Here is a 56,985-nt window from a genome sequence, read left to right as displayed (position 1 = left end):
AGCCTCGCCAAGTGCCTTGCCTAACCCTTCCCGATGCAACAGTTCGGCAATCTCTGTCAGACAACGTTCTGACCCACACCGCAAATCCCCTGCTGGAGCAATTGTCTTCCCCTTGCCGCATCAATGTCGAATGTGCAGACGCCGTCGCGGGCAAGCCCGGCTCCCACAGTGATCTCCGCCCAACACAATTGCTGCGCACACCAACAACACCTGTGGGAGCGGCGGTGCGACGATTCGACTTGCCCGCGAGCAAGCGTCGTAGCCGGCTAACGCAATACGGCTCTGCGTGGCGTACTCGTTGGCGCGTGTTGCGTGCATTCCCAAGGGGAATGCGATTGCACTCAATCGAGCACCTTAATCTGCGTTAACCCTACCACCTCAGCTTGTTGCACAATTTCCTCCGGCGATGCGTCAGCTGGGGGCATGATCAGGCCGTTTTCCGCGTCACCAAAATGTAACTCCAACAGATGCAGAGCGGCCTCATGCACTGGTAACTGCTCCTGCTTGAGCTCGAACAGGTGGGAGCGGAGCTCGCCGTTGAACAGGTATTGCACCGTGAAATTGCGCATGATCGATCCTCGGAATGAAAGAAGAGCTGCTGATCATCCTGACCTCCTGGTCAGTTTTTAATTCGCACAATTTCAGCTTGGCAACGATCCTTGCGGGAGCGGCCGCCACCATTGTCATCATGTCGCTGAGCACCTTCGCCATCGGGCTGATCCCGTCCTATGCCTCGATTGGCATCTGGGCGCCGATCCTCCTGCTGCTGGCCAAAATGGCGCAGGGCTTCTCGGTTGGAGGGGAATACACCGGCGCCTCGATCTTCGTCGCCGAATACGCCCCTGACCGCAAGCGTGGTTTCCTCGGCAGCTGGCTGGACTTCGGCTCGATCGCCGGTTTTGTCCTCGGTGCCGGGGTGGTCGTGCTGATCTCCACCATCATAGGTGAAGAACAGTTCGAAGCCTGGGGCTGGCGTCTGCCGTTCTTCCTCGCCCTGCCCCTGGGCATGATCGGCCTCTATCTGCGTCATGCGCTGGAAGAGACTCCGGCGTTCCAGCAGCATGTAGAGCAGCTGGAACAGGACGATCGCGACGGCCTGGCACGTGGGCCGAAGGTGTCTTTCAAGGAAGTCGCCACCAAGCACTGGCGCAGCCTGTTGACCTGCATCGGCGTGGTCGCGGCGACCAACGTCACTTACTACATGCTGCTCACCTACATGCCGAGCTACCTCACGCACAACCTGCACTACAGCGAAAATCACGGTGTGTTGATCATCATCGCGATCATGGTCGGCACGCTGTTCGTGCAGCCGCTGATCGGGCTGGTCAGCGACAAGATTGGTCGTCGTCCTTTCATCATCTGCGGCAGCGTTGGCTTGTTCTTCCTCGCTATTCCGGCGTTCATGCTGATCAACAGCGGCAAGCTCGGCCTGATTTTTTCCGGGTTGCTGATGCTGGCGGTTCTGCTGAACTTCTTCATCGGGGTAATGGCGTCCACCCTCCCGGCGATGTTTCCTACGCACATCCGCTACAGCGCGCTGGCGAGCGCCTTCAACGTCTCGGTGCTGATAGCGGGCCTGACGCCGGCTATCGTCGCCTGGCTGGTGGAAAGCACACAAGACCTGTACGTGCCGGCGTATTACCTGATGGTGATCGCCGTGGTCGGCCTGGTCACCGGCGTGACGATGAAAGAAACGGCCAACAAACCATTGCGCGGTGCGGCGCCAGCGGCGTCCGACCTGGAGGAAGCACGGGAGCTGCTGCAGGAGCATCATGACAACATCGAGCAGAAGATCGAGGACCTCGATGCCGAAATCGCCGAGCTGCAAGCCAAGCGCGAGCGGCTGGTGCAGCAGCATCCGCTAATTGATTAACCCATCTGTCCCGGGTGATTCGCTCAAGTCTCGGCGAGCGGAAAACCCAGGCGAAAACGCGTACCGGTTTCGTCACTGTCCACGCTCACCCAACCGTCATGCAGGTGCATGATCGAGCGGACGATGGCAAGGCCCAACCCGCCGGAATCATCCGGCTGATTGCGTGACGGGTCGCACCGATAGAACCGTTCGAACAATCTCGGCAGATGTTCCGCAGCGATCGGCGCGCCCTGGTTGTGCACCGTAATCTCCAGGCGGTCCTGCAGCAGGGTGCTGCTGATCGTCACCGCCGTGCCAGGCGTCGCGTAGCGCAGGGCATTGGCCAGCAGGTTGGCCAGAGCCCTGCGCACCAGGCCGGGGTCGGCCAGCAACTGATCATGGGCCTGGTTGATCAGCCCTACCTCGCGCTCCTGCGCCACGCCTTCAAAGTAATCACAGAGCTGCTCGATCAGCTCGTGCAAGTCGATTTGAACGGCTTTCACCGCCGCGTCGGACTGCTCGGTGCGGGCGAGAAACAGCATGCTGTCGATCATTCGCGCCAGACGCTCGTATTCTTCCTGATTGGATACCAGCAGGTTTTGGTAATCCTCGATCGAACGACTGTGCCGCAGGGTCTGCTGGGTATGGCCCATCAGGTTGCTCAGCGGCGTGCGCATCTCATGGGCCAGGTCTTCGGAAAAACGCGACAGCTGGGCAAAGCCGTCTTCCAGTCGTGCGAGCATCTGGTTGAGTGCATGGCTCAGCGCCTGCAGCTCACTGAGTTCACTGAACTCATCGAGGCGCAAATGCAGGTGCTGCACATCGATCCCGGCAGCGCGCCTGGCCAACAGGCGCACCGGTCGCAAACCACGCTGGCTGACCCACCAGCCCAGCACAAAAGCCAGCAGCGCACCGACCGACATGGCCAGCCAGAGCTTGAATCGATAGGCCGCCAGCATCTGCTCTCGCTCACCAAGCAACTTGCCGGCGATCAGGGTGAGACGGCGGTCGCCCTGGGTGACATCCTTCCAGGCAAGGCGCACGGGTTCTGACGCATCTGCGTCAGCAACGAGCGCCTGGGGCGTGGCTGGCAACCTTGGCAGGTTCATCTGGGCCGGGTTGATTTCGATCAGCACCTGGCCGCTTTCATCGAGGATCCACAGCAGGTTGTCGCGATTGCCCAGCATGTTCTCGTAGAGCTTGGGCCGACTGCGCAATTGCTCGACGCTGTCGCTGTCGTTGATCAACGCCTGCATGCGCTCGAGGCGACCGAGCAAGGCCTGGTCATCGCGCCAGGCAATCTCCCGCTCGAGGGACTGATACAGGTAAAAGCCGATCGCGCCCAGCAACAGCGCGCTGACGAGCGCGAACATCACCGCCAGGCGCAGGCTGAGGGCGCGCGGGAACAGGTTCAGGATTGCACCTCGAGCATGTAGCCAATACCGCGCACGGTGTGGATCAACTTGAGCGGGTAAGGATCATCCACCTTCGCCCGCAATCGACGGATCGCGACGTCGACCACGTTGGTGTCGCTGTCGAAGTTCATCTGCCAGATCTGCGAGGCGATCAGCGAACGGGACAATACCTCCCCTTCCCGACTGAGCAGCAAGTGCAGCAGGGCGAACTCCTTGTTGGTCAGGATCAGGCGCTCCCCGCCGCGGGTGACCTTGCGCCGCAGCAGATCCAGGCTCAGGTCGCCGACCACGAAATGTTCGACCTCACGCGGCGGGCCGCGGCGCAGCAGGGTGCGCACCCGGGCCAGCAATTCGGCATAGGAGAAAGGTTTGACCAGGTAATCGTCAGCGCCCAGTTCCAGCCCTTTGACCCGATCGTCCACGGAATCCCGGGCCGTCAGGAACAGTACCGGGGTTTGCCATTTGCGCCGGATGATCTGCAGCAATTGCCAGCCATCCAGGCCGGGCAACATGACGTCGAGGATGATCAGGTCGAACTCGCTCTCCTGAGCCAGGTGCTGGCCGTCCAGCCCGTTCAGGGCGATCTCGACCACATAGCCCGACTCAGTCAGGGCCTTGCGCAGGTAATCCGCCGTCTTTGCTTCGTCTTCAACCACCAGGATACGCATTTTTTCCTCCAGAACTGGAGCATAGGCTAGCCCGCTTCGCGTGGTTCTCACATTACATATTGGTAATGATCGGGCAATCATCCTGAGCGGACGGGCCGGGCATCATGGCGACCAATGACTCAACCCGCCCTGATCAAGGAACAAGCATGCGTACCGGCCTATCGACTTCATTGCTGATCACACTCGCCATGAGCCCTGTATTCGTCCACGCCGCCCAGGCGCCAGTGCCGCGGATGGACGTGACGCTGGCGCTGGCCAATGACTTGCTCAATGCCACGCTGGGCGCCTGCCACGCCGATGGCCGCACGGCCGTTGCCGTCGTCGTCGACCGTGGCGGCAACCTGGTCGCCGTGCAGCGCGACGACAACGTCGGCCCGCACAACACGCTGGCCGCTCAACGCAAAGCCTACACCGCGCTATCGACCAAGACCTCGACCCGCCTTCTCGCCGAGCGAGCTCGCAGCACCCCGGATGCAGAAAACCTCAACACCTTGGGTGAATTGTTACTGCTGGGTGGGGGCGTGCCATTACAGTTCGAGGGCCAGGTGATCGGCGCCATCGGAGTGGCCGGCGCCGGTGGCGCTGCATTCGATGAAGGCTGTGCACTGGCTGCCATCAACCAAGTCCTCCCTGCCGTTAAACACTAAGGAAATCACCATGACTGTATTGAAATCTCTCTTCGCCGGCGTCGTATTGAGCGCCCTGTCGACCCTGGCATCAGCGGCAGCCAACCCGCTGAGCGTCCACGTACTCAACTTGCAGGATGGCCTGCCTTCCCCTGGGGTCAACGTCACGCTGGAAAAACAGGACGGCAAGAACTGGGACATGCTCAACAGCGCCGCGACCAACGAACAGGGGCGGGTTACCGGTTTGTATCCGGAAGGCCAGAACCTGGAGAAAGGCACCTACCGCGTCACCTTCAAGACCGGCGAGTGGTTCAAGGCGCACAAGGTGGCCAGTTTCTTCCCGGAAGTACCGGTGATTTTCGAGGTGGATGGCACCGTTCCTCACTACCACATCCCGCTGCTGCTCAGTCCTTACGGGTTTTCGACCTACCGGGGTAACTAAAGCGCAAAAAAAACCCCGCAACCGAATGAGGTGCGGGGTTAAAAAATTGGTTGGTTGCGGCCAACCAAAGGAGCTCTGTAGTAAACCTTAGATGCAGTCCTGTGCTGCACGTTCAAAACTGGAAGGCAGTAAATTCGACGCCAGCAAGTGCCGCTCATAGATGAACACTTTGCCGCCGTGGCCGGCCTTGTAGGCTTCCAGCACGTTGTCCGCCGAGATTTTGCTCGGCACCACGATCCGGTAGCTGCGCTGTGTCTGGGAAACGGTCGGATGCAACGCACTGCCCTGCAACTTCGGTACGACGCAGTCAGCGTACTGGGCCGGAGTCTTGCTGGTCTGCAAGGTCATGGTCGGATCGTTCGGCGCGGAGGCACAACCGGCCAGCAGCAACGAGGCATACGCCATGGCAAAAACAAAAAGAGCACGCATCCATCTCATCCTGAAAAAATTGGGCGATTCAGCAGTTGAACGGCATCGCCCTGTTCGATGGTGGTGATTTTCCGGGTATTGTCAGCAAAGTAGAACTTGCCTTTGGTGATGTTCACTATTACTTCTAGCAATAGTTGCCCGCCGTCCCGGCAGGCACGCCATCTAACAAGATCGATGAGGGTCTCTACTTGAGAACTTTTGACTTTATCCGCGACGCCGTCTTGCCCCAGTACCGTGAACGGGTGGCCGAATATCTGGTGCAGTACGAAAGCGTGCTATTGAGCGACCCCGCGCCGAGCCCGGAGCTGGCCCGGGACACTGCCAATCAGCTACGCGGCTACCTGCGCGGCCTGAACACCACGCGTGTATTGGGCATGGCGGATCTGGAGGAGCTGGACCGGCGTCTGGCAGATACCTGGCTGTAGATTCGGCCGCTGCCTTGCTGTGGGAGCAAACCCCGAGCCTTCGATCAAACCGGTTGAACCTACCCGCCGCCCTACCCCTCGGATATTAAAATCAGATCGGGTAAACCCATGGACATCGAGGACACACTACTGCGCCAGCGCAAGGTGCTTGCCGAATTTGGCGAGCTGGCCCTGGTGTCGGATGATCTTGAGCACATCCTCGACGAGGCCTGTCGCCTGGTGGTTGAGGCGCTGGAAACCAATCTGGCCAAGTTCATGTTGTTGCGCGAAGACGGCATCACGTTCCTGGTGCGCAACGGGATTGGCTGGACGCCGGATGTCGTGGGCAAGGTCCAGGTGCAAGCCTGTGAAGGCAGCCCGGAGCGTTACTCCCTGGACACTGATCTACCGGTGATCTCGGTGAATGTCGCCACCGAAACTCGCTTCCGCTACCACGACTTCCAGACCAGGAATGGCGTGCAAGCGTTCGTCAACGTGCTGGTACACGGGGCCACCGATCAGCGTCCCTTCGGGATTTTCGAAGTCGACAGCCGCTGCCCTCGCGAATTTACCGACAGTGATATTGATTTCCTGCGGGTCTACAGCAATCTGCTGGGGGCGGTCCTCAAACGCTTCAACGCCTTGCAGGTCATGCGCTCCACCGAAGAAAAACTGCGCGAAAGCGAGAAGCACTACCGGATCGCCGCAGAGCTCAATCCGTTGTGGCCCTGGAGCGCCGACAGTCAAGGCGCGCTGATTTCCATCGATCAGCGCTGGCACGAATACACCGGGCTGAACCCGGCGCAAACGCTGGGTCGCGAGTGGACCCAAGCCGCCCACCCTGACGATCGCCAATCCCTGGCGCAAGGCTGGGATCATTCGCTGGCGACCCTGGAACCCTTCGATCTGCACGTCCGATTGCGCAAGCACGATGGCGAGCTACCCTGGTTCAGGGTGCGCGCATTGTGCAGCCTCGACGCTGGCGGGCACAGCGAGCAATGGTATGGCACCCTGGAGAACGTCGATGACCGGGTGCAACTTGAGTCAGCGTTGCGCGACTGGAACGATTTGCTGGAAGACCGAATCGCCCAGCGCACCGCGCAGCTTGAGGCCGAACAGCAAGAGCGGGCCATGGCAGAATCCAAACTTCGGCAAAGTCAGAAAATGGAAGCAGTCGGCCAGCTGACTGGCGGCATCGCCCACGACTTCAACAACTTGTTGGCCGGGATCATTGGCAGCCTTGAGTTGATGCAGCGACGCATCGACGCCGGGCAGCACAATCAGCTCACCCGCAACAACTCAGTCGCCATGACTTCCGCCTCCAGGGCGGCCGCCCTGACTCAGCGGCTGCTGGCGTTTTCCAGACAACAATCACTGGAGCCCGAGCTGCTCGAACCGCGCACCGTCGTCGCGGGCCTGGAAGAAATGATCAGGCGTTCGGTGGGGCCCAGCATTGTCGTCGAGTGCTCGTTCAGAGCGAGCGACCGCATCCGCTGCGACCTCAACCAGCTGGAAAATGCCCTGCTCAACCTCGCCATCAATGCGCGGGATGCGATGCCCGACGGCGGCACTCTGAGCTTGATGGTTGATCGCTGCACTATTGATGCGCCAGCGTCCTTTGACAGGAACATGCCCCAGGGTACCTATGTCAGCATTTCGGTCACCGACTCGGGCACCGGTATCAGCCCGGATATCCTCTCGCGCATCTTCGACCCTTTCTTCACCACCAAGAAAATAGGTGAAGGCACAGGCCTGGGCCTGTCGATGATCTATGGCTTCACCCAGCAATCCGGAGGCCAGATCAAAGTCCACAGCAGCCTCGGTGTAGGTACGACCGTCACCATGTACTTCCCGGTAGACCATTCGCAGCCGGGGCATAGCCGAAAAAAAGCCGGTGAAGCGCATTCCACGCTGCCCGCAGCCCACAACGAAGTCATCCTGCTGGTGGACGACGAAAAAGCCATTCGGCAGATGGTATCGGAGTTTCTGAGCGAGATGGGCTATCGCGTGATCGAAGCCGTGGACAGCGTGTCTGCCATCAAGCAGGCGGAAAAACTCCACCATCTGGACCTGTTGCTGACGGATATCGGCTTGCCCGGCGTGATGAACGGAGTCAGCCTGGCTGCGGAATTCAGGGGGCGATACCCGTCGCTCAATGTGCTGTTCATTACCGGTTTTGCCGCAGGTTCGCGCCTGGTCTCGATGGATGCGTCTACCCAGGTATTGCCCAAGCCGTTCAGCCTCAATGATCTGAGCCATCGGGTGCGCGAGCTGCTCGATTCAGGCCTGGGCAGCACATAGCTGTCGCTCTGGCCAGCGAAGCTGCGCACACACCGTCGTTTTGCCGACGGTGTGGAGCGAGCGGTTATTTGTCGGACTTGATACTGGTCCACACCCGAGTACGCACCCGCTCAAGTTTCTGTGGCAGCGGTTGCACGACGTAAAGGGTTTTCAGGGCTTCGCTGGTCGGGGTCAGGTTCGGGTTGCCGGTAATGTCCTTGTTGATCAGCGCGATCGAGTCCTTGTTGGCGTTGGGGTACCCGAGGAAATCACTGATCGGGGCGATGACTTTAGGGTCCAGCAGGGTATTGAGGAACTCGTGGGCCTCCTCGACGTTCTTCGCACTTTTGGGAATGGCGAAGGTATCGAACCAGATCGGCGCGCCTTCCTTGGGAAGGCGCCAGTCAACTACTACGCCATTACCCGCTTCCTTGGCGCGGTTGCCGAATTGATAAAAGCTGCCGGAGTAACCAATGGCGACGCAGATGTCACCGTTGGCAATGTCGGTCATGTATTTGGCGGAGTTGAAGTAGGTGACATACGGGCGGATTTTCATCATCAACGCCTTGGCTTTTTCGTAGTCATCGGGATTCTGGCTGTTGGGATCCAGGCCAAGGTAATGCAGGGCCAGCGGCAGGATTTCCGAAGGTGAGTCGAGCATGGCCACGCCACAGGCCTTGAGCTTCTCCATGTTCTCGGGCTTGAACACCAGGTCCCAGCTGTCCACCGGGGCATTCTCGCCAAGTGCCGCCTTGACCTTGGCCGGGTTGAAGCCAATCAGCACGGTGCCGTACATATAGGGCACGCCGTAGAGATTGCCGGGATCGTTCTTGTTCAGCAGCTTGAGCAGTTCCGGGTCCTGATGGCTCCAGTTCGGCAACTTGGATTTATCGAGTTTCTGGAACACGCCAGCCTTGATCTGGGTTTCGATGAACTGGTTCGACGGCACTACCAGGTCGTAGCCGGAGTTACCGGTCAACAGCTTGGCTTCCAGTGACTCGTTGGTGTCGAAGGTGTCCCAGGTCACCTTGATGCCAGTGTCCTTGGCGAAGTCCTTGGGCACCGATGGCAGGATGTAGTCTGCCCAGTTATAAACTCTCAGTTCGCGCTGTTCGGCGTGTACTGCGGCGGCCAGCAGTGTCAGCCCGCACAGGCCTGCACCGAGAATGCGTTTCATCGTTTGCATTGATTTCCCCAAGTGTGACGTCAGTACGATGGTTTTTATGTTCTGTACACGGCAGCAGGCTTGAAAAATAGCCAAAGGCAAGGAGCAGCAGGAATCTGATCGTCGTGGCGACTGCCACCGATTCTTGCTGACAGCAGGGTCGGTTCACAGTGGGCGATTGGCCAAAAGGGGATCGAAATGGCCAAAATACTTGTCCGCAAATGGACGTCGAAGGGTTTTATAGGCTATACGAAAAAGCCCGCTCTAAGCGGGCTTCAGATTTCGAGTAGGTGGCCAGTGCTGGTCTCCGGCTTACAAGGTTTATCAGGACTCCCACACAAGCGCTTTGTATGTACTGCACTAGTGCTTCACACGGCATCAGGGCTGGATCTCAGCGCGGAGATCTTTCTAACCGTGTACCCTTCGGAACGCTGCCCCGCGTCTCCTCGCTATCCGCTTGCGCATCAGTCTGCGTCTTCACCTACACCTTCAGGATAGCAAAAACCCTCGATTTTCAAACTGCTCGATTAGATTGATTCGCTCTGGCGCTAGAACCTTGTGAAGATAAAACCTGCCTGCAAAATTGCCTGCCGTTGAATGCGAATCCTACTGCCACATCAGGGGTCCACCTGCCCCATCAATTCGGCGACGCTCTCCTGGCGCTTGGCATAACGCTGCGCCAGCACTGCACAGACCATCAGCTGAATTTGATGGAACAGCATCAGCGGCAGGATCAGCACGCCGATGGTGCTGCCGGCGAAGAGCACTTGTGCCATCGGCACCCCGGTGGCCAGGCTCTTCTTCGAGCCACAGAACAGGATGGTGATACGGTCTTCCTGGTTGAAACCGAACACCTTGCCCAGCACCGTGGCAGATGCCAGCACCAGCGCCAGGAAGATGCAGCACACCAGTACCAGGCCCGCCAGCTCCCATACCGGAATCAGCTGCCAGATGCCCTCGTTCACCGCCTCGCTGAAAGCACCGTAGACCACCAGCAGGATCGAGCCCTGGTCGACGAATTTGAGCCAGCTCTTGTTGCGTCCCACCCACGCCCCTATCCAGCGTCGGGCGATCTGCCCGGCAATGAACGGCAGCAGCAATTGCACGCTGATCTTCATGATCGCATCGAGGGTTGACCCGCCGTCGCCGTGCACGTCCAGCAGCAAGGTCACCAGCAACGGCGTCAGGAAAATCCCGAACAGGCTGGACGCCGCCGCGCTGCAAATGGCCGCCGGGATATTGCCCCGGGCCAGGGACGTGAAGGCGATCGCCGATTGTACGGTCGCGGGTAACGCACAGAGGTACAGCATGCCCATGTACAGCTCGTCGCCAATCAGTGGCGTCAACAGCGGTTTGAGCGCCAGCCCCAGCAGCGGGAACAGCACGAAGGTCAGGCCAAATACCAAGAGGTGCAGGCGCCAGTGACCGGCGCCGGCAATGATCGAGTCACGGGAAAGTTTGGCACCGTGCAGGAAAAACAGCAGCGCAATGGCGATGTTGGTCAACCAGCCGAAGCCCACGGCGACCTGACCGCTGGCAGGCAGCACGCTGGCGATAACGACCACGCCAACCAGGGTCAGGGTGAAATTGTCGGGCAGGAAACGAGGGCGAGTCATCAGATCATCATCCGGGGGTTGCCAAGTACGTGGCACCGACTCTAACGTGCCTGCTGATTACCGACTAACGCCGATGAGTCAGCTGATGCCGCCTAAAGGACATGAAAAAAGCGTAAGGCGCAGTGTACCTGGGCTTCCCAGCCTGCCCAGACCGGTCTACGGTCGTACCGAATCACTGCCCAATCGCGCGTTAACCCGCCGCCACAGTCACCCATGGGTGCAGTTGTCGTACGCGATTCAGGGCGTGCTGGAGGTGCAGACCAGTGTGGGCCGCTTCGTAGCGCCACCCGAACGGGCGGTATGGATACCGGCTGGTATGCCGCATCGGGTGTTCAGCTCGCCGCGCACGGAAATGCGCAGCCTGTACCTGGATTGCAGCGTGACGCAATGGGCACCGCCGCGTTGCCATGTGCTGGGGGTCAGTGATCTGCTGCGCGAGTTGATCAGGGCTTTCAGTAAAATCCCCATAGAGTATGAGCAGCACGGCGCCCATGGGCGGCTGACTCAGGTATTGCTGGACCAGCTCGCCGAGGCGCCGACGATCGACTTGATGCTGCCGCTGCCTCAGGATCTGCGTTTGCGGCAGATCTACCAGAGCCTGCAGGCCCATCCGGAACAGCAGACAACCCTGGCGCACTGGAGCCAGAAATTCGGCGTGACGGAAAAGACCCTGAGCCGCCTCTTCCTGCGCGATACCGGCCTGACCTTCCGCGCCTGGCGCCAGCGTCTGCGCCTGCTGGGCGCGCTCACCCCGTTGGAACAGGGAGAACGAGTGACCGATGTGGCGCTGGCCTGCGGTTACGAATCGACCTCGGCATTCATTGCGGCGTTTCGGCAGCAGTTTGGCGAAACGCCGGGGGAGTTTTTTCGGTAGATGCTGGTGGCTGCAAGCTGCCCCTGCAGGAGCTTGGCTTGCCAGCGATGGCGGCATCAAATGCACCATCGAATCGCCGGCAAGCCGGCTCCTACGAAGACTTTTGTGCAGCGTTAATTCATAGGCGAAGTGCTGACCACCCGCAGCGCCAGGCCCTCATAGGCATCCAGGGTGATGGTGAATTCACCCTCGGCCGTGAGGTCGCCTTCCACTCGTTCATTAATGATGTCGACCACCGGGCCCGGCGCGATGTTGGGCAGGTGCAGGGTTTCGGTGATCGGCGTCGAGCCGAAATTCAGCGCAGTGATTTGCGTGCCTTTGCCGGCGGGCAACTCATGCACCATGACCAACAGCCCAGGGTGCTGCACATCCGGCACCAGGATCTGGCGGCTGGCGGCGATGTCATAGGCGCGGCGCGCGGCGAGGATTTTCTGCAGCTGAGACGCGAAGGAGTCAGGGTCGTTTAGCTGCGTCGGCAAGCTGCCATAAAGCGTCTTCGGCCGCGGCATCTGTCCCGCGGACAGGGGCGCATCAGGGTTCAGATCGACCAGGTCGTAGGCCCCCCGATGGATCCAGCGGGTATCGCCATCGAGCATCAAGTGCTCGACCTGTTCCGCGGGCAATGGCAAGGCGCCCACCAGATCCCAGCCAGACAAGGCAAACACCCCTGGCTGCATCGCGTTGTACATCACCAGCAGCAGGTGCACCTGACGGATCTGCGCGATATCTGCCGCAGTGATAGCGTCAAGATCACGAATCCCCAATGCCGCCGTGATGATGCTCGCCGTAGTGCAAGACACGCCGTTGGTGACGAATTTAAGGTTATAGGGGGCATGTTCGCCGGCCAGGCGTTCGTACATCTGTTCGCGGATGTGCTCGCGCAGGATATTGCCGGGGAAGGTCTGGCCCTGATACAGGTAGGTATCATGGGCGTGCAGCGTCCAGAAGTGCACCAGCTCCAGGGTCAGCTCGTCGTGGTTTTGCAACGCGTGGATAAGCGAGCCGGGGTCGATGCCCAGGGAGTGCATCTGACGCAGCATCAGGCGCAGGAATTCGGTATCCCCCATCAGCAAGGCATGCTGGTAGGCCGGGCGGGTGATGAAGTCATAGGACAGGTCCGCGCCGCCGTGGGACATGGCGGCGATGTCATCCACGGTCAGGTTCAACTCCTGGAAACTGAACCCGCCGGCCTTGCGGATCGCCCCGGCCAACAGCTGGTTGCCGGTGATCGACAGCGGGTGACTCTCCGACCAGGCGGTGCCATCGAGCTTGCGCTCCACGCCGAGAAAGCCATTGGCGTCCAGGCGCAGGATCTTTGCGCCCATCACGTCGATAGCGTGCAGGGCGTCGCCGATGATCATCTGCTGCGCAGCGAAGGTCGGGTCCAGCCAGTTCAATGACGGCTGGCCTTCCTTGAAGTAATGCAGGTACACCCAGCGGCGCGGTTTGCCGTCGACGCCGACGACTACCGGTGTGGCGCTCCAGTCGGTCTCCTTGACCCCTGGCTCGAAGAAAATCACCCGCTGCAACTGGCCGACGATGTAATGCTTGTCCCGCAACACATCAACCTGCTGCGGGCTGAGGTTGTGCGCGTCGCGACCTTCCTCGATCTCCGGTAGCAGGGGCCAGTCTTCTTCGCGGATCTCGACCATGTGGTAGAGACCCGGGTAATCCTCGTACGCCATCTCGGCCAGGCGAAAATCCGCGCCCTTGCCGGTGTGCGAAGGAATCACATCGTCGATGATCACCGCGTTATGCGCGGCGGCCATGCGGGTCAGCGCCTGCAACTGCGCCTCGGTGCCCAGTTGCGGGTCGATCTCGAAACTGATGCGGTCGAAGTTACCGTCGATGGTTGGCGTCTGGACCGTGCCGCGCAAACCACCGGACATTTTCAGCGGCCCATTGTGAATACCCTGGATACCGATTTTCGACAGCGCATGCCACAGGGTTTCATCGCCCAGTGCCTCAAGCACAGTGCCGTCTTCGCGGGTGACGATGGATGCCGGATACGCGGTGAACCACACTGAAGACAACGCCGAAGCATCTCGCGGGCGGGTATGGGCAAACGGCTGTTGCCACAGGCGGCCCTGCCCCGAGTAGAGCTTGGCCCGCTGGCGGGCGGCGTGCAGCATTGATTGTTGAACCAGCCAGGCCACATGGTTATTTTCCGCTGCCGTCATATAACAATCACCTGTGTTCGAGAATCGAAATCGCAGTCGGCCATTGCACTCCAATAGCACCGCTCGTTTTCATATGAGGGCCTGGGGCGCCATTCGTTGCATCTTCGTCGCGACCAACGCCACTATCGAGTGATTGCAGTGGCCATCATCTCGCAGGTAATATTGAGAGCGATTCTCACTCACATCTGGAAAGCCGACCGGTGCAACCCTCCTCGACCCGCAAGCTTGGCTTCTTTTTCAGCGACCATCACCGCTGGTTGCTGCAGCATATCCAGCAGCGAATGCGCAATCATGCGGATGCCGAGGACACTGCCGCCGATACGTTCTGCCAGCTGCTGGCGGCTCGGGTCGACCCGGACAGCATCGAACAACCACGCGCCTACCTGTCGACCATCGCCCGTCGGCTGATCTTTGACCGCCACCGTCGGCGCAAACTGGAACTGGCCTATCTGGAACGCCTGTCATTGCTGCCGGAAGCACTGGCGCCCTCCCCTGAAGAGCAGATGCTGCTGATTGAAGCATTGGTCGCCATCGACAAGGCCATCGATGGCTTGCCGTCGATCGTCAAGGCGACTTTCCTTTATAGCCAGCTCGACGGGCTGAGCTACGTGGCCATCGCGCAGAAACTGGGATTATCGGAGCGCACCGTCAGCCGCTACATGAAGCAGGCCCTGCGTCAGTGCTACCTGAGCGAGATCACGCCATGAGCAAGCTGCGCCTGGACCCGGTCAGCGAGCAAGCCATAGACTGGATGGTCAAGCTTCGCGCCGGCACCCCGGATGCCGCATTGCAAACGCGCTTCAATGCCTGGTTGGCGATGGACCCGGCGCACCTGCAGGCCTGGACGAATCTGCAGGAGCGACTCGGGGCATCGTTCAACACCGTGCGCGCCCTGGATCGCCGAGTGCCGGGCCAGGCCGGTGAAGCGCGGCAGATCCTGCTGCAACCCCAAGGCTCTCGACGGGATGCTCTGCGGGTCATTGCCGGGCTGGGTCTGCTGGGCGGCGGTCTGTGGCTCTGCGCCCGCAGTCCGCTGGGGGATTCCTTACTGGCCGACCTGAGCACCGGGCGCGGTCAGCGTCAGGGGTACAACCTCGCAGATGGCAGCCGCCTGAACCTCAACGCCAACAGCGCGGTGGACCTGCGCTTCGACGACCAGCAACGCCTGGTGGTTCTGCGTCACGGCGAATTGGTGATTCAGGTGGCACCCGATCCGCAACGTCCATTGCGTGTGCGCACCGCTCAAGGGCAGGTGCAGGCCCTGGGCACACGTTTCCTGGTGGCCCAGGAACAGGACGCCACCCGGGTCGTTGTGCTGCAGCATTCGGTGCAGCTGCGACTGCCGGACGGCACCACACGGGATCTGCAGGAAGGCCAGTCCGCCCTGCTGGCCACTGGGCGCATCACGCCAACGGCCGGCGACCAGCGTGGTCGCGCCGACTGGCTGGTCGGACGCCTGAATGTGCTCGACGAACCCCTCGAGCAAGTGGTTGAGGCCCTGCGTCCGTACCAGCGCGGATTCATCCGGATTGCGCCGCAGGTGCGTCACTTGCGGGTCCAGGGTGTATTCCCCCTCGACGACCCGGCCCGGACCCTCGCCGCGCTGGCAGAAACCTTGCCGATCCAGGTGGACAGCTACAGCCCGTGGCTGACGTTGATCCGGGCACGAAACACGTGAATGGAACTGGAAGCTGTGACCCTGTGGCGCTCGCCGCAAGAGGGGTGCAAAACTCCAAGCGAAAAATTTTTTTGAAAATACTTCTTATTCGTGTCCGGTTTTCGTTTCTCATCCCACCTATCTCCTGACACTTTCACATCATCAGGAGAACGCTGTGTTCAACCCGTGGCCCCACGCCCTTTCCGTCGCTGTTGCCCTGGCAACCCTGGCCAGCCCCATCCTGGCCCAGGCGCAACCCCTGACCTTCAACCTGCCGGCCGGCCCCTTGGCCGCCACGTTGAATGCGATTGCCAGCCAAAGCGGGCACATCGTCTCGCTTGAACCCGCTCTGGTACAAGGCAAGCAGGCGCCTGCGGTGGTCGGCCGGATGCTCCCCGAACAAGCGATGAACCAGGCACTGACCGGCAGCGGCCTGCAATTGCGCGTGACCGGGCAAGGCAACTTCAGCGTCGAGCCTGGCGCCGATGGCAGCGCGGCAGTGCAGTTGGGGGCGACCACCATCGTTGAGAACAGCGTCGAGGCCACGACTGAAGGCTCCGGCTCCTATGCCGCGCGGGCCGTGACCATCGGCAAGGGAACCCACACCCTCAAGGAAATTCCGCAGTCAGTCACCGTGATGACTCGCAAACAGATGGACGACCAGGGCCTGACCGACCTCAAGGACGCCGCCAACCAGACCACCGGCCTGGTCGGTGTGCAAGGCGTGGGTAAAGGCATGATCCTCACTTCCCGCGGCTTCCAGATAGATGACTGGCAGTACGACGGCGTGCCGATCCCCCGCAACACCTACGCCCTGGGCAACTGGGCGACCCAGGACCTGATCTTCTTCGATCGCCTGGAAGTGCTGCGCGGCGCATCGGGCTTGCTGCAAGGCACCGGCAGCCCTGGCGGTGCGATCAACCTGGTACGCAAACGCGGACAGAACGCACCGACCGTGACCCTCACCGGCAAGGCCGGCTCCTGGGACCGTTACGGTCTGCAACTGGATGCCGGTGGCCCGCTGAATGAGAGCGGGACGGTGCGTGGACGCCTGGTTGCCGACGAGGACGACAGCCATTCGTTCATCGATTACGAGTGGAGCAAAACCCACTCGCTGTACGGCACTCTGGACTTTGACCTGCGCGAGGACACCACCCTTGGCCTGGCATTCAGTCGCACAGATGCCGAGTCGAGACCCATGATCCGAGGCCTGCCGCGCTACGCCGATGGCACGATGATTAACGTGCCGCGTTCCACGTTCGGCGGCTCGACCTGGAACCACTCGCAAATTGACGTCAATACGGTCTATGCGGATCTTGAACACAGCTTCAATGATGACTGGGCGTTCAAGGTCGGCGCCGTGCACATGACCGAGAACAACGACGCCAAGAACCAGCGGCTGCAATCGATTGATGACAGCATCAATGCCGATGGCAGCGGCGTGCAATATGCCGATTTCGTCACGGACTTCGATGCGACAAAAATTGGCCTGGACATGAATCTCACCGGACGCTTCGACGCCTTGGCGATGGCCCAGGAGGTGATGATCGGCAGCAATTACTCGAAGTTGCATTCTGACGACAAATTCGCACGCACCTTCAACGACAGCACCGACTCAATCTTCGGTATTGACCACCATCGTCCCGAGATCAGCTACGACGGACTGCTCAATACCGCCGGCGGTCGTGCGACCATAAGCGAATACGACATTCGGCAAAAAGGCCTCTACGGCAGCTGGCGGGTCAAGCCGATTGAGCCGCTGACCCTGGTGCTCGGCTCCCGGGTCAGCTGGTACGATTACAGCTACAAATCGGCGGACCAGCGAGCCTTCGCCAATGTCGCCACTACCAATGCGCCAAGCACCATGAGCGAGAACGGTGAAGTCACGCCTTACGCCGGTATCATCTACGACCTGAACCGCGAATGGGCGGTGTACGCCAGTTACACCGATGTCTTCGAGCCACAGACCGCTCGCACCACCAGCGGCTCGGTGCTAAAGCCGGTGATTGGCAGCAACTACGAAATCGGTCTCAAGGGCGAACTGATGGATGGCAGGGTCAACACCTCCCTGGCGCTATTCCGCTACGACCAGGAAAACCGCGCGGTCAACGATGTGGCCTCGGGGTTCGCCTGTGACGGCTGGTATTGCTCCACTGCTTCGGGGAAAGTCCGCAGCCAGGGGCTCGATGCCGAGATCAGCGGTGAAGTGCTCAATGGCCTGCAACTGTTCGCCGGCTACACCTACAACACCACCAAGTACCTCGACGACCCGGACAATGAAGGCAAGACCTTCAGTACCTGGACGCCCAAGCACATGCTGCGGGTATGGAGCGACTACCAGTTCAGTGGCGACTTCAACCGCCTCAGCACCGGCTTGGGCTTCACCACGCAAAGTCATACCCTGGGCTACGAACACACTTACGAGGTGCCGGGCTACACCGTGTGGAATGCCCGCGTCGGCTATCAGCTGACTCCGGAGATCGGCCTGGCGATGAACGCCAACAACCTGTTCGACAAAAGCTACATCACGGCGGGGTATAACCAGCTCAATGGCAATAACAACTATGGCGATCCACGCAACCTGATGTTCAGCGTCAAATACACTCCCATCTTTTAAGCCGGCTCAGTCGTCCTCATGCAGCTTGATGCCACGGGCATGCAGCAGCGGCGGGACCACCAGCACCAGCAGCGTCAACGCCAGGAACGCAGCCGATATCGGTTGCGTGACGAAGATAAGCCACTCGCCCTCGCTGATCGACAAGGCGTTGCGCAGCTGTTTTTCCGCCATGGGCCCCAGCAGCATGCCGACGATCACCGGGGCCACAGGGAAATCGAATCGCCGCATCAACACCCCGCCCCAACCGATCCCGAGCATCAACAGCAGATCGAACGAGGAATGGCGCACGCCGTACACGCCGATCGTGGCAAACACCAGGATGCCGGCATTGAGGTAGGGCCTGGGGATCTGCAACAGCTTGACCCACAGGCCCACCAACGGCAGGTTCAACACCAGCAGAATCACGTTGCCGATGTACAGCGAAGCCACCAGCGTCCAGACAAGGTCCGCAGAGGTTCAAAGAGCATCGGCCCCGGCTGCAGGTTGTAGTTCTGGAACGCTGCCAGCAGTATCGCCGCAGTGGCTGAAGTGGGGATGCCCAGGGTCAGCAGCGGCACCAGCGAGCCGGTGGCGCTGGCGTTGTTCGCCGCTTCGGGGCCGGCGACGCCCTCAATGGCGCCCTCGCCTTTGTTCGCCGAGAACTCCTTGGGCTATTTGCTCAGTTTGCGTTCCGTGGAATAGGACAGGAAAGTCGGGATCTGCGCACCGCCAGCCGGAATCGAGCCAAACGGAAAGCCGATCAGGGTTCCGCGCAGCCAGGCGGGCACCGAGCGTTTCCAGTCCGAGCGGGTCATCCACAGCGAAGTCAGGCGATGTCGGCCCGAGTTGTTTTTATAAGCCTGCGATTTCACACAGCGTAGTACAGGTGCGGTGTGACGGTATGGCGACCCCTGCAGGAGTGAGCCTGCTCGCGATGAGGGCGTATCAGGCGACATCGTTGGTGGATGTCATGCCGCTATCGCGAGCAAGCTTTGCTCCCACAGTGATCTCTGCCAGACCCGTGCGGAGGGGATCAGGCTATCGAAACCTCAGGTATTGGTCTTCAATCGAGTCCACAAGCGCGTACTCAACCGCGCAATCGCCGCTGGCAACTCCTCGACCGTGAACAGCTTCTCCAGCACCGTCTTTGGCGGATAGATCGCCAGGTCCTGCTTCACCGCCGGCACCACATATTGATCCGCCGCCAGATTGGGGTTGGCGTAGTGGATGCTGTTGGTGATATTGGCAATCACCTGCGGCTCAAGCAGGTAGTTCATGTAGGCGTAGCCGTTCTTCTCGTGCGGTGCGCTCTTGGGCATCACCACCATGTCAAACCACAGGGTCGAGCCCTCATCAGGAATCGAATAGGCGATGTTGATGCCATTGTTGGCTTCCTTCGCACTGGCCGCCGCCTGCACCACGTCGCCGTTGAAGCCGATCACTGCGCAGACATTGCCGTTGGCCAGGTCGCTGATGTACTTGGAGGCATGGAAGTACTGCACATACGGGCGGATTTTCAGCAACGCCTGCTCGGCCTTCTTGTAGTCCGCCGGCTCGTGGCTGTGGGGCGGCAGGCCCAGGTAGTTGAGGGTGATCGGCAGGATCTGCGTGGGGTTATCGATGATCGCCACGCCGCACTGGCTGAGCTTCTTGATGTTCTCTTCGTCAAAGAACAATTTCCAGGAACGGGTAATATCGGTGTTGCCAAAGATCGCCTTGATCTTCTCGACGTTGTAGCCAATGCCTGCCGTGCCCCACATATAGGGGTAGCCATACTGGTTGCCCGGGTCGTTGACCTCAAGCTTGTGCAGCAATACCGGGTCGAGGTTTTTCCAGTTCGGCAGCTGGCTCTTGTCGAGCTTCTGCACGGCGCCGGCCTTGATCAGGCGCGAGAGAAAATGGTTTGAAGGGCTGACCACGTCATACCCTGTGTTGCCGGTCATCAGCTTGGATTCCAGCACCTCGTTGCTGTCATGAATGTCGTAGGTGGCCTTGATCCCGGTTTCCTTGGTAAAAGTAGTCAGGGTGTCATCGGCGATGTAGCCGTTCCAGTTGGAGATATTGACCACTTCATCCGCGTAACTGGCTGCCGGGAACGAGGCGAGCATGACCATCAGGGTAAGGTTGTAGATGCGCATTTTCTGTCACCGTGTGTGCTGAGTTGTTGTTCTTGGTTGATCGACGGATGTTCTAGATTTCAGTTCTGGCCCTGACTGACTCCACACGCATGCGCAGCATGGCACCGATATCCAGCAACGGTTTGGGTGGCAGCCAGCCGGGTTGGGCTCGGCGCATCACCGATTGCAGGACTGGCGAATCGACGCCAGAGGACATTTCAGCCAGCAACCGCCCCCACAAAGTGCCGCGTGCCACGCCGGAACCATTGCAGCCGGCCACCGCATAAACCCCCTCCTCGACCTTGGCGAAGTAAGGCTGGCCGCTGCGCGATGCGCTCAAATGTCCGGTCCAGGTGTACTGGATGTCCTGCGCGCCGAGGAATGGGAAACGCCGCTGCAAACCCAGCACATGATGTTCACGGCGCACTCGCAGCTCGCTGGCGGACAAATCCCGCGACCGGTATTCCGCCGTGTTGCGGATCATCACCCGGCGGTCCGGGGTCAAGCGCACGGTGGCGCCCAGCGGGCGGGTGGACAGCACGCCCCAGGGCTCGACCGCGCCGATTGCCTGGTACTCGGCGTCAGTCAGCTGCCGGGTGAGGCTCGCGCTGAGCTCCATCGCAAACGTTGCGCTGTCGTCGATGCCCGAACGCGAGATGAATGCATTCAGGCATACCAGCACCTGCTGCGCTTCAATTCGGCCGGCAACGCCATTGGCGCGCACGCGCCCCTGACTCAGGCGCTCCAGACCGGTGATGTCGGTGTTTTCGTAGAGGGTGACGCTGGCGGGCAATGCATCCAGCAAGCCCTTGACGTACTTCGCCGGCTGCAACAACGCGTTGCCATTGCCGCACCAGATAGCCGCCTGGTAATGCCGGGTGCCCAGCTTGTGATACAGCGCCTCGCCTTGTAGAAAATGCGCCGAAGCACCCACCGCGCGCAGGGTTTGCAGCTTGTCCTCGACCTGGGTCAATTTGCCGGGATCGCTCACCGCAAAAAAGTAACCATCGTCGCGAAAATCGCATTCGATGCCATGCCGGGCGATACGCTGGCGCACTTCGAGGCTTGCAACCCGGGAGATCTCGGTGTCCACCTGATAATTGGCAAAACCCTTGCTACCCAACAACTCATCGGTGCCCGGATGTTCGTGGGCCACGGCAAACCCTGAGTTGCGCGCCGAAGCGCCTTGCGCCGCACGCTGGCGATCAACGATCACGATGCGGGCCTGAGGGTGCATCTGCGCGAGGGTGTGGGCGGCGTTCAACCCGGTAATCCCAGCCCCGATAATCAGCCAGTCAGCCTTCTCGGTACCCTTCAGGGAACCGCGCACGGGCGAGCTGCCCGCCTGCGCAATCCAGCCACATTCATTGGTCATGCATCACCTCGATCCACTGTTGTCCCGCCGTGGGCATTGCCCTTTCCCATGCGCTGAACGCATGAGAAACCTCGGCCTTGACTGGAATTTAGAGTGCAATCGGTGATAAAACCAACGTTATAAAATCATCGAAGTATTCGGAAAACGCATGGATAAGCTTCGTCACGTGCCGTCGCTGCAAGCAATGCAGGCGCTGGTGGAAGTCGCCGACTCGGGCAGCTTTACGCAGGCCGCATCAAGGCTGTGCCTGACTCAAAGCGCTGTGAGTCGGCAAATTCAGCAGCTGGAGAGTCACTTCGGTGTGGCGTTGTTCGTGCGCACCAGTCGCAGCCTGAGTCTCACGCCCCAGGGCGAGCAGGTGCTAACCAGTGCCCGCAGCATCCTTGAGCAACTCAAAGCCCTGGAGGAACGGCTGGCCCCCAGGGAGCGTCCGTTTCGCATCCGCATGCACGTATCCCTGGCGGTGCGCTGGCTGCTGCCCAGGCTGAGCGAGTTCTACCGATCTCATCCCGAGGTTTTGCTGTCGATCGAGACTGTGGCAACTGAAGTGGTGGAGCCAGCCGTCGACAGCGACGCCTACATCCTCTATCTGGCGCAACCCTCGAATGATCCGCAGTCCATGACGCTGTTCGAGGAAGCGCTAGTGCCCGTCTGCGCGCCGGGGCTGGCTGACCCGCTGCGAGCAGTTGAAGACCTGGTGCATTGCACCCTGCTGCATCGCTCCTCGGACCGGCATGACTGGATAAAATGGTTGGCAGCCAACGGCGGTGGACCGCTGGAGCGCTACCGGCACATTCCTTTCAACCTGGATGAACTGGCACTGGATGCGGCTGCACGCGGGCTGGGTGTGGCGATGACAGACCTGACCCTGGCGGGCGAGTCGGTAGATCGAGGCGTGTTGGTGATTCCCTTCGGCAAGGCGCTGAAGACAACGGGCGTGTATGCGCTGATCCTGCAACCCTCAGCGAGCACGCATCCGGCCTGTGGGCTGATCCTTGAGTGGTTTGCCCAGCAGGCCGAGGGGGAAATCGCGAACCCCGAAAGCTAGGTGCCGTTACCGATGCCCTCGGTCGCCTGGGCAAACGCCACACCGGCCTCGCGCACCAGCTGACGCCATTCATAGCTGTTGATCAGACCGGTACGTTCCATCTCGTCAGCGGCCTTGAGGAGCTCATCGTACTGCTCTTCACAATCCATGCGAATCAACGGCTCCTTGAGCAGTTGGTACCAGGCCGCCATTGCTTGCTGCTTTCGATCGTCGTTCATGGCCAGACTCCAACGGTTGTTTCTGGTTGGGCGTCTGGTGCAGATAGCGGTTCCCGGGTGCCGACATACGGCGATTAACCTCATTATTGTTAGTGGCAGATGCTGATCCGCGCGCCCTTTGCAGGGCCGCGTGGACAGTTTTCAGGGGGAATCAGGCGATCAGACGAACAGGCTCAGTGCACCGGTCAACAGCGCCAACGCTTGCTCAGTCTTCCCGGCACCCGCGCCGAGCTGATCAAGGCGATGCGGGCACAAGGCATCGCGATTGAAGACGGGATGGGCAACTGAGCTATTTCGGTTGCGCGACTGTGCGCAAATAGGGTTTTACCGTTTTAAAACCGTCCGGGTACTTCTTCTTCGCGTCTTCATCGGAAACCGAAGTCGGGATGATCACGTCCTCGCCCGGGCGCCAGTTCACCGGGGTGGCCACGGTGTGTTTGGCATTGAGCTGGATGGCATCGAGCAGTCGCAGCACTTCATCGAAGTTGCGCCCGGCGCTCATTGGGTAGATCAGCATGGCCTTGATCTTCTTGTCCGGGCCGATGATGAACACCGAGCGCACGGTGGCGTTGTCCACGGCCGTGCGCGCGCCGCCACTGGCATTGGGGTGGATCATGTCGTAGAGCTTGGCCACCACCAGGTTCTCGTCGCCGATCATGGGGTAATTCACCGCGTGGCCCTGGGTTTCCTCGATGTCCTTGGCCCAGCTTTGATGGTTACCCACCGGGTCAACGCTGAGCCCGACGATCTTGGTGTTGCGCTTGTCGAACTCGGGCTTGAGGCCGGCCATGTAGCCAAGTTCAGTGGTGCACACCGGGGTGAAGTCCTTGGGGTGGGAAAACAGGATGGCCCACTGATCGCCAATCCATTCATGGAAATGCAGCGTGCCCTCGGTGCTCTCGACGGTGAAATCCGGTGCTTCGTCGCCAATACGAATGGTCATGTGCGTTCTCCTCGCGGTGAAGGGTTGGGAAACTGCTGGACGGGTCAGTATAGGAGACGGTTGAGGATAGAGGTCCGGGAATGGAGAACCCGTAGAGTCTGATGTGCTGCACAAATCCCGTGCACAACCCTGACCCTGTAGGAGCTGCCGAGTGAAACGAGGCTGCGATCTTTTGATTTTCCAGGATCAAAAGATCGCAGCCTGCGGCAGCTCCTACGGGGAACCCATGGGATTCCAGAGTGTTTACCGACGTGCCAGCTTGTATCGGACACAATCCTCATAAAAGCCTTGGCGAATGGCCGCCGGCTTGATCCGCGAGGGGCTGTCGTAGGTCTGTTCGGTGATGCCCATGGCCATCATGCGCATCCACGGTTTGGTGAATTTGTAGGTCTGCAGCTTCTGCCGCGCTGCGTACAGCGACACTCCCGCCAGCTTCAACTCCTGGGCTTTAGCGGCCGTCCCCGCGCCCCAACTGCACATGTAACGATCATTCGTCTTCAGTTCCCTGGCTTCGGTCATCGTCGCCACACTGGCCAGCCCGCACGACATTAACGCGATCATCACACTGCGCATGTAGATTCGATCCTAACAATTTGAAATTAAATTGATTCTGATCAAAACCCGCAACGTTCGGGGCCAGTAAAATGCCTTACGCCTACATGAGAATAGTTCTTGATAAATCCAAGACATTTCTTGCAACATCCATTTTGTTAGCTATAGCTAACACTCCAATGTTCTAAAGTGAGGCAACGGAATGTCAGTCGCAAAGAAAATGACGGTAGGGCAACTGACAATGTTGACAGCCGTCAACATGTTGGGGTCCGGCATCATATTGTTGCCAACCAAACTCGCCGAAGTCGGCGGAATTTCCATTCTTTCCTGGCTGATCACAGCCACCGGTTCCCTCGCGCTGGCTTATGCCTTCGCGCGCTGCGGAATGCTCAGCCGCAAGACGGGCGGCATGGGTGGCTACGCTGAATACACCTTCGGCAAGGCCGGCAACTACCTGACCAACTACACCTACGGCGTGTCGCTGTTGATTGCCAACGTAGCGATCAGCATTACGGCGGTCGGCTATATACAGACGCTGTTCGACGTCAAACTCGATTCGCTGCAAGTAGGCCTGGCGACCATTGCGTTGCTGTGGATCACCACGTTCGCCAACTTCGGCGGCGCGCGGATTACTGGCAAAATCGGTTCGATCACCGTCTGGGGCGTGATCGCACCTGTGGTCCTGGTTTCCACCGTCGGCTGGTTCTGGTTCGACAGCAGCGTCTACGCGGCGGGATGGAACCCGCACAACATGGGCTATCTGGAAGCAGCGGGGGCTTCGGTCGCAATCACGTTGTGGGCTTTCCTGGGCCTGGAATCGGCGTGCGCCAACACCGACGCCGTGGAAAACCCGGAGAAGAACGTACCGATCGCCGTACTCGGCGGCACCTTGGGCGCAGCGGTGATCTACATCGTCTCCACCAACGTGATCGCCGGCATCGTCGGCAATCCGGAGCTGGCCTCCTCCACCGCGCCGTTCGGGCTGGTGTTCGCCAAGATGTTCAATCCGATGGTCGGTAACATCGTCATGGCGGCGATGATCCTGGCCTGCATTGGCTCGTTACTGGGCTGGCAGTTCACCATTGCCCAAGTGTTCAAGAGCTCGGCGGATACCGGTTACTTCCTGCCGATCTTCGCCAAGGCCACCAAGGCCGGTACGCCGATTGTCGGCATGTTGATCCTGCTGGCGATCCAGACTGCAATCGGCTTCCTGACCATCAGTCCGGATCTGAGCAAGCAGTTCGACATCCTGGTCAACCTGGCAGTGGTCACCAACCTGATCCCGTACATCCTGTCGATGGCGGCCCTCATGACGATCCAGAAGGTCTCCAACGTACCGGCAGGCAAGGCACTGGCTACCAACATCATTGCCTGGGTCGCCACGGCCTACAGTTACCTGGCGCTGTACAGTTCAGGCGAGCAGGCGCTGATGCTCGGCGGTGTGGCGACGATCTTCGGCTACACCCTGTTCAGCTTCGTCAACAACCGCTTGATTGCGCTTGAAGCGCACAACAACAGCGTACCGACGCAGACGGTCAGCGCCCAGCACATCACGGGCGAACCGGTGCCGGTGAATCATTTGAATACTGTGCCTTTGGAGGTTAGATCATGACGGAATATAAACACTCGCTGGGCATGCTCGCGCTGGTGGTGGGCACTCCCCCGGACAAACGTACCGTTTTCGGTCGCGCCCTGGACCAACTGATCCACGACGTGGAAGAACGCTCCATCAGCGTGTTGATGTCGGAAAGCCTGAGCGACGCGACGTCGATCCTGCGCTCGGACTCGGCCATCCAGTGCGTATTGCTGAGCTGGGAAATGGACGAGAGTGAAGGCCATCAGGAATGCATCAAGCTGCTGACCACCCTGCGCGAACGCAACACTCGGGTGCCGGTATTCCTGATCAGCGACCGCAGCACCGCGTCGAACATTCCGCTGGTGGTGATGCAGCACGCCGATGACTTCATCTGGCTACCGGAAGACACCAGTCGCTTCCTCAGCGGCCGCATCATGGCAGCCATCGAGCGCTATCGGCAGGCCGCTCTACCGCCAATGTTCGGCGCGCTGGTGAAGTTCTCCCGCTCCTACGAATACTCTTGGCACACCCCTGGCCATGCCGGTGGCACCGCCTTCCTGAAAAGCACTGCCGGACGCGCGTTCTACGAGTTCTTCGGGGAAAACCTGTTGCGCTCCGACCTGTCTATCTCGGTCGGCGAGCTCGGTTCGCTACTCGATCACAGCGGCCCGATCGGCCAGGGCGAGCGTTACGCGGCCAAGGTGTTCGGCGCGCACCGCACCTATTACGTGACCAACGGCTCCTCGATGTCCAACCGCGTCATCCTCATGGCCAGCGTCACGCGCGATCAGATCGCCCTGTGCGACCGCAATTGCCACAAGTCGGCTGAACACGCGATGACGCTGTCGGGGGCCATTCCGACCTACCTGGTGCCGACCCGCAATCGCTACGGCATCATCGGCCCGATCCTGCCGCAGACTTTGAGCGCCGAGGGCGTCAAGGCCGCCATTGCCAACAACCCGTTGGTCAAGGAAGGCATCGATTCGACGCCGGTCCACGCCATCATCACCAACTCTACCTACGATGGCCTGACCTACAACGTCACCCGAGTCGAGAAATTGCTGGGGGAAAGCGTCGATCGTCTGCATTTCGACGAGGCCTGGTACGGCTATGCGCGGTTCAACCCGCTGTACCGCGAACGCTTCGCCATGCATGGCGCCCCTGAGGATCACGACGAGTCCCGGCCAACCGTGTTCGCCACCCAATCGACCCACAAACTGCTGGCCGCACTGTCCCAGGCGTCGATGATTCACGTGCGTAACGGCCGTAATCCGATCCCCCATGCACGCTTCAACGAATCGTACATGATGCACGCCTCAACCTCGCCGAACTACGCGATCATGGCCTCATGCGACGTCAGCTCGGCGATGATGGAAGCGCCCAGCGGGCAAATCCTCACCACTGAATCCATCGAAGAAGCGATCAGCTTCCGCCAGGTCATCTCGCGCATGCACCATGAGATGGCCAGCGATGACCAGTGGTTCTTCACCTGCTGGCAGCCACCGACCGTGCAAGTCGGCGCGGCGGCGGTGCCGTTCCACGAAGTCGACCCGGTACTGCTCAAAAGCGAGCCGAACTGCTGGGTCCTGCACCCGAACGAGGTGTGGCACGGCTTTGGCGACATCGAAGACGGCTACTGCATGCTTGACCCCATCAAGGTGTCGGTGCTGAGCCCGGGCATGGGCGACGACGGCAATTTGCTGGAATCCGGTATTCCCGCTTGCGTGCTCACGGCGTACCTCGGTCGCCAGGGCATCGTGGTGGAAAAAACCACTGACTTCACCATCCTGTTCCTGTTCTCCATCGGCATCACCAAAGGCAAATGGGGCACGCTGGTCAACGCCTTGCTCGACTTCAAGCGTGACTATGACGAGAACGTGGAGCTTGAACTGTGCCTGCCGGACTTGTTGGCCGCGAACCAGCAGCGCTATGCCGGCATGGGCCTGAAAAACCTGGGCGACGAGATTTTCGCCGCGATGAAGGAGAACAAGACCACTTCCACCATGGCCCAGGCCTTCGGCATGCTGCCGCAAGCCGAGTTCAGCCCGGTGGAAGCCTATGAGAAGCTGGTGAGGAACGAAGTCGAACTGGTGACTCTGGAAGAAGCTGCCGGGCGCGTTGTCGCGACCGGGATCGTGCCTTATCCACCGGGTATTCCGTTGTTGATGCCGGGCGAGAACGCAGGACCTGCGGATGGGCCATTGCTGGCATATCTGAAGGCGCTGGAGAACTTCGACAAGTCCTTCCCGGGCTTTACCCATGATACGCACGGCATTGAAACCGAGGACGGCGTATCGCGGTTGTTGGTGTTGAAGTGAAGTAAGCGTTTGTGGGGCGGCGGGTGTGCTCGGTGTAGTGGTGGGTTGAAGGTAGTTTCGGCAGCCGATTCGGCTGCTATGATTGACCACCATGACCAACATGCCTGCGTTCCGCCAACCCTGCCCTCCCGGCGCCTGCGATTGCGGGCGCGATCCGCTGTTGGAAACCCCGGGCGCTGACGTGCGCATCCTGCTGCTGACCCGTGCGGAAGAAAAACGTCTGCTCGAGCGTCTGGAGAACCTCCAGAGCCTTGGTGACCTGGAGCGCTTGCAACGCCGCATGCACGAACAACTGGGCATCCGCGTTGACATTGCGCCAGGCTTCAACGAAGTCCGGACCATGCGCGGCATCGCCATTTCGATCGCCGAACTGCCCGGCTTGTGCCGCAAGACCCGCGCATCGATCCCGGCGGCGATTCGGCGCGGGTTGGAGAAGCATCCTGAAGTGGCTTATGAATTGCTCAATGCCAATGACCTGCTCAGAGATGCGTGAAACGTAGATCAGGGGCAAATCCAGCAAACTTTGAAGCCCGCAATTAACCCGTTGTGAGGCCTACTTTTTCATTCCAACGCGACGGCGCATATCGGCGGTGATGGTCTGGCGGGTTTTTTTCAGGTTTGCCCAGGGCTCATGGCCGACCTCGGCAAGGCGTTCATGCACGTTGTGCACATTCCATTGATTACCGCCCTTCAGCTCTCCTACCTCCTCCCTGAAAATCGGCACTGACACCGGCAGCCCTTCACGGGTGCGCACCGCGTAGGCGCAGATCGTCGTGGCGCCAAGGCCGTTGCGCAGATAGTCGATGAATATCCGCCCGACGCGGTTTTTCGGCCCGGACACGGCGGAAAACCGTTCTGGCAGCAGTTTCGCCATGTGGCTGACAATCGCGTGACTGAATTCTTTCACCTCATCCCAGCCAAGCTTGCGGGTCAGCGGCACCACCACATGAATACCTTTGCCACCGCTGGTCTTTAGGAACGCCTTAAGCCCCAGTTCATCCAGCACCGAAAGGGTCAGCTGAGTCGCCTCGACCATGCTTTTCCAAGGCAGCGCCGGGTCAGGGTCGAGGTCGAGGATGAATCGGTCAGGCCTGTCCAGCTTATCGGACGTGGCATTCCAGGTATGCAGTTCCACCGTGCTCATCTGCACGGCACCGATCAGCGCTTCGGCGTTGTTGATCATCATCACCGGCTGCCCGGTAAGGTCCTTGTCCAAGGTAGTAATGCCCGGGATCGCCAGGCGCTCGGCGTTTTTCTGGAAGAACAGTTCGCCGGCGATGCCATCCGGGGCGCGCACCAGGGCGACCGGGCGATCCTTCAGTTCGGGCAGGATGAATTCGGCGACTCGGGCGTAATACTCGGCCAGTTGCATCTTGGTGGTGCCACTGCTGGCATCGATCACCCGGCCCGGATGAGTAATGCGCACCTTGCCCGCAGCAAGTCCCGCCTGGGATGGCGCCGGGCTGGCTTGCTCTGCGGCGGCTTTTTTGCCGGCAGGCTTTTTGGTTGGAGGGTTCCTGGTAGCAGACTTCCTGGCAGCAGGCGCCGATGCAGCGCTTTTTTTCACCACGGCTGGGCGCTCCTCAGTGATGTCTTTGGCCGGCTTGTCGTCACGCAAGCCATGGAACACCGCGTGGCGCACGGAGCCGTCCTTGGTCATTTCGGCAAAGGCAATTTCCGCCAGCAACACCGGCTTGAGCCAATGCACACCCTTGGCATCGAACCCCGAGGGCGGGTTGGCGACCGAGGGTTTCTTCGCCTTCAACGGCAGCAATTGCGCGTAAATGCTCTTCAGTGTCGTTTCGTTGAACCCGGTGCCCACCTTACCGGCGTAGCGCAATTTGCCGCTGTCGCGATCATGCAAGCCCAGCAACAACGCGCCGAAGGCACTGCGCGAACCCTTGGGATCGGTGTAACCCACCACCACGAATTCCTGCCGATGCTTACACTTGAGCTTGATCCAGTCGCCACTGCGCCGCGACACATAAGGGGAGCCCAGGCGCTTGCCGATCAGGCCTTCCATCTGCATCTGGCAGGCGCTGGTGAGCAAGGCATCCGGCGCTTCGCCGAATGAGTCAGAAAACCGCAGCAAGGGATCTTCGTGAGTTCTGAGGACCGTCGCCAGTGCCACCCGACGTTCTTCCACCGGCACTTCACGCAGGTCGACGCCGTTGAGGTATGGCATGTCGAACAGGTAGTAAAGGATGTTGCCACTGCTGCCCTCTTCGAAGGCATTTTGCAGGGCCTGAAAATCTGGAACTCCCTGCTCGTTGGCTACCACCATCTCACCGTCGAGCCAGGCCGACTCGAGGTCCAGGTCGGTCAGCGCCTTGGCTTGCGCCGGCAGTTTGTGTGTCCAGTCATGGCCGTTGCGGGTGAAGAGCTTGACCTGGCCATGGTCGATACGCGCCATGATTCGATAGCCGTCGAACTTGATCTCATAGCTCCATTCGCCATCCGGGGCTTTTTCGACCAGGGTCGCCAGTTCCGGCTTGATCAGCTCCGGGAGCTTGGCCTTGTGAGCGCCGGTAAGCTTGGCCGAGCGGCCTTCAGGGGCGACCTTGGATGCGGGCTTTTTGACGGGCTTGGGTTTGGCGGCGGCCTTGGCCTTTTTCGGCAGGATGGTGCGGTCGCTGAGCACGCTGTCGGGCACGGCGACGACCACGTCGTAATCGCTCTCGGGCTTGGCCGCGCTGTCCTGATGCTTGATCAGGAACCACTGCTCCTGTTTACCCGGCATGTGCGTGCGCACCAGGTTCCACAACCCGCTGAGCTTCTCGCCCTGCAGTTCGAACTTGAGCTTGCCCTTGGCGTAGGCTTGGGCCGGATCCTCCTGGGGTATCCACACCCCGCGATCCCAGACGATCACATCACCGGCCCCGTAATGTCCCTCGGGAATACTGCCCTCAAAGGTCGCGTAATCGATCGGGTGATCCTCGACATGCACCGCCAGGCGCTTGACCTTGGGATCCAGGGACGGCCCCTTGGGAACCGCCCAGCTCTTCAGGGCTCCGTCGAGCTCCAGGCGGAAATCATAGTGCAGGCGCGAAGCGTCATGCTTCTGGATGCAGAACTGCAAGGCATGGTCTTTGGACTTTTTCTTGCCTGGTCGTTTCGCCGCCGGCTCGGAAGTCGCGGAAAAGTCGCGCATGCGGTTGTAATCGTCGAGGTTCCGGGTCATGGCTCACTCCCCTGATGCCGTTGCAACGCTGCCCCCGATGCCGGGGCCGATGCGCGTGACGATCAACGCTACCACTGCGATCCGCTCGACCCGCTGATAACCCGGAGTCAAGAGTTCCTCGCCAAACACATCGGGATCGATCTCGCGGTAAGTCCAAGCGAACAGTGGCGAGGCCAGGCGCGACGACAACGCTTCGAGGAATGGATCCCGCCCCTCGACCATGGCCACCCCCGTATACAGTACCAGCGAGCCTCCGGCTGCCAGGCGATTGAGCGCCTGTTCGACGATGCGCACCGACAACTGCTCGCCGAACTCGCCACCGCCATGGCGGTATGCGCGCTCACCGGGGTCGGCCATATACGGCGGATTGGCGACTATGAGATCAAACTGGCCGTCGACGTCCTGTAGCACGTCGCTGGCCTCCACTGTGATATTGGCCACCTCGGCCAGGGCGGCATTGACCGTGGTCAGGCGCAATGCCGCCGGGTTGATATCGACCGCCAGCACTTGCGCTTCACGGCGCGCCCGGGAAATCACGATTGCCCCAACGCCAGCGCCGCAACCGATATCCACGGCACGGCGAATCGGCGCAAAGCTCTGCTGCAGGTGCGTGTGGATTAACTGCGCAAAGCGATAACTGTCCGGTCCAAAAAAAACCGAATCGGCCGCTTCAGTAGGAAAGCCCGAGTGCGCGAACAGCAAATCGTCGAGGCTCGACCAGCGCACTCGACTTTTCAGCCGCCCCAGGGTTTCCACCAGGACGCCAGCCTGCTGCAGTTGCCGCTGTTCATCGGCAGGCAGCAGCCCGGACTCGAATGTCCGCGACCAGCCGTAGACGTCTCTCAGGTTTTTTGCCAGACGCGTGGCGTCTCGGTCGAGTACCCGCTGGTGGGTCAGCGGAGTGGGCGTGACAAAACGATAGCCGTCCGCCTGCAGGCGTCTTCCCAGCTGTAATAGAGCCAGTTCGTCAGCGTCCAGTCGTTCTTCCTGATTCATGTGCAGCTCCCTAGCGCAGGCTGGATTTAAGTTCGATGTAGCGCCGCGTGGCGAGCAGTCCCGCCGGGTGTGAGTGACGATGGGCTGACAGCCACGGGATCAACACGGACATCTGTGTATGGGGATCCAGCCCCGCGAGTGACGCTTGCAGCGTCTGCACGTCAGGGTCACTGGCCGGCAGCTCGGGAACCCGGGCGGCACTGACTACACGCCGATGTGCCGGCCTGGCCCGCTCGGGCGCCCAGTCTCCAGCGATCCAGTCATGCAGCAATTGTTTCTCATAAGGGCTGAACACACCGAACATCGCCGCACCATCACCCACTATCATCTGCCAGAACCGGCTGCCCTGCGGATCCTGGTGGCGCTTGATCCAGCCCTTGTTTTCCATGGCACTGAGGAAACCGGGTAATTGCTCGGGTGAAGACAACCACTGATTGACCGTCTTGCCCTCGAAACGGCAATAGTCCGAATGCATGTGCTGGCCGAACGAACGCTTGCGTTCGAGCATGCCCAACAGCTCTTGCTCGAGGTCGAACGACTCGATAATCGCGCGACTGCCCTGCCCCAGATCGTTAAGTCGATAGCCAGCAGCAACCCGACGCAGGAACTCTTCTCGGTCGCCTTCCAGCGGCATCAGCTGCAGCACTGACTGCACGGCTTTTTGCGCGTGGCCGGTGCTGGCGTTATCGATGGTGACATGGAGCGTGAAATAGTAGGGATCGATGCCCAGTTCGCTCAGTTCATAGGCGCTGATCAGCAGGTGCAGCGGCAGTTGTTCATAACCGAGGTTGTAGCCGATCACTTCAGGCATGAAGTCATCGCTGCACTCGCCCAGCGCCAGCTGGATCGCGCCTTGCAGGTATCGCTCGTCGGGCAGCGCGCAGGTGTCATCCAGGCCATGTTCGGCCAGGAGCTTGCGATAGATCACTACGTGGTTTTGCGCCGGATTGCCGTCGCCCAATTCTTCCAGGTAGGTGCAGATCAGCCCGTCGAACCGCGGGTCACGCCAGTGGCTCAGCAAGCCATACAACCATGCGCCGTCCACCAGTTTGGTCGGCCCGACAGCCTGCAGGAAAAACAGCGCATGGGCCTTGTTGCTGAAGAACTGACGTGGGCCGCCATCCTTGCGTTGTTGCAGATAATCGGCGTACTGGCGCGCTACCTGCGCGCAGTGCTGTTCCACAAACCATGGCAAGGCAGACAGGTCCCGGGGCATCTCCTCAGGCAGGTCTTGGGCCTGTTGAAGTTGCTCGACCAGGAACGTCCGCGCCAGGGATTTGCGCTGCGCGTCATCGACGTTGAGCAGCAGTTGGGCATAGGTATTTTTCAGGCTACCGGCGGTCGGGATCGACTCTGCGCGGGCAGGCCGGGATTCAATTCTTGTCAGGGCAGTCATGGGCGCATCTCTCGGTCTATGGCCAGTGGCAGGACGCTGAATCAACGCGTCTCTACTGCAGCAGAGCGATGAGCCTGGGAGAAAATTCAATCGAGGTTAAAAATGGCCGGACAGACGGCCAGGGCCTGGAGTAAACAAGCCCCCTTGTAGGAGCGAGCTTGCTCGCGATGGGGCCGGCCAGATAGACCGCTGCCGTCGTGATCGCCAGCAAACCCTGCTCATTCGGGTTTGCGTGATGGCTTATGCAGTGCCCTTGGCCTGCTGTTCCAGATGCACTTGCAGCTGTGGATCTATGCTCAATGCGGCTGCCAGTTCGTCCAGATACGCGCGCTCAACATCCTGCTGGTCGTCCACCAGCATCACGCTGGCCAGGTACATTTCGGCAGCAATGCCAGGGTCCGTGGCCGACTGTGCCACGTCGGCGGCATCCAGAGGCCGGGATACTTCGTTGTCCAGCCATTGTTGCAGTTGCGGGTCGTCGGTGTGACGGCCGATTTCTGTACTGATCATCTCATGCTCGGCAGGGTCGATCCGGCCGTCGGCCTTGGCCGCTGCGATCAGCGCGCGCAAGATAGCGTGGCTGTGTTCCTCGACTTCCGGTCCGGCCAGCAGGTTCACGGTCTGTGGCGCTTGCTGCGGGGCAGATGACGCCTGATTGCGCTGCCAGGCCTGATAAGCCTGGAAGGCCATCATGCCGAGCGAGGCCAGGGCCGCGTAATTCATTGCGCCACTGCGTCCGGATCGGTTCTGGTTCGCGCCGCCCAGGGCCGAACCACCGCCAAGCAGGCCACCGAGCAAACCGCCCAAGCCACCGCCGCCCATGCTGGAACCGGCGCGACCGCCACCCAACAGGCCGCCCAGCAACCCGCCAAGATCACCGCCGATGCCTCCCTTGGGGGAAGCGGCACCCGTTTGCTGCGAGGCTTGGCCACGGAGCAGTTGTTCGAGCAGGTCGCTGGTGTTCATGACGTCGTCCTTATTAATGGAAGTATTTCGGTCAGGAAACGATAGTCCTTGCGGGCCAATCTGCCACCACCGTCTGGCTGCCGACATCAGGGCAACAGCGGCGTGGATTTAGCCGAAGTATTTTCCCGCGACGCAGCTAAGATTTACTGACGGTGAACCTTATTCGCGGATTTTCGGTCGATACCTGCAACCCGAACCGGTTTGCCGCCGCCCTCGCTCGCGAGGGTGATGACTGGCTTGCTTCACTTTTTGGAGAACGCCCCCGTGATATCGACCCTACACATCGCCAGGCTCAAAGCATGGGGCGCCCATGGTTTTACCGCCACCGGCGTGGTCACCGCCTTCCTCGCGACCCTCGCCCTGCTGGATAACCAGCCGACCAGTTGCCTGCTGTGGCTCGGCGTCGCGCTGATCGTCGATGGCCTGGATGGCGCATTGGCGCGCAAGGTCAACGTGCAGTCGGTGCTGCCCAGCTTCGACGGTTCGATCCTCGACCTGGTCATTGACTACCTGACCTACGTATTCATCCCCGCGCTGTTCATCTATCGCTACATTCCGTTGCCGGACTACACGCTGCTGCTAACGGTGTCGCTGATCCTGGTGTCTTCGCTGTTCTGTTTTTGCAACGTCAATATGAAGAGCAAGGACAACTACTTCCAGGGCTTCCCCGCTGCGTGGAACGTGGTGGCGCTGTGCCTGTACATCATTGCGCCTTCGCCATGGATCACCTTCCTCACGGTGATTGGCCTGGCGCTGCTGACCGTGACCCGCATGAAGTTCCTGCACCCGTTTCGCGTGCGTAAATTCATGCCGATCAATATTGCCGTGACGGCCATCTGGTTGTTGTGCAGCTTGTCGCTGGTGGTCAACCATCCGGTGATCAACCCGCTGGTGATGGGGCTGTGGTTGCTGATGTCGGCTTACTTCCTGGGCATTTGCATCTGGCGTACGGCACTGGAGTGGTTTGATGGATCGCGGCACAAATAACCCGCCAAAAGATGACGCTTAAGTAGGAGCTGCCGCAGGCTGCGATCTCTTGATCCTGACCTTATATCTCAAGATCGAAGATCGCAGCCTGCGGCAACTCCTACCGGGGTTCAGCGCCGGGTGATGACCACTTCCAGGTACTCGCTCGGCACCACCAGTGATTTCTCGCCCGCCCTGTTCATCCGGTTGAGCAACTCGGTCAGGTCTGCTTCCAGCGCCGTGGCGCCATCGGGCGGCAGCGCGGCGAATGCCTTGTGCACCGGACCGTACCAGCGGCGAAACGTGTCGATGAAATGGGCCGCCGAGCGATAGCGGAAGTTGAAGGTCCGGCGGCTGACCTGGACCAGGAAACTGCGCTCGTCGAAGTGCGCATGCAGCCAGGCCTCGGTACCCCACTGCGAAGGCGGCTGCGCACCCGGTGGTGGTGGCATATGCTTGCCCAGGGTCTTGAACACCTGGCCAACGAAGCCTTCGGGCGTCCAGTTGGCCAGGCCGATACGGCCTCCGGGGCGGCACACCCGGGCCAGCTCTGCAGCTGCTTTCGATTGATCGGGGGTGAACATCACGCCGAAGGTCGACAGCACCGCATCAAAACTCGCATCTTCAAAGGGCAATGCTTCGGCATCGGCGACCTGAAAGGTGACTTGCAGGCGCTCTGCCCGCGAGCGGTCCTCGCCGCGTTCCAGCAATGCGGCCACATAGTCGGTGGAAGTGACGATGCAACCGCGCCGTGCGGCCGCGAGCGTGGCATTGCCGTTACCGGCGGCGACGTCCAGCACGCGCTCATCGCACAGCAGGTCGCAGGCCTCGGCCAACTGCTCGCCGACGATCTGCAAGGTGGTGCCGATCACGGCGTAGTCGCCACTGGCCCAGGCGGCCATCTGACGGTTTTTCAAGGCAGTTAGATCAATGGGTGTGCTCATGAATTGCGCTCCAACAGTGCTCCTGCACCTGCTATCTCCCGTTCAATGACGAACTTAGGCATGACAACCTCTCATTCTTGATATGGGAACAGGGTTTTTTGCCCTGCAGGCAAACTATCGCGCCGCAGCACGGCGGCGTCCTGTCCGATCGTCGGCCAGGCGTGTCCGATCGTCCGGAGTTTTCCCATTGCTGGCCCGCACCGCCGGCGCCTCAAGGCGGTGCGGGCCGAGCGCGAGCCGCAGCAACAGTTCATTGACGCGCAGTGCCGAGGACGTCGGATGCCAGAAGGACACCGCCTTCAGTCGCGCATTTCGGCGCGAATTCGGCTCACCGCCTGCGGCCTGGCGCCGCTGCCAGACCGGGACTGTGCAGCAGCGGCGGTGACTATCATCTGAACTATGGGCCGCCGGCGAGACCCACCCTGTAGGAGCTGCCGAAGGCTGCGATCTTTTGATCTTCGGCGGGATCACAAATGCCAAAGATCAAAAGATCGCAGCCTTCGGCAGCTCCTACAGGGTTCAGCTTGTCAGGCAATGGCCTCGATCAAGCTCCGGGCGCCTTGGCCTCCTCCAGCAGTTGCTGAATCATCTGCTCCTGCGCGTCGTAGGCGCCTTCGCCAAAGTGGGTGTAGCGCACCTGCCCCTTGGCATCGACCAGGTAATGCGCGGGCCAGTACTGGTTGTCGAAATTGCGCCAGATCGCGTAGTTGTTGTCGATGGCCACCGGGTAGGTGATGCCAAGCTTCTTCACCTGGTCCCTGACGTTATCGATGATGCGTTCAAAACCGTACTCAGGCGTATGCACGCCGATCACCACCAGGCCATCTTTCTCATACTTCTTCGCCCAGTCCTTCACGTACGGCAAGGTGCGCTGGCAGTTGATGCAGTCGAAGGTCCAGAAATCCACCAGCACCACCTTGCCTTTCAGCGATTCGCCGCTGAGTTCCGGGGAGTTGAGCCATTGGACCGCACCGGCCAGCGATGGCATGGCGCCCTGGGCGTTGTCCATGGTATCGGCCTTGACCTTGCTGACGAAGTAATCCAGCACTTTTGGCACGGTCTCCAGTACCCCCTTCTCAACGCTGCTGATGCCTTCGGACGACGTGCCAGCCAGCAGGGTCTTGTCGGCACCGGTGGCGATCACCACTGCAGCGGCCAGCACTGCCACGCCAGCACCGCGACGCAACCAGCCGGTGACCGGTATCGATGCTTTGAGACGGTTTACCAGGCCACGACCAGCGAAGATCAGGGTACCCAGCGACAGCGCGCTGCCCAGCCCATAAGCCACCAGCAGCAGGCTGGTGCCGGCATTCGCGCCTTGCAACATGGCGCCAGTGAGGATCACCCCGAGAATTGGTCCGGCACAGGGTGCCCAGAGCAGGCCGGTGGCCACGCCGATCATGATCGAGCCTGCCGGGCCGGACATTTTGCGCATGTCGGGATCAAGGCGATTGCCCAGCAGCACGAAAGGCCGCGCCAGCCATTCACCAATGCGCGCGGAAATCAGCGACAGCGCAAACAGTGCCATCACCATCAATGCCACGTGGCGGCCGGTGTTACTGGCCTGTACCACCCACTCGCTGCTGACCACCGCCAGGCTGGAGATCAGGGCGAAGGTCAGGACCATGCCGCCGAGGGTCAGCAGGATCGAGGTACGGCTGCGGTCAACGCCGGCGAACAAAAACGGCACGACCGGGAGGATGCACGGGCTGAGGACGGTGAGGATACCGCCCAGAAAAGCGATGATTAACATGGGATCACCTGAATAATGAGCGGTTCATGCCCCCTGTAGGAGCAAGCTCGCTCCTACAGGGGATTGGTGTCTGGGTTCAGGCCGTCTGGGTTTCCAGCAACTGCCCCTGCGGCGTGCGGCTGGAACCGTCTTCGACCAGCAACGGGCTTGCATCCTTGTGCCCCACCGGGGTCAGTTGAAAACAGGTGCTACCGGCGCAGCTGCTCTGCTCCACCGCAGCATTGGCATGGGCAGCCGCGCCGGCTACGGAAAAAGCCACTGCGGTCAGATAACGGGTCAGGTTTTTCATGATGCGAATCCTCGTAAAATCAGTAATAGGCAATCAGGCGACTCAGTTGTCGTCGTGGCAGCTGTCAGCGAATTTGCGGTAGTCCAGGACCTTGGTGTCGCCCTGGGAATCGAGGTAGGTCAGCTGGGCGTTGATAATTCCGCAGGTCGGCGTGGCGTCCTGTTTCATCGAGATGACTTTCTTGATGTCCAGATGCGTGCCGTAGGTGTAGGTTTCAGGCTTGACCGTGGCTTCGGCGCGGGCCGACAAGGTGCAGATATTCAGCGCGGCAAACAGGCAGGCGGCGTAGACGGCTTTGGTGTTCATGGCGGTTCCCTCAAGGCTTCAATGGGTCAATCGTGGTATTGAGCCGAGGCGGTTTGGGGTTGCCTCGATGGAGCTCATTAGAAGCCCGCCAGGTATCCCCTCTGTGTCGGAAACAGGCACGGGTTAATCGCTACGTATCAGAACCGCCTCCCGATACACAGCGATACAAAACCCCGAAAAAACACGGTTTTTGAGTCTGCGTGTGTCCGCCTTAAGGCCAGATACACTGCAATACAAAGGGCAGGAGTCACGCGCGCGAAGGCTCGATAGACTGCGCGACATCCCCCGTTTACAGAGGCCCGGCCCCATGGAACACGTTGATCACATTCTCATCGTTGACGATGACCGCGAGATTCGCGAGCTGGTCGGCAATTACCTGAAAAAGAACGGGCTGCGTACCACGGTGGTCGCCGACGGCCGACAGATGCGCGCCTTTCTCGAATCCACGCCAGTGGACCTCATCGTCCTGGACATCATGATGCCGGGGGACGATGGCCTGCTGCTGTGCCGCGAACTTCGCGCCGGCAAACACAAGGCCACCCCGGTATTGATGCTCACCGCCCGCAGTGACGAGACCGACCGTATCATTGGCCTGGAAATGGGCGCCGATGATTACCTGGTCAAACCCTTCGCCGCCCGGGAACTGCTCGCGCGCATCAGCGCCGTGCTGCGCCGCACACGAATGCTGCCGCCGAATCTGGTGGTTACCGAAAGCGGGCGCCTGCTGGCCTTCGGGCGCTGGCGGCTGGACACCTCGGCCAGGCACCTGCTGGACGAAGACGGCACCATGGTTGCGCTCAGTGGCGCCGAGTATCGTTTGCTGCGGGTATTCCTCGACCATCCGCAGCGCGTGCTCAACCGCGACCAACTGCTGAACCTGACCCAGGGCCGCGACGCCGACCTGTTCGACCGTTCCATCGATCTGCTGGTCAGCCGTTTGCGCCAGCGCCTGCTGGACGATGCCCGGGAGCCGGCGTACATCAAGACCGTGCGCAGCGAGGGCTACGTGTTCTCACTGGCGGTGGAAGTCATCGGGGCACCCTCATGAATTTCTCGCTGCGCTGGCCCCGCACCCTCGCCTCGCGTCTTTCAATGATTTTCCTGGTAGGGCTGATCCTGGCGCAGGCGCTGTCCTTCGGCGTGCAGTATTACGAGCGCTACGAAAGCGCGAAAAACACCATGCTCGGCAATCTGGAAACCGACGTGTCGACCTCAATCGCGATCCTCGACCGCCTGCCTGCCAATGAGCGGGCCAGCTGGCTGCAACAGCTGAATCGGCCGAACTACGGCTACCTGCTCGACGAAGGAACTGCCGGGATGCCCATGACCGATTCGCCGATGGCGATGAGCTCGATCAAGGAAGCCATCGGCAAGGACTACCCAATGACCTACACCGACATTCCAGGGGCGCGAAAGCATTTCCAGGTGCACCTGAAACTGGCCGATGGCAGTCCGGTGACCATCGACGTCCGTCCGGCAATGGCGCCCTTGTCGCCGTGGTTGCCGGCGGTGCTGCTGGGGCAACTGGCGCTGTTGATCCTGTGCACCTGGCTGGCCGTGAGGATCGCCATCCGCCCCCTCCCCCGCCTCGCCCAAGCGGTAGAAACCCTCGACCCCAATGCGCGACCGGTGCACCTGGACGAGAAAGGTCCTACCGAAGTCGCCCATGCGGCCAAGGCGTTCAACGCGATGCAGGCGCGAATTGCGGCGTACCTAAAAGAACGCATGCAACTACTGGCAGCGATTTCCCATGACCTGCAAACCCCCATCACCCGGATGAAACTGCGCGCCGAATTCATGGACGACTCCAGCGAGAAGGACAAGCTATGGAGCGACCTCGGCGAGATCGAGCACCTTGTGCGCGAGGGCGTGGCCTATGCACGCAGCGTGCACGGCGCCACCGAGGAAGTCTGCCGTACCCACCTGGATTCGTTCCTCGACAGCCTGGTGTTCGATTATCAGGACATGGGCAAGGACGTGTCCCTGGAAGGCAAGACCGACGCGGTGATCGACACCCGCCCCCATGCGCTGCGCCGGGTAGTGGTCAACCTGACCGACAACGCCCTCAAGTTCGCCGGCGCCGCGCAGCTGGAGGTGGCGTCACAGGCCGATGGCAGCCTGTCGATCAAGGTGATGGATCGCGGCCCCGGTATCGCCGAGGAAGAACTGGCCCATGTGCTGGAGCCCTTCTATCGAGTGGAAAACTCGCGTAACCGCAGCACCGGCGGGACCGGCCTGGGCCTGGCGATCGCCCAACAGCTGGCGCTGGCGCTGGGCGGGTCCTTGACCCTGACCAATCGAGAAGGCGGCGGCCTGTGCGCGCACCTCAAGCTGCCCGCGGCTAAATAGCGCCGTTACCACGCCCGCGAACGAACTCGTGGGCTTTGTGCGTGAGCTGATCCAGGTGCCGGTCGCGCTGTTTTTCGGCATCGACCATCGCCCGCTTGCCATGCTTTTGCAGCAGGTAAGTATGAATCTGCCGTACCTCCAGCGAGCTGTAGATGGGCCCTACGTCCAGTAATCCCATGAGCCCGTCGCTGCTGTGGTCACGGGTGTTCATGAGCACCTGGGTGCCGCGCACGCCCACGACCTGGAAACCCATCGATTCGAACCAGGGCACCTTGGCCACGGCGCACGTCAGTTCGGCGTGGGGATAACGCCCCACCATCTCGCGCACCATCCGCCGGGCGATCCCCTGCCGCCGATGACCCGCCTGCACCGCCATGTACGCCACGCCACAGGCATCGGGATCGTCCTGGATCGGCAGGTATAACAGGAAACCAACGACCTGCTCCGGGTCGTCCTCATCTGTGGCCACCAGCAACTCCACGGCAACCCCCTTGGTGCCATTCAACGCCTCCAGATACAGATGCACTTCATAGCCGATCGCATATTGGTAAACGTTGTACAGCAGGTTGCTCGGCGGGATCGCGACCATACTGATGTCAGTGAGGTTGTCGACCACCAGCTGCAGGATCTGACTGGTCAGATGCTCTGGGCATGGGGTTTTGAAATGGGTGATCTGGGGCATGTGCGGCTCTGGGTCTGGGTGGCGCTCGAAGGTGTAATGATAACGCGCAGAGTGCGCATCGGGTGACCGCAGAAGAATGAAGCGGCGAATTCATGAGCCTCACGCATAAGTCTCCCACAGAATCATCTTGCTTCTACAACTGCGGATATTCCTGCTCGCCAACCTTTTCCATCCACTCCACCACCTTGCCATCCTGCGACTCAGCAATGGCAATGTGCGACATGGACGTTTTCCGCCGTTGCCCCATGCCAATGCTTCACATAGGGAGCAATCCACACCGTGTCGCCGGGTTTGATCGATTGCGCCGGTTTGCCGGCCTCCTGTACCCAGCCACTACCCGCAATGACAATCAATTTCTGTCCCAGCGGATGGGTGTGCGAGGCCTTGCGCGCACGGGGTTCGAAGGACCCGCAGCGTATCGCCTGCCGAGGCCGGCCAGTGCCTGCTCGGTTAAGGTATCGGACCTGACGCAGGCGCACCCCGCGCAGCGATGGGCAACACGTGAGCCTGAGTGCCGTTATCAGCCAGATTCCAGGCAGGCTCTCAGTGTTCGGGCGCCACGACCCGAAACTTGATGTCGATGTCCTTGGAAACGACGGTGTCAGCCCACTCCCCTTCGCCGATCCGAAACAGGTCGCGGTCCAGAACGAACTCGCCATTGAACAGGCCGATGCCACTTTCCGGTTTCAGTTCGACCTGGACCTGCACCTCTCGGGTCAGGCCCCTGATTGTAAGATTGCCGATCACGGCATAGCGGTTATTGCCCAGGTCCGTGACCCGGGTCGATTCGAACACGCCCTGGGGATATTCCGGGGTGTTGAACCAGGCCGGTTTCTGCAGTTCGAGGTTGGCGTCGCTGCTGCCGGCGTCGATGCTCGCCATGTCGATGACCAGTCGGGTGCGGGCTGCCGTGGGGTTGGCGGTGTCGAACTCGAAGCGGGCTTCGAACCTGCCGAACGTTCCGTAGACCTCGGAGCCCATCTGGTTGAAGGTGAAGCTGATCTTGCTCGCAGCAGGGTTCACGCGGGTGTACTCGGCGGCTTGAGTGCAAGGCACCGCCCCCGTGATCAAAGTCACCGCCAGTGCAATGGAACACGGGAATCGGCAAGTCATGTGATTCTCCGGTCGGGGCCAGGTTTGCCGATTGCACGGCCGAATGCGGTAAATGTACTAAAGCAAAGAAACGCGCGTTGTTCCACTGTTGCACAAGCCTGGCTTGCCAGCGATGACGCCCTGACATTCACTAAAGCGACTACCGCCGAACGCACATCACCGCGTCATGTATTTCTAAACCAGCCGCTCGATCCGGCGGTGCAGCCAGACGAATCGGTAATACGCCGTCTGCAGCGCCAGCATGGCCAGGTACGCCACCGGAAACGCCATCCACACCCCTTGCAAACCAAACTGCGTATCCAGCGCATAGGCCACGGGCAATTGCACCAGCAGCACGCAGACGATCGAGATCGCCATCGGCACCAGCACCGTGCCGCTCGCGCGCATGATGCCGCCGATGATCGCCTGGAAGCCGAAGATCAACAGGCTCCAGAGCATGATGTGCAGCAGGTGTTCGGCCATCGCCTGGGTCGAGTCGTCCGTGAGGAACAGTCCCAGCAACCAGTGCGACAACAGGTAACCCAGCAACACCAGGCCACCGGTCAGGCCTACGTTGATCCACAGCCCCGTGCGCAGGATCGGCCCCATGCGTTCCAGGCGCCCGGCGCCGATCGCCTGGGCGCCGAGAATCGAGGCGGTGATGGCGATCGACAGCGCCGGAAACTGCACGTAATTGACGATCTGCGTCACCGCACCATATGCCGCCGTCGCCTGGGAGCCGTGCTGGTTCACCAGCGCCAGGATCACCAGTTCCGACAACGACAGTACCACCATCTGCAAGCCGGTCGGCAAGCCGATACGCAGCACTTTGCCGAGGATCACCCGGTCCAGGCGCATCGCCGCGAACATTTCCCGGTCGGGTGCCAGCGGGTGGCGCCTGGCGATCAAGCGCCACGCCAGCCATCCCATTGCCGCCAGGTTACCCGCCAGTCCGGCATACGCTGCGCTCTGAATCCCCAATGGCGGGAACCCAAGCCAGCCTCGAATCAAGGCCGGCGTCAGCGCCAGGCCAATACAAGTGGATACCAGCAATGCCACCAGAGGCGACATCGTATCGCTGACACCGCGCAGCAATTGGGTAAACAGCACGTACACCAGCAACGACGGCATGATCCACATCATCACGTGGGCATAGGCAACGGCGTCGTCCAGCACGTCCGCGGGCGTGCCCAGCCCTTGCAGCGCCGAACGCGCAAATACACTGCCCAGCACTGCGGCTGTCAGGCCGATCATCGCCCCCAGCAGTAACGTCGTACCGGCAATGGCCTTGACCATGTGCGCCTCGCGCGCCCCCCAAGCCTGACCGATCAGCACCCCGGCCCCCGCACCAAGCCCGATTACCAGCGCAATGAAGAAAAACACGATAGGGAACATGCCGGAGACCGCCGCGAGCGCCTGGGTGCCGAGCATCTGGCCGATGTAGATGCTGTTTATGGTGCCCGACATGGACTGCAGGAAATTGGACAGCACCATGGGCGCGAGGAACAGCAGGTAGGTTTTCCAAAGGGGATGGGTTGACATGAAAGGGAGGTCCGTCTCGACTGCGCAGGGTGAGTACTCAAGGATAGCCCCAGGGTCGGGGACAAGGGAACCAAAGGCTGCGCGTTTGCCCTGTGCGACCACACCTTGCGTTTCAACGACTGCCACTCAGTGGCGACCAGGTCCCTGTCGCCATTTGGATCAGGCAGCCTGGAAGCATACGTTTGCTCCATCGGTGGCGTCGATAGTCACCATCAACTCAATGAAGTTCTCATAAAAATCCTGAGGCGTAACATCGCATCCATACCAACCAATAACACCCCGGAGCACACCATCATGAAACGCCAAATCCTTCTCAGCTTCGCCTTTTCGGTTTTTGCAGTAAACGCTTTTGCAGCCACTTCCGCTCAGCCCGTCGTTGCTGAAGGCGGCTCGGATCGCCTGATTGAAAGCCGTGTGGCTGAGGGTGGCTCCGATCGTCTGCTGGAACGCCGCGTAGCCGAAGGTGGCTCCGATCGTCTGCTGGAACGCCGTGTAGCCGAAGGTGGTTCTGATCGTCTGCTGGAACGCCGTGTAGCCGAAGGTGGTTCCGATCGTCTGCTGGAACGCCGTGTAGCCGAAGGTGGTTCTGATCGTCTGCTGGAACGCCGTGTAGCCGAGGGTGGCTCTGACCGCTTGATCGAGTCCCGCGCCGCATGAAGAATCGCTCTGGATCAACACTCACCGAAAGCCCGGCCTCAGCAGCCGGGCTTTTTTGTGGGCAAACCAGGCAATTTGACACTTATGACCACCGGCACACCTGTGTTACATACTCAGTGAGTAGTGAACTTTGTACCCATGAGGTTTTTGCCAATGCGCTTGTGCCCGTTCCTGCCAAAGCTGTTGCCTGCTGCGATACTCGGTTTGTTCATGTGTGGAGCGCAGGCAGCTGTGCCCGCCCCGGCGCCCGACAGTTTGCGACCATTGCTGGTGACGATGTATGAGCGGCTGAGCATCGCCGATCAGGTAGCGCTGAGTAAATGGGATACGCGCCAGCCGACGCAAGACAGTGCGCGGGAAGCGCAAGTCATTGCCAATGCCAGGAAACAGGCGCTGGAACGCAAACTCGACCCGGACGAGGTCGCCGAGTTGGTTGCGGCGCAGATTGAAGCCAGCAAGCTGGTGCAGTACGGTTTGCTTGCCCAGTGGCAGGCGGCTGGCAAGGCACCCGATACGCCAAGGCCAGACCTTTCCACGCAGGTTCGGCCGCGCCTGGATCAGCTGCAAGCCCGACTGTTGACCGAGTACGCCAAGTTCGCCCGCTATCGTACCGACCCCAACTGCCCCTTGTGGCTGGCCACCGCCCGGTCCGGACTGATCAAGGACGCTCTGCATGGCCAGGGACTGATCCGTGCGACGGGCGATCTGTGTATCACTGCCCAGTGATAGGCGATTGGCAGCCATTGCTGGCGTCGATAGTCACCATCAACTCAATGAAGTTCTCATAAAAAATCTCCGGCGTAACATCAGCTCCATACCAACCAATAACACCCCGGAGCACACCATCATGAAACGCCAGGTCCTTCTCAGCATCGCCTTCTCGGTTTTTGCAGTTAACGCTTTCGCCGCCACTTCCGCCCAGCCCGTCGTCGCTGAAGGCGGGTCGGATCGCCTGATTGAAAGCCGTGTAGCCGAAGGCGGCTCCGATCGTCTGCTGGAACGTCGTGTAGCCGAAGGTGGCTCCGATCGCCTGATCGAGAGTCGCAACGCATGAGTGAAGTGTTAACGGCAGCACCCGAAAAAAACCCGGCCTCAGCAGCCGGGTTTTTTCTGTCTGCTCATTGGCCGTCCTGGAACGTCTGCAGGTAGGCCAGCACATCCGCGACTTTCTCGGGATCGCTGAGCCCCCAGAAGATCATTCGGGTCCCGGGCACCACCTTTTTCGGCGCTTCCAGGTACGCGGTGAGCGTTTGCGTGGTCCAGGTGATACCGGCTGATTTCATCGCATCGGAATACTGGTAATCCGTGGTGCTGCCGGACATCCGACCGAAAATCTGATTGAGCTGCGGGCCGAAAGACGCCCGGGCGGACTCTCCGACCTGATGGCAGCCGCCGCAGATACGGCCAAACAGCTTCTGCCCTGCCTCGACATCACCCGCCCCTTTGGCCTGTGCGGTGAACAATGCACCACTAATCAACAAGGCAACCGTTATTCCAGCGGCGTTGTTCATTTTCACTCCTGATCAGACAAGCACTATGCAGGCTGCACAGGATACGGATTGCCCCACCTTTCTCAATCAGGTTTTCACCGCCACCCAGGTGAAACACATCGGCAACTGGGCGCTCTGCTGCTCATAGCGGTCGTACAGTTCTTCGCGATTGGAGTGCGGGTACTCCTTGAAATGGCTGATCGCCAAACCTGCATCCAGGGCACCGGTAAAGATGTCGCCCAGGGTATGGACGAACCAGTATGACGCTGCGGACTGCTGCTCGACCTTGCCGGCATAGACAATCGGTTGGGTTTGCACGAATGGTTCGCTGCGAAAGTACGAGCTGTCCAGGCGGTAAGGATCGCTCGCCTCGGGGTCGAACATCTCCAGAAACGGGTGGGTTTCGTAGATCACCAGCGCGCCACCGGTTTTAAGGATGCGGGCCACATGGCGGAAGAACTCGCCAATGTCCGGCATCCAGTTCAATACGCCAATGGTGACCAGCGCCACATCGAAACGGTTGTGGAGATCGCTTGGGAGGTTATGGATGTCGGCTTCGATGAACTGCGCAGGATGGGGCGAGCGCGCCCCCAGTTCCCGCGCCTGATCAAGGAACGCGGCGGATTGATCGATACCCACCACGCTACGGGCACCAAGGGCAAACAGCGAGAGGCTTTCCCGGCCGTTGTTGCAGCCCACTTGCGCGAGGTCTTTTCCTGCGACGCCGACTTGCTCCAGCAGCGTGTGCAAGGTGGTGTCAAGGCAGCTGAATTCACTGCGTTCTACAGCACTGAGCAGCGCCGGCCATTCAGGGTTGTCCCGATGATGGCGGGCGGAGTCGTTCCAGGCCTCGCGGTTGCTGGCGATGGCTGTTTCCTTGGTCGGCATTTCCATTGCAGGCTCCAGAGATCCGGTCTTGATTGACCGGGGAAGGAGTCTAGTTGAGAGGTGCAGGAAAACCCATTGGGAGATTGTTGGATTCTTGTAAGGGGCAGACTCGCTGACTTCAATGGCCTCAGCGCGAGCAGAGGTCACCCCTGCGAGGGGGATCTCCTGGCGTTGAACGTGCAGCCCCTGCGGAAGGTCTATAGTTAACGACCTTGGGGAAACACCGAAAAACCAGGTGATGCCATGCAAAACATCAAGCTGATGCTGTCGCTCGCTGTATGCCTGCTCGGTGCCAACGGCGCCCAGGCCGATGACAGTCCGATGCAGACGCAGACCTACAACAGCGAGTTTAGCTACTACGGCACGGACCAGCCCTTCGCCCACCCCTCGCCTCCGTCCATCAGCACCGTGCCGCCGGGGTCATACATCTCGACCTCGCCGCAGGACTTCATCCCGATAGCCAGCCAGCACGAGTTTACCGACTCCCGCCTGCCGACCATCGCGGACGCCAGCGTACGGGTGTTCATCCGCTCCTATGACCCCCAGCGCGGGGTGTACGTCAACGAAGAAGTCCTCGACCCCACGTGCCTGCTGGCCTGCCTGAGTCGCCAGGGCCCGGCGTTGTAGCCCGGCTACCACTGGCGCTTGTCCGGACGCGAGAGGCCGAGCTTTTCGATTCGGTAGCGCAGCATGTCGCGGCTCAAGCCCAGCAGGCGCGCTGACTTGGTCACGTTCCAGTCGGTCTTGTCGAGCATCTTGCGCACCATGTCACGCTCGACCTCAGGCAGGTTCATCGACTCGGTGCCGTTGTAGACCGGCCGCGGCTCGTGGTGTTGCGCTTCCTGGAGGATCGGTGGATCGTCCACCAGGCTCAGGCACACATTCAACTGATGAGCCGCGATGGTGTCACTCTGGGCCAGCAGCACGGTCTGTTCGAGCATGTTGCGCAGCTCGCGCACGTTGCCCGGCCAGCTGTAGCTGAGCAGCAGTTCCTCGGCCTGGTCGCTGAAATGCAGGTTCGGCTTGCCATAGCGCTTGCCGTGGGCCGCCAGGAAATGCCGGGCCAGGAGCAGGATGTCTTCGCCGCGGGCGTACAGGCGCGGCACCTTGATCGAGATGATCCGCAGACGGAAGAACAGGTCGCGGCGGAACTTGCCTTGCTGCACCATCTGTTCGAGGTTGCAGTTGGTGGCGCTGATCACCCGCAGGTCGACCTTGCGCTCCTTCACCGAACCGACCCGGCGGATGGTCCGGTCTTCCAGCAGTTTAAGCAGCTTGGCTTGCAGCAGCAGGTCCATCTCGCCCACTTCATCGAGGAACAAGGTGCCGCCATCGGCGGCTTCGACCAGCCCGACCCGGCGATCCTTGGCATCGGTGAAGGCGCCCTTCTCGTGGCCAAACAGCTCCGACTCCACCAGGTTCGATGGAATCGAGGCGCAGTTGAACTCAATGAACGGGCCCTTGCTGCGCGGCCCGTCGAAATGCAGCGCCCTGGCCACCAGTTCCTTGCCAGTGCCGGTCTCACCCTCCACCAGCACCGGCGGCAAATCGGTGTTGGCCATGCGCCGCTCGGCGTCGAGCAGTTGGGCGATGGTGCCCTTGAGGTATTGCATGGGTGCCGACTCGCCGATCAACGCCTGCACGCCGGACTTCTGTGCTTCACGGTCCTGATAAAACGACAGCGTGCGCTCCATTCGATCAGTCGCCAGGGCCTTGTCCAGCAGCAGCTTGAGCTCCGGCAGAGCCACCGGTTTAGTGACGTAGTGGAAGGCGCCTTCTTTCATCGCCACCACGGCGTCTTCGACGTTGCCGTAGCCGGTCATCATGATCACTTTCAGATCCGGCGCGCTGACGCGCAGCTTCTGGATCAGATCGTGACCGCTCATGCCCGGCAACGAGTTGTCGGTCAGTACCACATCAGGCGCGAACGTGCGCAATTGCTCCAGTGCATCTTCCGCCGAGTGGCAGACCGTGACCTCGAAGTCTTTGCGCTCCAGGTAGGTCTGAATATTCTCGGCGAGAAGTTCGTCATCCTCGACCAGCAGTATGCTGTGCTCCATATTCCCCTCCCGTTGCCACTTTGAAGTTGAGACATACGCGGGTTCCTTCCAGCTCCCGACTGGTCAGTTCGACCGAGCCTTCGAAACGCTCCATTATTCTTTTGACCAGGGCCAGGCCCACGCCCAAACCGCCTTGCTTGGTAGTAAAAAACGGCTTGAAGACCATTTGCTGCTGCTGCGCGGTCATGCCTTTGCCGGTGTCGCTCAACGTCAGGCTCACCTGCCCCGGCTGCGACGAATCGAAGCCGATCGTCAGCACGCCGCCCTTGGGCATGGCCTCCAGGGCATTGGCAAACAGGCTATTGAGAATTTGCGTGAGGAGCACCCGCTGACTGACGACCGGTTCGATCAAGCGCGCAGTGAAGCGCACCTCGACGTTCGAACGCCGGATCAGCGGCTCAAAGGCGTTCAGCGTGTCCTCGATGGCGAGCAACAGGTCCACGGCTTCGGAGTCGTCATTGGCCGGGCGCAAGGACACCAGCAATTCGCGGACCCAGCGCGACATGCGATCGACCTGGCTGATGATGTCGCTTATGTTTTTCTGTGCACTCTGGCTGGCAATGTCCTGGGCCAGTTCGGCGCTGGAGCGGATGTTCGCCAGGGGATTGCGCAAGCTGTGCGCCACCGCGGACGACATCTCCCCCAGGGCTACGAAGGTCTCGTTGGCGATCAACAGTTTCTGCTGGGTTTGCAGCAGCCTGGCAGCGCGCCGCACGATCCAGAACAAGCCCAGGTAGATGGCCGCGCCGCCCAGTGCAGTGGCCAGCCAGATGGCCTTGAACCCACGCTGGATGCGCGCTACCAGGTCTACGGGCTCCTTGTAGATTTCCACCATGGCAATGACCTTGCTCCTGTCGGCGTTGAACATCGGGATGTAGTTCTCGACGAACAGATAAGCCGGCTCGCGCAGGAACCGCTGCTCGGGACGCTCATCATCGACCTCGTGATAGCTGGTGGACACCGCTTCCTTCATCATGAAGGATTCGTCCAGCTCTTCGTCACCGGTGATGCGCTCACCGATCAGGTCGGGGTTGGTCGACCACACCACCGTGCGATCCAGCGCAAAGACGTGGGCCAGCAGGATGTCCGGCAGGTGCTCCACGTGGTCGAGAAATTCAATGCGAGCCGCAGCGCGCTTCTCGGGGGGAACATCTGGATAAGCGTTGTCATCACGCGGGTCAAGCATCTCGCCCATGGTCCGGCGCGGATTGATCGAGGCATGGCGGATTTCAGCGTCACCGATGGCCTGGATGAATTGCGCAGTCAGCATGGAGTCACGCTCGATGCTCTCCTCGACCACAAAACGCGTGGAGATATAACCCAGGCCCAGGGCCACGGCGGCGATGATGACGAAGCTGCCCACGGAAAACCAACGCAGCAGATTGAACTGACCAAGCCAGCCCTCCCGCATTGCGGCCAAAGGTGGCGCAGGTGCTTTTAATTGTTGTGGTCTGTGCATGGGCCTATCCCGCTCTACAGGGGCGCTTTCCAAATCAGTGTAGGTGGCAATCATTGCCTCCGACGGCCCAATGATGGTAAATCGCCGCTATTGTGTTTGTGCCGCCAGCGCCTGCTGGCGTTCGGTCTCTTGCGTCAGAAAATCAATCACCGCCTGGGCCGAGCTTTCATCCAGCCGCAGGTTGGGCATCGGGATTTTTTCGAAGCGTTCGAACAGCGCTGTGGCGATCGGGTCTCCCTCCGCCAGCATCCGGTCCGGCTCACGAATCCAGCGACTCAGCCAGGCCGGGTCGCGCTGGCGGGTCACGCCGATCAGGTCCGGCCCGATGCTGCGCATGCCAATGCCCTGGCCATCCTGCGGGCCAAGGCTGTGACACGAAGCACAGCGGGTGCGAAACAGTTCTTCGCCGGTGCTCGGCGGGCGGATCTGCGGCGCGTCGGCATAACTTTGTTCAATGCTCGGCTGCTTCCAGTTCTGCAAGGTATTGGCCAGTTGATCGGCGAGGATCCACGGATTTTCAAAGGGCGAGGCCTTCATCCAGCGGCCGGTTTCCTGGTTGCCGACGATCAGGCTCAGGTTGTGGTCCTTGTTGCGGCCGTTGTCGACGCCTTCGATGAACAGCCCGAGCTTGTGCCGAAGCTCGGTGACATCGTCGAATTCACCGGTCAGAAATTGCCAGCCCGGCCCGACCCTGAAGCGTTGCGCGTAGGCCTTGAGTACGGCGGGTGTGTCGCTTAGCGGATCGATGCTGATCGAATAGAAGAAGATGTCCTTGCCGACCCGATCCCCCAACAGCGTCTGGACCTGGCGCAGGCGCGCGGTTTCCAGCGGGCAGGAATCGCTGCAAGAGGTGAAAATGAAGTTGATCACCACCACCTTGCCCTTGATCAGGTCGTCGAAGAAATGCACCTGCTGACCGTCCTGGTTGGTCAGCAGGGTGTTGGGGAAATAATCGCCGCCCCAGGGCGTCACCGAGCCATTCGTCGCGGACGCCGCCTCGTGTGCCAGCAGCAACCGGCTGGCCAGCACGCAGGTCACCAGCAGCAGCACCAGGTGCATGCCCAGGGCCCGGGAGCGCGGCGTGTACAGTGGCCGGTCGACCGGTAGGCGGTTCATTTTTTCACCGTCACTTGCGGGCCGAAACCGTCGCCGGTGCGGAAGGTTGGCAGTGCGGCGGAGTTGACATAACGCACTCCGTCCCAGCTTGGCAGTGGCGTCGGCATCAGCTGCAATTGCCCGGGTTTTTCCAGGTCCCAGCGCAGCAGCATGGAGTTGTCTTCGTGCTGGGTGTTGTGACAATGCTCCATGTAGGTGCCGCCGAACTCACGAAAGTTGATCGCAAATTCCACGCTGTCCAGGCCGTCGTTCTCCGAGCCGATACGGTACACGTCCTTGCGCGCCCATTTTTCCCATTCAGGAGGCGCCTTGCCACCGCGACTGAGAATGATCCCTTCCTCGAAGTGCACGTGCACCGGGTGGCTCCAGCCCTTGCCGCCGGCCTTGATATTCCACACTTCCAGAGTGCCGAAACCGCTGACTCCAGCGTCGGTAGGCCCGGTTTTAAGCTGGATCGAGGTATTCAGGCGCCGCGGGTCCATGTGGAAGCCGAAACCGCCATCGGTCTTGACCGTCCAGGGCGCGGCATCAGTGCCGTCCGAGCGGCCGTAGGTGAAGGTGCGGTGACGGGCCTGGGCCAGCAGTACCTTGTCGGCGGCGTTGTCACGATGGATCTTCAGCGGAATCATCACCAAACCTTCCGCCTTGCCCGGCTTGGCCGGCTCGTAGGCTGCCGGGTCCATGGCCAGGTCCTGGCCGGTGTAGGCCTTGACGTTAAACTGGAGGATTTTGCCGACGCCCGGGTCACCCTTGTCCCACTGCGGCCCCTTGCTCGATTGTTTGAGCACCGCCAGGTATTTTTCCGACAGCACATCGCCAAGGGGGATTGGCTCATTCGGCCCCTTGCCGTCGTCGTGGGCCAGCAGGTTGACCACGAACAGCTTGTCCCCCGGCTTGATGCCGTTTTTCGCGAAGTTGACGATGATATCGAAACGCTCGGCGATGCCCTGGGTCGGCAGGATCGCATTGTGGTTCTGTTTATCGCCGTCGGCATCCAGGTCCATGCTGCCGTCAAAGGGCACGCTGTGCTCCATGATGTTGCCGTCGTTGGCAATCATGTGGAACGGCACCCGGCTGTAGGACACCCCGGAGTTTTTCGGCCCCTGGAACTCGCCGCTGCTGCCCTTGATTTCGCGCACGATGGCCAGCTTGAAGTAACGCGACACCGAGCCGTTGAGGACGCGCAAGCGATAGCTGCGGGCGCGTACATCGAGGGTGGGTTTCCACTGCCAGTTGACCAGGATCTGGTCGCCAAGGAAGCCGTCGGTGTTGAACGGGTTGAACCACAACTGGCCGGACTGATCCCAGGCCTTGTCGGCGATCACCAGGTTGACGTCGTAGTCGCGATTGCCCCACGGCAAGGCGCTGCCGCTGGGCAAGCGCAGGTTGACGCCGTCGTTGACCGACTCGTTGCCGCGGTCCAGGGCGCTGTAGTAGTTCATCATCGCCGCGTTGCCCTTGTAGACGTTCTGCGCGGTGAAATCGAGCATGTGGTCGTGAAACCAGTGGGTACTCATGGTTTCGCGCCAGTCGCCACGGATCTTGATCGTACCGTGGTCGCAGGTCTTGCGGCTGGGGGCCAGGTCGTTGGTCCAGAGGGTCTCGCCCGGCGAGCAGGGGAACGCCGCGCGCGGATCCTGGGCGTCGGTGTTGATGCTGTCATAGCCGGCCAACTGGATCGGCCAGCGATAGTCGTAGTACTGGCCGGGGAAGAAGAATGCATTGGCATAGCCATCGCTTTCCGCTGGCGCGTGGCCGTTGTGTTCGTGGGTGCTGATGGTGTGCAGGCCGAAGCCCATGTTGGCCGCCGGGTCGATGGGCAGGCCGTTGTAGTGCCTCATCAGGACGGGCTGGCCGTAGCGAACCATCAACAACTTGGGCGGCAGGGTGCCGTCGAAGGTCCAGATCGAATTGTGGTTCTGCACCGGCATGTTCGGGTGAAAGCGCGGGTCGACGCCCTTGGCGGTGCCGTCGGTGGCCGGTACGCCGGCCACGTTGTGGTAGAGCCCACCGGGGCCGAACTCGCCCAGCGCATAACCATGCATCTGCCGGCTGTCACGCAGCCCGCCATTGACCCGGGCACCGGTCTGCACGGTCTTGTAGGCCAGTTGCGGGTAGAACTCGTTCCAGCGCTGGTGGGACCAGCCCTTTCCAGGCGGGCGCCCTTCCGCCGACGAGCCGATATGCCGGTTGAGGAAATATTCGATCTGCGCCTGCCAGGGGTTGCGGTCCACGACGTTGGCGAACTGACTGGGGAACGGTGTCAGCCCCGGTTGACGCAGGAAAGCATCGAGCGCGGCGCTCGGAGGCGCACTGCGCGCTGCACTGGCGGGGTCCTGTTGCGGCGCCGGGCCGATAGCCACGGGCGGAAACGGCAGGGGCGCCGCCGGTGTGGTCGGGTCGAGCTTTTCCGGGCCGAATTCTTCGAACAACAACAGTTGCTGGGTAAATGGCTGGGCGCCAAACAGTGGGCTGGGCTTACCATTCGTGGGGTAGTTGAAACTGGTCTGCACCGTCGGCGGCAGGATGTTTTCCTGACGCGGCGTGTCGCGGCTGCCTTTAACGCCATCGGGCAAATCGAAGGAATCTTCGTTGGCCTCCGGCATGGTGAGGATCGCATTCAAGGCGCCGGCCCTGTCCTCGGGTTCGTCGTAATACGCCGAAGGGTCCGAGGGTTCGGGCTGTCGCTCGTCGTCGATCGGGCTGGCACGCAAGGAAGATGCACCCAGGGTCATCAGGAGGATGCCCACGGGCGTAAACCACTTGCAGGTTCGTTTGAAGGGGTACGTCGATTGCCTGTTCATCACCAGCCGCCTCACAGTCAGAAGGGGTACTGGTGGAATTGCAAGGAGCTCGCCATATTTGTAACAGATTAATACAAAAGAACTAACGCCATTCAATACAATGGCTTAACAACATCAATGTGCCATGACTGACCGAAGTGACTGGGGAATGGCACCCGCTAGCGGGGAAAGTTCATCCCCAGGTTCAGGGAATCAGCTTGAACCACAGGCGCACGCTAGTGCCCTCGCCTTCGCGACTTTCCAGCTGCACCGAGCCGCCAAAACGCTCCATTATCCGCTTGACCAACACCAGCCCGACGCCAAGCCCGCCCTGCTTGGTGGTGAAAAACGGGCGGAAGGCCATGGTGCGTTGTTCGGCGTTCATGCCCTTGCCAGTGTCGCTGATCACCACGCTGACGCTGCGGGCATCACCGGGATCCAGCCGCACGGTCAGGGTGCCCCCCTTGTCCATGGCTTCCAGGGCATTGGAGACGAGGCTGTTAAGTATCTGGTTGAGTTGCACCTGCTGACTGCGCACCATCGGCGTCTGTGTGGGCTCGAACACGACATTGATCTCGCCCTTGGCGATCTGCTGCTCGAACGCCGTCAGGCTGTCGTGCAACGCCGCTACCAGGTTCACCGGTTCCGCTTCTTCGCTCAGCGGGCGCAAGGATTGCAGCAACTCGCGCACCCACTTCGACATGCGGTCGACCTGGCCGATGATGTCGTTGATGTTCTTGTGCGCCGCGCCAGTGTCGAACTCCAGGGCCAGCTCGGCGCTGGAACGTATGGTCGCCAGCGGGTTGCGCAAACTGTGGGCAACCGCCGAGGACATCTCGCCAAGGGCCACAAAGGTTTCATTGGTGATCAATTGCTTCTGCTGGGTCGCCAGCAGATTCGCCGCGCGCCGCACGATCCAGTAAAGCCCCAGGTAAATCAGCCCACCGCCCAGGGCCGTGGCCAGCCAGATCAGCAACAGGCCACGCTGCATGCGATCAATCAGATCCTTGGGCTCCTTGTAGATCTCGACCATCGCCGTGACCTTGTCGCCGTCGGCATCGAACAATGGAATGTAGTTCTCGATAAAAATGTATTCCGGGGGAGTGACGAACTTCTGCTCCGTGCGGCTCTTGTCCACTTCGTGATAACTGGCGGACACGGGAATTCTGGAATTGAAAGCCTGGTCCAGGTCATCGTCGGTGTGGATGGAGGTGCCCATCAGGGACGGGTTGGTCGACCAGATCACCGTGCGGTCGGGGGCATAGATGTTGGCCAGAATCACGTCCGGCAAGTGCTCGATATGGTCGAGGAATTCGCCGCGGGCTTTGGCCCGGGCCAGAGGGTCGACGTCGGAAAAGTTGCGATCCTGACGCGGGTCAAGCAGCTCGCCCATGGTCCGCACATGCGGGATGGACACGTGGCGCACTTCGGCAGAAGCGATTGCCTGGATGAACTGCGAAGTCAGCAAGGCGTCACGCTGGACGCTTTCGGTAATCACGAAGCGTGTCGACACTGCCCCCAGGGCGATCGCCACCGTGCCGATCACAGCCATGCTGATCAGCGAAAACCAGCGCAGCAGGTTGAACGGCTGTTTGCGCGAGCCCAGGCGAACATCGCCCTGGTGGGACGCGAGTGTTTGAGTCGACCTGGCCATGGATAGCGTTCCGCACGAATTCCCCTATAGGGTTATAGCCCACCCGCCAATCTTTGCCCGATCCT

At 60.6% G+C, this 56,985-nt stretch carries 47 protein-coding genes and 7 pseudogenes; 22 read left to right on the top strand and 32 right to left on the bottom strand.

The window, feature by feature from the left end; translation table 11 throughout:
- Positions 1-341: 341 nt before the first annotated feature.
- Positions 342-569 carry a hypothetical protein gene (locus tag UB23_RS09230; RefSeq protein ID WP_045059044.1) on the bottom strand — a complete coding sequence of 76 codons (228 nt, stop codon included), beginning with the start codon at positions 567-569 and terminating at the stop codon, positions 342-344.
- Positions 570-670: 101 nt separating this feature from the next.
- On the opposite strand from UB23_RS09230, the pseudogene proP reads away from it, so the two are divergent.
- Positions 671-1,873: pseudogene (proP, locus tag UB23_RS09225) on the top strand (glycine betaine/L-proline transporter ProP); the annotation flags it as partial.
- A gap of 23 nt (positions 1,874-1,896) precedes the next feature.
- On the opposite strand, the gene UB23_RS09220 reads toward proP, so the two are convergent.
- Complete coding sequence (locus UB23_RS09220) at positions 1,897-3,267, bottom strand: heavy metal sensor histidine kinase (RefSeq protein WP_045059043.1); 1,371 nt, start codon at positions 3,265-3,267, stop codon at positions 1,897-1,899.
- A complete protein-coding gene (locus UB23_RS09215; protein ID WP_045059042.1) occupies positions 3,264-3,935 on the bottom strand; it encodes a heavy metal response regulator transcription factor in 672 nt (223 codons plus the stop codon). Before UB23_RS09215 ends, UB23_RS09220 begins: the two co-directional genes overlap by 4 nt.
- Before the next feature lie 188 nt (positions 3,936-4,123).
- Between UB23_RS09215 and UB23_RS09210 the strand changes: the two genes are divergently transcribed.
- Positions 4,124-4,582: a GlcG/HbpS family heme-binding protein gene (locus tag UB23_RS09210; RefSeq protein WP_236695851.1), complete on the top strand. Its 459-nt coding sequence runs from the start codon at positions 4,124-4,126 to the stop codon at positions 4,580-4,582.
- 10 nt (positions 4,583-4,592) lie between these two features.
- On the top strand, positions 4,593-5,003 hold the full coding sequence (gene uraH, locus UB23_RS09205) for a hydroxyisourate hydrolase (RefSeq protein ID WP_045059040.1): 411 nt from the start codon (positions 4,593-4,595) through the stop codon (positions 5,001-5,003).
- An 87-nt stretch (positions 5,004-5,090) separates the two neighbouring features.
- Here uraH and UB23_RS09200 read toward each other — a convergent pair whose 3' ends face one another.
- On the bottom strand, positions 5,091-5,432 hold the full coding sequence (locus tag UB23_RS09200; RefSeq protein ID WP_045059039.1) for a hypothetical protein: 342 nt from the start codon (positions 5,430-5,432) through the stop codon (positions 5,091-5,093).
- A gap of 188 nt (positions 5,433-5,620) precedes the next feature.
- Between UB23_RS09200 and UB23_RS09195 the strand changes: the two genes are divergently transcribed.
- On the top strand, positions 5,621-5,857 hold the full coding sequence (locus tag UB23_RS09195) for a hypothetical protein (RefSeq protein ID WP_045059038.1): 237 nt from the start codon (positions 5,621-5,623) through the stop codon (positions 5,855-5,857).
- A gap of 108 nt (positions 5,858-5,965) precedes the next feature.
- Complete coding sequence (locus tag UB23_RS09190; RefSeq protein ID WP_045059037.1) at positions 5,966-8,137, top strand: hybrid sensor histidine kinase/response regulator; 2,172 nt, start codon at positions 5,966-5,968, stop codon at positions 8,135-8,137.
- 64 nt (positions 8,138-8,201) lie between these two features.
- On the opposite strand, the gene UB23_RS09185 is transcribed toward UB23_RS09190, so the two are convergent.
- Both UB23_RS09185 and UB23_RS09180 read right to left on the bottom strand, forming a co-directional pair.
- Entirely contained in the window at positions 8,202-9,302 is a 1,101-nt protein-coding gene (locus UB23_RS09185; protein ID WP_045059036.1) for a polyamine ABC transporter substrate-binding protein, read from the bottom strand.
- Between the two features lie 596 nt (positions 9,303-9,898).
- A complete protein-coding gene (locus UB23_RS09180) occupies positions 9,899-10,897 on the bottom strand; it encodes a bile acid:sodium symporter family protein (protein WP_045059035.1) in 999 nt (332 codons plus the stop codon).
- A gap of 85 nt (positions 10,898-10,982) precedes the next feature.
- Here UB23_RS09180 and UB23_RS09175 point away from each other — a divergent pair, with 85 nt between their 5' ends.
- Positions 10,983-11,771 (top strand): AraC family transcriptional regulator, encoded by a 789-nt coding sequence (locus tag UB23_RS09175; protein WP_045059034.1) that lies wholly within the window; start codon positions 10,983-10,985, stop codon positions 11,769-11,771.
- Between the two features lie 113 nt (positions 11,772-11,884).
- Here UB23_RS09175 and treS read toward each other — a convergent pair whose 3' ends face one another.
- Entirely contained in the window at positions 11,885-13,951 is a 2,067-nt protein-coding gene (gene treS, locus UB23_RS09170) for a maltose alpha-D-glucosyltransferase (RefSeq protein ID WP_045059033.1), read from the bottom strand.
- 200 nt (positions 13,952-14,151) lie between these two features.
- On the opposite strand from treS, the gene UB23_RS09165 reads away from it, so the two are divergent.
- The 3 genes from UB23_RS09165 (at position 14,152) to UB23_RS09155 (ending at position 18,225) form a co-directional block, all read left to right on the top strand.
- The gene (locus UB23_RS09165) at positions 14,152-14,658 is read left to right on the top strand and encodes a sigma-70 family RNA polymerase sigma factor (protein ID WP_045059032.1); all 507 of its coding nucleotides are present in this window, start codon (positions 14,152-14,154) and stop codon (positions 14,656-14,658) included.
- Entirely contained in the window at positions 14,655-15,629 is a 975-nt protein-coding gene (locus tag UB23_RS09160) for a FecR domain-containing protein (protein WP_045059031.1), read from the top strand. Before UB23_RS09165 ends, UB23_RS09160 begins: the two co-directional genes overlap by 4 nt.
- Positions 15,630-15,783: 154 nt before the next feature.
- Entirely contained in the window at positions 15,784-18,225 is a 2,442-nt protein-coding gene (locus UB23_RS09155; protein ID WP_045059030.1) for a TonB-dependent siderophore receptor, read from the top strand.
- A 6-nt stretch (positions 18,226-18,231) separates the two neighbouring features.
- Here the strand turns inward: UB23_RS09155 and UB23_RS09150 are convergent.
- The 3 genes and pseudogenes from UB23_RS09150 to UB23_RS09140 form a co-directional block, all read right to left on the bottom strand.
- Positions 18,232-19,046 (bottom strand): annotated as a pseudogene (locus tag UB23_RS09150) (tripartite tricarboxylate transporter permease); the annotation flags it as partial.
- A gap of 207 nt (positions 19,047-19,253) precedes the next feature.
- A complete protein-coding gene (locus UB23_RS09145) occupies positions 19,254-20,342 on the bottom strand; it encodes a polyamine ABC transporter substrate-binding protein (RefSeq protein ID WP_045059029.1) in 1,089 nt (362 codons plus the stop codon).
- Between the two features lie 52 nt (positions 20,343-20,394).
- Positions 20,395-21,696 carry an NAD(P)/FAD-dependent oxidoreductase gene (locus tag UB23_RS09140; protein ID WP_045059028.1) on the bottom strand — a complete coding sequence of 434 codons (1,302 nt, stop codon included), beginning with the start codon at positions 21,694-21,696 and terminating at the stop codon, positions 20,395-20,397.
- A 148-nt stretch (positions 21,697-21,844) separates the two neighbouring features.
- On the opposite strand from UB23_RS09140, the gene UB23_RS09135 reads away from it, so the two are divergent.
- Positions 21,845-22,744: a LysR family transcriptional regulator gene (locus UB23_RS09135; protein ID WP_045059027.1), complete on the top strand. Its 900-nt coding sequence runs from the start codon at positions 21,845-21,847 to the stop codon at positions 22,742-22,744.
- On the opposite strand, the gene UB23_RS09130 is transcribed toward UB23_RS09135, so the two are convergent.
- Positions 22,741-22,962, bottom strand: coding sequence for a hypothetical protein (locus UB23_RS09130; protein ID WP_045059026.1), 222 nt, complete (start codon positions 22,960-22,962; stop codon positions 22,741-22,743). The two genes, UB23_RS09135 and UB23_RS09130, sit on opposite strands and share 4 nt — an antisense overlap.
- Before the next feature lie 201 nt (positions 22,963-23,163).
- On the opposite strand from UB23_RS09130, the pseudogene UB23_RS29235 reads away from it, so the two are divergent.
- Positions 23,164-23,250, top strand: a pseudogene (locus UB23_RS29235) (cytochrome C); the annotation flags it as partial.
- Position 23,251: 1 nt separating this feature from the next.
- On the opposite strand, the gene UB23_RS09120 reads toward UB23_RS29235, so the two are convergent.
- Together UB23_RS09120 and UB23_RS09115 are read right to left on the bottom strand one after the other, a co-directional pair.
- Positions 23,252-23,905, bottom strand: a complete 654-nt coding sequence (locus tag UB23_RS09120) for a peroxiredoxin (protein WP_045059024.1) — start codon at positions 23,903-23,905, stop codon at positions 23,252-23,254.
- Between the two features lie 243 nt (positions 23,906-24,148).
- Positions 24,149-24,478, bottom strand: a complete 330-nt coding sequence (locus tag UB23_RS09115; RefSeq protein WP_045059023.1) for a hypothetical protein — start codon at positions 24,476-24,478, stop codon at positions 24,149-24,151.
- A gap of 181 nt (positions 24,479-24,659) precedes the next feature.
- On the opposite strand from UB23_RS09115, the gene potE reads away from it, so the two are divergent.
- The 3 genes from potE (at position 24,660) to UB23_RS09100 (ending at position 28,844) form a co-directional block, all read left to right on the top strand.
- Positions 24,660-26,069 (top strand): putrescine-ornithine antiporter, encoded by a 1,410-nt coding sequence (potE, locus tag UB23_RS09110; protein ID WP_045059022.1) that lies wholly within the window; start codon positions 24,660-24,662, stop codon positions 26,067-26,069.
- Positions 26,066-28,351, top strand: coding sequence for an Orn/Lys/Arg decarboxylase N-terminal domain-containing protein (locus UB23_RS09105; RefSeq protein WP_045059021.1), 2,286 nt, complete (start codon positions 26,066-26,068; stop codon positions 28,349-28,351). Before potE ends, UB23_RS09105 begins: the two co-directional genes overlap by 4 nt.
- A 91-nt stretch (positions 28,352-28,442) precedes the next feature.
- Positions 28,443-28,844, top strand: coding sequence for a hypothetical protein (locus tag UB23_RS09100; protein WP_045059020.1), 402 nt, complete (start codon positions 28,443-28,445; stop codon positions 28,842-28,844).
- 60 nt (positions 28,845-28,904) lie between these two features.
- On the opposite strand, the gene ligD is transcribed toward UB23_RS09100, so the two are convergent.
- From ligD to UB23_RS09080, 4 genes are all read right to left on the bottom strand, one after another.
- Positions 28,905-31,532: a DNA ligase D gene (gene ligD, locus UB23_RS09095; protein WP_045059019.1), complete on the bottom strand. Its 2,628-nt coding sequence runs from the start codon at positions 31,530-31,532 to the stop codon at positions 28,905-28,907.
- 3 nt (positions 31,533-31,535) lie between these two features.
- On the bottom strand, positions 31,536-32,528 hold the full coding sequence (locus UB23_RS09090) for a methyltransferase (RefSeq protein ID WP_045059018.1): 993 nt from the start codon (positions 32,526-32,528) through the stop codon (positions 31,536-31,538).
- 10 nt (positions 32,529-32,538) lie between these two features.
- On the bottom strand, positions 32,539-33,924 hold the full coding sequence (locus tag UB23_RS09085) for an iron-containing redox enzyme family protein (RefSeq protein WP_045059017.1): 1,386 nt from the start codon (positions 33,922-33,924) through the stop codon (positions 32,539-32,541).
- A gap of 240 nt (positions 33,925-34,164) precedes the next feature.
- A complete protein-coding gene (locus UB23_RS09080) occupies positions 34,165-34,890 on the bottom strand; it encodes a tellurite resistance TerB family protein (protein WP_045059016.1) in 726 nt (241 codons plus the stop codon).
- A 264-nt stretch (positions 34,891-35,154) separates the two neighbouring features.
- Here UB23_RS09080 and pcsA point away from each other — a divergent pair, with 264 nt between their 5' ends.
- A complete protein-coding gene (gene pcsA / locus UB23_RS09075; protein ID WP_045059015.1) occupies positions 35,155-35,877 on the top strand; it encodes a phosphatidylcholine synthase in 723 nt (240 codons plus the stop codon).
- Positions 35,878-35,987: 110 nt separating this feature from the next.
- Here the strand turns inward: pcsA and UB23_RS09070 are convergent, their stop codons facing one another.
- On the bottom strand, positions 35,988-36,800 hold the full coding sequence (locus UB23_RS09070) for a class I SAM-dependent methyltransferase (RefSeq protein WP_045059014.1): 813 nt from the start codon (positions 36,798-36,800) through the stop codon (positions 35,988-35,990).
- 241 nt (positions 36,801-37,041) lie between these two features.
- On the opposite strand from UB23_RS09070, the pseudogene UB23_RS30220 reads away from it, so the two are divergent.
- Positions 37,042-37,185 (top strand): annotated as a pseudogene (locus UB23_RS30220) (AraC family transcriptional regulator); the annotation flags it as partial.
- 159 nt (positions 37,186-37,344) lie between these two features.
- Here the strand turns inward: UB23_RS30220 and UB23_RS09065 are convergent.
- The 3 genes from UB23_RS09065 to UB23_RS09055 form a co-directional block, all read right to left on the bottom strand.
- Positions 37,345-38,553, bottom strand: coding sequence for a cytochrome c biogenesis protein DipZ (locus UB23_RS09065; RefSeq protein WP_045059013.1), 1,209 nt, complete (start codon positions 38,551-38,553; stop codon positions 37,345-37,347).
- A gap of 76 nt (positions 38,554-38,629) precedes the next feature.
- Positions 38,630-38,842, bottom strand: a complete 213-nt coding sequence (locus UB23_RS09060; RefSeq protein WP_045059012.1) for a hypothetical protein — start codon at positions 38,840-38,842, stop codon at positions 38,630-38,632.
- A 42-nt stretch (positions 38,843-38,884) separates the two neighbouring features.
- On the bottom strand, positions 38,885-39,148 hold the full coding sequence (locus UB23_RS09055) for a DUF2790 domain-containing protein (RefSeq protein ID WP_045059011.1): 264 nt from the start codon (positions 39,146-39,148) through the stop codon (positions 38,885-38,887).
- A 307-nt stretch (positions 39,149-39,455) separates the two neighbouring features.
- Between UB23_RS09055 and UB23_RS09050 the strand changes: the two genes are divergently transcribed.
- Complete coding sequence (locus tag UB23_RS09050; RefSeq protein WP_045059010.1) at positions 39,456-40,196, top strand: response regulator; 741 nt, start codon at positions 39,456-39,458, stop codon at positions 40,194-40,196.
- On the top strand, positions 40,193-41,497 hold the full coding sequence (locus UB23_RS09045; RefSeq protein ID WP_045059009.1) for an ATP-binding protein: 1,305 nt from the start codon (positions 40,193-40,195) through the stop codon (positions 41,495-41,497). Before UB23_RS09050 ends, UB23_RS09045 begins: the two co-directional genes overlap by 4 nt.
- On the opposite strand, the gene UB23_RS09040 is transcribed toward UB23_RS09045, so the two are convergent.
- From UB23_RS09040 to UB23_RS09025, 4 genes and pseudogenes are all read right to left on the bottom strand, one after another.
- Complete coding sequence (locus UB23_RS09040; protein ID WP_045059008.1) at positions 41,490-42,179, bottom strand: GNAT family N-acetyltransferase; 690 nt, start codon at positions 42,177-42,179, stop codon at positions 41,490-41,492. The two genes, UB23_RS09045 and UB23_RS09040, sit on opposite strands and share 8 nt — an antisense overlap.
- A gap of 133 nt (positions 42,180-42,312) precedes the next feature.
- Positions 42,313-42,667 (bottom strand): annotated as a pseudogene (locus UB23_RS28410) (cupin domain-containing protein).
- Positions 42,668-42,722: 55 nt separating this feature from the next.
- Complete coding sequence (locus UB23_RS09030; protein WP_045059007.1) at positions 42,723-43,292, bottom strand: YceI family protein; 570 nt, start codon at positions 43,290-43,292, stop codon at positions 42,723-42,725.
- Between the two features lie 174 nt (positions 43,293-43,466).
- Complete coding sequence (locus tag UB23_RS09025) at positions 43,467-44,813, bottom strand: MATE family efflux transporter (protein WP_045059006.1); 1,347 nt, start codon at positions 44,811-44,813, stop codon at positions 43,467-43,469.
- 294 nt (positions 44,814-45,107) lie between these two features.
- Between UB23_RS09025 and UB23_RS30570 the strand changes: the two are divergent.
- The 3 genes and pseudogenes from UB23_RS30570 to UB23_RS09010 form a co-directional block, all read left to right on the top strand.
- Positions 45,108-45,467: pseudogene (locus UB23_RS30570) on the top strand (phage infection protein); the annotation flags it as partial.
- A 156-nt stretch (positions 45,468-45,623) separates the two neighbouring features.
- Positions 45,624-46,196 (top strand): chorismate mutase, encoded by a 573-nt coding sequence (locus tag UB23_RS09015; protein ID WP_045059005.1) that lies wholly within the window; start codon positions 45,624-45,626, stop codon positions 46,194-46,196.
- A 121-nt stretch (positions 46,197-46,317) separates the two neighbouring features.
- Positions 46,318-46,521 (top strand): annotated as a pseudogene (locus tag UB23_RS09010) (phage infection protein); the annotation flags it as partial.
- Positions 46,522-46,588: 67 nt separating this feature from the next.
- Here the strand turns inward: UB23_RS09010 and UB23_RS09005 are convergent.
- On the bottom strand, positions 46,589-46,981 hold the full coding sequence (locus UB23_RS09005; RefSeq protein WP_045059003.1) for a c-type cytochrome: 393 nt from the start codon (positions 46,979-46,981) through the stop codon (positions 46,589-46,591).
- Between the two features lie 66 nt (positions 46,982-47,047).
- The gene (locus UB23_RS09000) at positions 47,048-47,854 is read right to left on the bottom strand and encodes a class I SAM-dependent methyltransferase (protein ID WP_045059002.1); all 807 of its coding nucleotides are present in this window, start codon (positions 47,852-47,854) and stop codon (positions 47,048-47,050) included.
- A 237-nt stretch (positions 47,855-48,091) separates the two neighbouring features.
- Here UB23_RS09000 and UB23_RS08995 point away from each other — a divergent pair, with 237 nt between their 5' ends.
- Positions 48,092-48,475 (top strand): hypothetical protein, encoded by a 384-nt coding sequence (locus tag UB23_RS08995; protein WP_045059001.1) that lies wholly within the window; start codon positions 48,092-48,094, stop codon positions 48,473-48,475.
- A 5-nt stretch (positions 48,476-48,480) separates the two neighbouring features.
- On the opposite strand, the gene UB23_RS08990 is transcribed toward UB23_RS08995, so the two are convergent.
- The 5 genes from UB23_RS08990 to UB23_RS08970 all read right to left on the bottom strand — a co-directional run bounded on the left by UB23_RS08990 (position 48,481) and on the right by UB23_RS08970 (position 56,920).
- Positions 48,481-49,908 (bottom strand): sigma-54-dependent transcriptional regulator, encoded by a 1,428-nt coding sequence (locus UB23_RS08990; protein WP_045059000.1) that lies wholly within the window; start codon positions 49,906-49,908, stop codon positions 48,481-48,483.
- Positions 49,877-51,367 (bottom strand): sensor histidine kinase, encoded by a 1,491-nt coding sequence (locus UB23_RS08985; protein ID WP_045058999.1) that lies wholly within the window; start codon positions 51,365-51,367, stop codon positions 49,877-49,879. The genes UB23_RS08990 and UB23_RS08985 overlap by 32 nt, the downstream gene beginning before the upstream one ends.
- 87 nt (positions 51,368-51,454) lie before the next feature.
- Positions 51,455-52,483: an SCO family protein gene (locus UB23_RS08980; protein ID WP_045058998.1), complete on the bottom strand. Its 1,029-nt coding sequence runs from the start codon at positions 52,481-52,483 to the stop codon at positions 51,455-51,457.
- Positions 52,480-55,218: a multicopper oxidase domain-containing protein gene (locus UB23_RS08975; protein WP_442963623.1), complete on the bottom strand. Its 2,739-nt coding sequence runs from the start codon at positions 55,216-55,218 to the stop codon at positions 52,480-52,482. The genes UB23_RS08980 and UB23_RS08975 overlap by 4 nt, the downstream gene beginning before the upstream one ends.
- A 253-nt stretch (positions 55,219-55,471) precedes the next feature.
- On the bottom strand, positions 55,472-56,920 hold the full coding sequence (locus UB23_RS08970) for an ATP-binding protein (protein ID WP_045058996.1): 1,449 nt from the start codon (positions 56,918-56,920) through the stop codon (positions 55,472-55,474).
- Positions 56,921-56,985 lie beyond the last annotated feature (65 nt).

The sequence above is a fragment of the Pseudomonas sp. ES3-33 genome (assembly GCF_000952175.1).
Classification (GTDB): Bacteria; Pseudomonadota; Gammaproteobacteria; order Pseudomonadales; family Pseudomonadaceae; genus Aquipseudomonas; species Aquipseudomonas gregormendelii.
Note: the sequence above shows the minus strand (reverse complement) of the source record. Positions and strands in the feature narration are given on the sequence as shown.

Coding starts and splice junctions, on each gene's coding strand:
- UB23_RS09230 (WP_045059044.1), bottom strand. CDS start 569: ATGCGCAATTTCACGGTGCAATACCTGTTCAACGGCGAGCTCCGCTCC.
- UB23_RS09215 (WP_045059042.1), bottom strand. CDS start 3,935: ATGCGTATCCTGGTGGTTGAAGACGAAGCAAAGACGGCGGATTACCTG.
- UB23_RS09210 (WP_236695851.1), top strand. CDS start 4,124: ATGAGCCCTGTATTCGTCCACGCCGCCCAGGCGCCAGTGCCGCGGATG.
- uraH (WP_045059040.1), top strand. CDS start 4,593: ATGACTGTATTGAAATCTCTCTTCGCCGGCGTCGTATTGAGCGCCCTG.
- UB23_RS09200 (WP_045059039.1), bottom strand. CDS start 5,432: ATGCGTGCTCTTTTTGTTTTTGCCATGGCGTATGCCTCGTTGCTGCTG.
- UB23_RS09190 (WP_045059037.1), top strand. CDS start 5,966: ATGGACATCGAGGACACACTACTGCGCCAGCGCAAGGTGCTTGCCGAA.
- UB23_RS09185 (WP_045059036.1), bottom strand. CDS start 9,302: ATGCAAACGATGAAACGCATTCTCGGTGCAGGCCTGTGCGGGCTGACA.
- UB23_RS09180 (WP_045059035.1), bottom strand. CDS start 10,897: ATGACTCGCCCTCGTTTCCTGCCCGACAATTTCACCCTGACCCTGGTT.
- UB23_RS09175 (WP_045059034.1), top strand. CDS start 10,983: ATGCCGCCTAAAGGACATGAAAAAAGCGTAAGGCGCAGTGTACCTGGG.
- treS (WP_045059033.1), bottom strand. CDS start 13,951: ATGACGGCAGCGGAAAATAACCATGTGGCCTGGCTGGTTCAACAATCA.
- UB23_RS09160 (WP_045059031.1), top strand. CDS start 14,655: ATGAGCAAGCTGCGCCTGGACCCGGTCAGCGAGCAAGCCATAGACTGG.
- UB23_RS09145 (WP_045059029.1), bottom strand. CDS start 20,342: ATGCGCATCTACAACCTTACCCTGATGGTCATGCTCGCCTCGTTCCCG.
- UB23_RS09140 (WP_045059028.1), bottom strand. CDS start 21,696: ATGACCAATGAATGTGGCTGGATTGCGCAGGCGGGCAGCTCGCCCGTG.
- UB23_RS09135 (WP_045059027.1), top strand. CDS start 21,845: ATGGATAAGCTTCGTCACGTGCCGTCGCTGCAAGCAATGCAGGCGCTG.
- UB23_RS09130 (WP_045059026.1), bottom strand. CDS start 22,962: ATGAACGACGATCGAAAGCAGCAAGCAATGGCGGCCTGGTACCAACTG.
- UB23_RS09120 (WP_045059024.1), bottom strand. CDS start 23,905: ATGACCATTCGTATTGGCGACGAAGCACCGGATTTCACCGTCGAGAGC.
- UB23_RS09115 (WP_045059023.1), bottom strand. CDS start 24,478: ATGCGCAGTGTGATGATCGCGTTAATGTCGTGCGGGCTGGCCAGTGTG.
- potE (WP_045059022.1), top strand. CDS start 24,660: ATGTCAGTCGCAAAGAAAATGACGGTAGGGCAACTGACAATGTTGACA.
- UB23_RS09105 (WP_045059021.1), top strand. CDS start 26,066: ATGACGGAATATAAACACTCGCTGGGCATGCTCGCGCTGGTGGTGGGC.
- UB23_RS09100 (WP_045059020.1), top strand. CDS start 28,443: ATGACCAACATGCCTGCGTTCCGCCAACCCTGCCCTCCCGGCGCCTGC.
- ligD (WP_045059019.1), bottom strand. CDS start 31,532: ATGACCCGGAACCTCGACGATTACAACCGCATGCGCGACTTTTCCGCG.
- UB23_RS09090 (WP_045059018.1), bottom strand. CDS start 32,528: ATGAATCAGGAAGAACGACTGGACGCTGACGAACTGGCTCTATTACAG.
- UB23_RS09085 (WP_045059017.1), bottom strand. CDS start 33,924: ATGACTGCCCTGACAAGAATTGAATCCCGGCCTGCCCGCGCAGAGTCG.
- UB23_RS09080 (WP_045059016.1), bottom strand. CDS start 34,890: ATGAACACCAGCGACCTGCTCGAACAACTGCTCCGTGGCCAAGCCTCG.
- UB23_RS09070 (WP_045059014.1), bottom strand. CDS start 36,800: ATGAGCACACCCATTGATCTAACTGCCTTGAAAAACCGTCAGATGGCC.
- UB23_RS09065 (WP_045059013.1), bottom strand. CDS start 38,553: ATGTTAATCATCGCTTTTCTGGGCGGTATCCTCACCGTCCTCAGCCCG.
- UB23_RS09060 (WP_045059012.1), bottom strand. CDS start 38,842: ATGAAAAACCTGACCCGTTATCTGACCGCAGTGGCTTTTTCCGTAGCC.
- UB23_RS09055 (WP_045059011.1), bottom strand. CDS start 39,148: ATGAACACCAAAGCCGTCTACGCCGCCTGCCTGTTTGCCGCGCTGAAT.
- UB23_RS09050 (WP_045059010.1), top strand. CDS start 39,456: ATGGAACACGTTGATCACATTCTCATCGTTGACGATGACCGCGAGATT.
- UB23_RS09045 (WP_045059009.1), top strand. CDS start 40,193: ATGAATTTCTCGCTGCGCTGGCCCCGCACCCTCGCCTCGCGTCTTTCA.
- UB23_RS09040 (WP_045059008.1), bottom strand. CDS start 42,179: ATGCCCCAGATCACCCATTTCAAAACCCCATGCCCAGAGCATCTGACC.
- UB23_RS09030 (WP_045059007.1), bottom strand. CDS start 43,292: ATGACTTGCCGATTCCCGTGTTCCATTGCACTGGCGGTGACTTTGATC.
- UB23_RS09025 (WP_045059006.1), bottom strand. CDS start 44,813: ATGTCAACCCATCCCCTTTGGAAAACCTACCTGCTGTTCCTCGCGCCC.
- UB23_RS09015 (WP_045059005.1), top strand. CDS start 45,624: ATGCGCTTGTGCCCGTTCCTGCCAAAGCTGTTGCCTGCTGCGATACTC.
- UB23_RS09005 (WP_045059003.1), bottom strand. CDS start 46,981: ATGAACAACGCCGCTGGAATAACGGTTGCCTTGTTGATTAGTGGTGCA.
- UB23_RS09000 (WP_045059002.1), bottom strand. CDS start 47,854: ATGGAAATGCCGACCAAGGAAACAGCCATCGCCAGCAACCGCGAGGCC.
- UB23_RS08995 (WP_045059001.1), top strand. CDS start 48,092: ATGCAAAACATCAAGCTGATGCTGTCGCTCGCTGTATGCCTGCTCGGT.
- UB23_RS08990 (WP_045059000.1), bottom strand. CDS start 49,908: ATGGAGCACAGCATACTGCTGGTCGAGGATGACGAACTTCTCGCCGAG.
- UB23_RS08985 (WP_045058999.1), bottom strand. CDS start 51,367: ATGCACAGACCACAACAATTAAAAGCACCTGCGCCACCTTTGGCCGCA.
- UB23_RS08980 (WP_045058998.1), bottom strand. CDS start 52,483: ATGAACCGCCTACCGGTCGACCGGCCACTGTACACGCCGCGCTCCCGG.
- UB23_RS08975 (WP_442963623.1), bottom strand. CDS start 55,218: ATGACCCTGGGTGCATCTTCCTTGCGTGCCAGCCCGATCGACGACGAG.
- UB23_RS08970 (WP_045058996.1), bottom strand. CDS start 56,920: ATGGCCAGGTCGACTCAAACACTCGCGTCCCACCAGGGCGATGTTCGC.